The organism is Massilia sp. DD77, from assembly GCF_036961685.1.
GTDB lineage: Bacteria > Pseudomonadota > Gammaproteobacteria > Burkholderiales > Burkholderiaceae_D > Telluria.
In genome coordinates this window covers 1-57,671 of record NZ_JBAMDH010000024.1, presented here as the reverse complement: position 1 = coordinate 57,671, position 57,671 = coordinate 1, and the positions used below count along the sequence as shown (strand labels likewise).

Here is a 57,671-nt window from a genome sequence, read left to right as displayed (position 1 = left end):
GGTGATCGCGATCGGCAGGCCGTAGCGCTCCCAGGTTTCCATCAGCAGCGGCGCGATGCCTGGCGTCGGCGTGGCCAGGGCGCGCGGCGTCTCGATGTCGGCGTGCGGTACGCCGCGGTAGGTGTGGCGGTGGCTTTCCGGATAGCGTTCCGGGCGGTGGTCCAGCCAGCGTTCGCTGGTGATGTAGTAGTTCACGCCGATGATGTCCGGCGGGCAGGGGTTGTCGCGGAACCAGCGCAGTTCGTCTTCGGTCGCGTTCGATGCGAGCAGGTAGTGCCACAGCTTGTGGTCCTGGTCCACTTTACCGCACAGCAGGTCCCAGCCCAGCCAGCGGCGTTCGTTGAAGAAGCTGGTGATCGCTTCCATCTCCGGCGTACCGTAGGTCTTGGACAGGTCGTCGGTCTGGACCAGCTTGGCGTTCGGGTTGACGGCGCGGATGGCGCGCATCGCCAGCACCGTGGCGCGGGTCTGGTTGAGCAGGGCGCGCACGAAGGTCGCTTCGTCGCCGCCGTGCGGGTACCAGACGCCCGCCAGGCCCGAGAAGCGCGCCGTGGTCAGCGGCTCGTTGACCGGGGTGTAGTACTCCACCCAGGGATAGCGCGCGGCGACGGCGCCGGCATACTCGGCGAGCTTGTCGGCGAAGCCGGCATCGACCAGGCTGGTATGACGCGGGCCGCTGCCGTGGTGCACCAGGCCGACGATCGGGGTGACGCCCAGCTGCTGCAGGGCAGGCAGGCGCTCGTCGGGCCAGGACCAGTCGGCCGACTCGATGCCGTCCGGCGCGGTGCGCTCCCACAGTACCGGATAGCGGATCGCCCGGATACCGAGCGAGGCGAAGCGTTCGATGTCCTGCAGGCGCTCGGCGTGGCCGTTGCGGTCCATCTGGCTGAAGTAGTTGTCGCGCACACGGTTGACCGTGCATTCAAGTCCGCCCCAAAGCGCCAGCTCTGGGGTTTGTTCCGGCTGGGAACCAAGATGTGGAATCATGAGTGGTGTCTGCTTTGTGAAAACAGCCTCAAGCCTACTGTCCCGGTTTTGACCCTTATGTGAGCTAGCCCACATAAAAACGCTTTTTAGGACAATTCCTACTTTTTGTGGGCATCATTCACTTTACTGAGCCTAATTTCGCTTAAAAAAGCGAAACATCCGCGGCGGATGAGCGCGTGCGCCGCGAGGCTGCCGATCGCGCGACAATGCGCACAGCGATACAGGAGAACGCGATGTACATGGTTTACTGGACGATGGTCGACGACGACGCCAGCCAGCCGCACGCCCAAGTCTTCGACACCACCGAGATGGTGGGGGCCATGCAGTTCATGGAAGAGCTGCGCAAGCGCCAGCGCGCCGGCGAGGGCGTGCGCTTCGTGACGATGTGTTCGGAGCACCCGGACGTGGTCGGCCATCCGGGCGTGGACGTGACCGGTCCCGGCTACAACTGGAAGAAACGGCGGCGCTAGCGGCGCCCGTTCTTCGAGGCAAGGCCGGCAGGTTCCAAGCCCGTCCGCCCGGCCCCGGTTTATACTGTGGCAACCGGCACCTAGACCGGGCACGAGACCTGTCCACATGAACCATCCCATCATTCCGATCGTCGCGCAGGGTGCGAGCCGCCTGCGCAAGCGCCAGGCGCCCAAGGGCCGCCAGGTCGATGCGCAAGCCCTGGCCGAAGTCCGCGCCCTGCTGGGCGAGGCCCCGCGCCGGCGCGACCTGCTCATCGAGCACCTGCACAAGATCCAGGACCGCCACGGATGCCTGGCCAGCAGCCACCTGGCCGCGCTGGCGCAGGAGATGGGCCTGGCGCAAGCCGAGGTCTACGAGGTCGCCACCTTCTACCACCATTTCGATGTGCTCAAGGAAGGCGACGCGGCCCCTGCCGCGTTGACGGTGCGCGTATGCGCCGGCCTGTCCTGCGAGATGGCGGGCGCGCGCGAACTGCTGGGCAAGCTCCCTAGCATCCTCGGGCGCGAAGTCAGGGTGCTCGAGGCGCCCTGCGTCGGCCGCTGCGAGCAGGCGCCGGTGGCGGTGGTCGGCCAGCTGGCCGTGCCGCATGCGAGCCCGGAAAGCCTGCTGGCCAAGGCGCGCGCGGGCGAAACGACCGATCTGGTCCACGATCACATCGGTCTCGACGCCTACCGCGCGGCGGGCGGCTACGCGCTGCTGCGCGACTGCGCCGCCGGCAAGCTCGACGCCGAGCAGCTCATCACGGCCCTGGAGGCATCCGGCCTGCGCGGCCTGGGCGGCGCAGGCTTCCCGCTGGGGCGCAAGTGGCGCATCGTGCGCGCGGAACCTGGGCCGCGCCTGATGGCGATAAACATCGACGAAGGCGAGCCCGGCACCTTCAAGGACCGCGTCTACCTCGAGCGCGACCCGCACCGCTTCCTGGAAGGGGCCCTGATCGCCGCCTGGGCGGTGGGCATCGAGGCCATCTATATCTACCTGCGCGACGAATACCACGGCTGCCGCGCCATGCTGGAAGCCGAGCTGGACAAGCTGCGCGCGGATCCGCCGCTGCAGGGCATGCCGCCCATCCACCTGCGCCGTGGCGCCGGCGCCTATATCTGCGGCGAAGAGTCGGCCATGATCGAGTCGATCGAGGGCAAGCGCGGCATGCCGCGCCTGCGTCCGCCCTACGTGGCCCAGGTCGGCCTGTTCGGCCGCCCGACCCTGGAACACAATTTCGAGTCCCTGCACTGTGTGCGCGAGATCCTGGAACGGGGCGGCGCATGGTTCGCCGGCCATGGACGCAACGGCCGCCGCGGCCTGCGTTCGTTCTCGGTCTCGGGCCGGGTGCGCGAACCGGGCGTCAAGCTGGCCCCGGCCGGCATCACGATCCGCGAACTCATCGCCGAATACTGCGGCGGCATGCGGGACGGCCACGATTTCTACGCCTACCTGCCGGGGGGCGCGTCCGGCGGCATCCTGCCGGCCAGCATGGGCGACATCCCGCTCGACTTCGATACCCTGCAGCCCTACGGCTGCTTCATCGGCTCGGCCGCCGTGGTCGTGCTCTCGCAGCACGACAGCGCGGTGGCGGCCGCCCGCAACATCCTGGCCTTCTTCAAGGACGAGTCCTGCGGCCAGTGCACGCCCTGCCGCAACGGCACCGCCAAGGCGCTCGACCTGATCCGCCAGCCGGTGTGGGACACGGCTTTGCTGGGCGAGCTGTCGCAGGTGATGCGCGACGCGTCCATCTGCGGCCTGGGCCAGGCGGCGCCGAATCCCATCGACTGCGTCATCCAGTATTTCCCGCACGAGCTGGGGCAGCCATGAACGACTTCAACCGCCTGATTTCATTTGAACTGAACGGCCGCAGCGTCGACGCGCTGCCCCACGAGACCCTGATCGAAGTCGCGGCGCGCGAAGGCATCGAGCTGCCGCGCCTGTGCTACAAGGAAGGCATGGAGGCAGTCGGCAACTGCCGCTCCTGCATGGTCGAGATCGATGGCGAGCGGGTGCTCGCGCCTTCCTGCTGCCGCCATCCCGCAGCCGGGATGAAGGTCAGGACCGACAGCGCGCGCGCCGTCGCCGCGCAGAAGATGGTGCTGGAGCTCCTGCAGGCCGACATGCCGGAAGCCGGGTACACGCGCCGCAACGAAGTCGATATCTGGGCTGAAAAGCTCGGTGTCGGCAAGCCGCGCTTCGCGCCTACGCGCCCGCAGCCGCAACGCGACGCGACCCACGCCGCGATCACGGTCAATCTCGACGCCTGCATCCAGTGCACGCGCTGCGTACGCGCCTGCCGCGACGAGCAGGTCAACGACGTGATCGGCCTGGCCTTCCGCGGCGAGAACGCGAAGATCGTGTTCGACCAGGACGACCCGATGGGCGCCTCCACCTGCGTGGCCTGTGGCGAATGCGTGCAGGCCTGCCCGACCGGCGCCCTGATGCCGGCGCGCGAGGTGGCGCTGCAGATCCCGGACAAGCAGGTCGACTCGGTCTGCCCCTATTGCGGCGTCGGCTGCCAGCTGACCTACCACATCAAGGACGACAAGATCCTGTACGTGGAAGGGCGCAAGGGCCCGGCCAACCTGGGCCGCCTGTGCGTCAAGGGCCGCTACGGCTTCGACTACGCCCACCATCCGCACCGCCTCACCCGGCCGCTGATCCGCCGCGAAGGCATGCCCAAGAGCGGCGACTTCAGCATGGACCCGGCCCGCGTGCTGGACGTGTTCCGCGAGGCGAGCTGGGAAGAAGCCCTGGCGCTGGCCGGCGGCAAGCTGGCGCGCATCCGCGACCGGCACGGCGGCGCGGCCCTGGCCGGCTTCGGCTCGGCCAAGGGCAGCAACGAAGAGGCCTACCTGTTCCAGAAGCTGGTGCGTACCGGCTTCGGCACCAACAACGTCGACCATTGCACCCGCCTGTGCCACGCCTCCTCGGTGGCGGCCCTGCTGGAGGGCATCGGCTCGGGCGCGGTCTCGAACCCGGTGATGGACGTGACGCGCGCCGAGGTCATCCTGGTCATCGGCGCCAACCCGACCGTCAACCATCCGGTGGCGGCCACCTGGATCAAGAACGCGGTGCGCACGGGCGCCAAGCTGGTCGTGCTCGACCCTCGCCGCTCCGAGCTGGCGCGCCACGCCCACTGCTACCTGCAGTTCAAGCCCGACACCGACGTGGCCCTGCTCAACGCGATGATGCACGTGATCGTCACCGAGGGCCTGGTCGACCGGGATTTCATCGCGAGCCGCACGGTGGGTTACGCCGACCTGGAGAAGAACGTCGCCGAATACAGCCCGGAAGCGATGGCCCCGATCTGCGGCATCGACGCCGAGACCATTCGCTACGTGGCGCGCCTGTACGCCACCTCCAAAGGCTCGATGATCCTGTGGGGGATGGGCGTGTCCCAGCACGTGCACGGCACCGACAATGCGCGCTGCCTGATCGCGCTGAGCCTCATGACCGGCCAGATCGGCCGCCCCGGCACCGGCCTGCATCCGCTGCGCGGCCAGAACAACGTGCAGGGCGCCTCCGACGCCGGCCTGATCCCGATGATGCTGCCGGACTACCAGCGCGTCGACAACCCGGCCGCGCGCGAGAAATTCGAGCGCGCCTGGGGCGCCACCCTGGACCCGAAGCCGGGCCTGACGGTGGTCGAGATCATGGACGCCATCGATGCCGGCCAGATCCGCGGCATGTACATCATGGGCGAGAACCCGGCCATGTCCGACCCCGACGCCAACCATGCGCGCGCCTCCCTGGCCGCGCTCGAGCACCTGGTGGTGCAGGACATCTTCCTGACCGAGACCGCCTACCTGGCCGATGTGATCCTGCCGGCATCGAGCTTTCCGGAAAAGACCGGCACCTTCACCAATACCGACCGCCTGGTGCAGCTGGGCCGCCAGGCCATCTCTCCGCCGGGCGATGCCAGGCAGGACTTGTGGATCATCCAGCGGATGGCGAACCGCCTGGGCCTGCCGTGGAACTACGGCCACGTCTCCGAGGTGTTCGACGAGATGCGCAAGACCATGGCCAGCATCGGCGGCATTACCTGGGAACGCCTGGAACGGGACGGCGCCGTGGTCTATCCGTGCACGAACGAGGGCGACGCCGGCCAGCCCGTGGTCTTCACCGAACGGTTCCCGCGCGAGGGCGGCAGGGCGCGCTTCGTCCCGGCCGACATCATCCCGGCCGACGAGCGTCCCGACGCTGACTACCCGCTGGTCCTGATCACGGGCCGCCAGCTGGAGCACTGGCACACCGGCAGCATGACCCGCCGCGCCGGGGTGCTGGACGCGATCGAGCCCGACCCGGTGGCCCTGGTGCACCCGCTCGACCTGGAGCGCATGGGCATTGCCCCGGGCCAGCCGATCACCATCACCTCGCGCCGCGGCGAAGTGGTGCTGTATGCACGGGCCGACGACAGTTCGCCGGTGGGCGCGGTCTTCGTGCCCTTCTGCTACTACGAAGCGGCGATCAACCACCTGACCAATGCCGCGCTCGACCCCTTTGGAAAGATTCCGGAATTCAAGTATTGCGCCATCAAGCTCACTCCCGGCGGGGAGGTGGCGCCGCAGGGCAGCTACGGTGGCGGCCAAATCCTGGCTGGCATGGCACAATTGGCAACATGAACCGCCCCGACCTGCCACGCTACCGTCCGCAGCTGTCCGACTCCCGCGCCAGCCTGACCCAGGAGGTGCTGGCCGTGGACGAGCGCGGCCGGCGTTCGACGATCGCGATCCCGGCGGAACGCCCGCTGACGGTCTATGTCGACAAGCGCGAGCTGGTCACGCTGATGACCCTGGGCGGCGCGCCCGAGGCCCTGACCCTGGGCTACCTGCGCAACCAGCGCCTGGTGCGCAACATCGAGGACATCGTCTCGATCCAGGTAGACTGGGAAGTCGATTCGGTGGCGGTGGTCACGCGCAGCGGCATCGCCGATGTGGAAGAGCGCACCGCGAAGAAAGTGGTCACCACCGGCTGCGGCCAGGGCTCGGTGTTCGGCGGCCTGATGGACGAAGTCGACCGCATCGTCCTGCCGCCGGACGCGCGCCTGCCGCAATCGGTGGTCTACCGCATCGTCGAGCTGATTCGCACCCAGCAGTCGATCTATAAACAGGCTGGCTCGGTGCACGGCTGCGCCCTGTTCTCGAATACGGGCGAGCTGCTGTACTTCGTGGAAGACGTGGGCCGCCACAATGCGGTGGACGCCATCGCGGGCCTGATGTGGCTCGATGGCCTGGAAGGCGCCGACAAGCTGTTCTACACCACCGGGCGCCTGACGTCCGAAATGGTGATCAAGGGCGCCCAGATGGGCATTCCCTTCCTGCTGTCGCGCTCTGGCACCACCCAGATGGGACACATGGTGGCCGAGCGGGTCGGCATGTCGCTGCTGGCGCGCTGCACCGGCAAGCACTTCCTGCTGCTGGCGGGGCACGAACGCCTGGTGTTCGAGCCGGATCTGCTCGAGCCCCTGGGCGCACCGCGCCTGTCCTGATGTCCCTGCTGGACGCCATCTCGCACGCCTTCGCGCTGCTGTTCAGCGGTGACGCCGCCCTGTGGCGCATCGTCTGGGTCTCGATCAAGACCAGCCTGCTGGGCCTGCTGCTGGCGACGCCGCCCGCGGTGCTGCTCGGCTACGCCATCGCCATGCACCGCTTCCCGGGCCGCCGCATCGCGATCTGGCTGGCCCAGGCCGCGCTGTCCCTGCCCACGGTCCTGATCGGCCTGCTGCTCTACCTGCTGTTGTCGCGCCGCGGCCCGCTGGGTGGCCTGGAATGGCTGTTCAGCCAGAGCGGCATCGTGCTGGGCCAGTGCATCATCGGCCTGCCGGTGCTGCTGGCGTTTACCCTGGCGGCGGTGCAGGGCCTCGACCCGCGCTACGCCGAGACGGCGATCGCCCACGGCGCCTCGCCCTGGCGCGTCATGCGCACCGTGCTGCACGAGGCGCGCTATGGGGTGATGGCGGCTGTGATCAGCGGCTTCGGCCGCGTGGTCTCGGAAGTCGGCTGCGCGCTGATGGTGGGCGGGAACATCGAAGGCGAGACCCGCACCATCACCACCGCCATCGCGCTGGAAACCAGCAAGGGCGAATTCGCGCAGGGGATCGCGCTGGGCATCGTGCTGGTGACCCTGGCGCTCCTGATGAACGGGGCGCTGGTGCTGCTGCAGGGTGAGGCGCGCATGCCGGGAGTGCGGACATGAAGAACGACCTGACTGCGCTGCTGACCGTCCACGGCCTGCGCCGCCAGCATGGCGGGCGGGTGCTGTTCGAGATCGACCGCCTGAGCATCGACGCGGGCAGCGCTTACGTGCTGACCGGCGTGAACGGCGCCGGCAAGAGCACCTTGCTGCGCATGCTGGCGGGGCTGGAACGCTGCGATGCCTGCACCGTCGAACTCGACGGGCAGCGCGCGCCGCTGTATCCCTATCCGGCGGTCTTGCGCCGTTCGATCGTCTACGTGCACCAGCATCCGATCATGTTCTCGACCAGCGTCGGCCACAACATCGCCTACGGCCTGCTGGCGCGCGGCGAAGACCGGCGCGCCGTGCGCGGCCTGGTCGAGGAAGCGATGCGCTGGGCCGGCGTCGAGCACCTGCGCGACACCGATCCGAACCGCCTGTCTGGCGGTGAGAAGCAGCGGGTGGCCCTGGCGCGCGCCCGCGTGCTGCAGCCGCGCCTGCTGCTGCTGGACGAGCCGACCGCCAACCTCGACGGCCAGGCGCGCGAGCAGGTGCTGGCCCTGATCCCGACCCTGCTGCACGCGGGCGGCAGCGTGGTGATGGCCTGCCACGACCGCGACCTGATCGGCCTGCCCGGCGTGCGCCGCCTCAAGCTGCGCGAAGGCCGTCTCGAAATCCGATAATTCCACCCAGGAGAACCCGATGCAACGCCGCCACCTGTTCGCCGTCCTCTTGTCCGCCACCCTGGTCTCGCCGTTCGCCTCCGGCCAGGAGACGATTCGCCTCTCGACCACCACCAGCACCGAGAACTCCGGCCTGCTCAAGCAGCTGCTGCCGGCCTTCGAAGCGAAAACCGGCTACAAGGTCCACGTGATCCCGGTCGGCACCGGCAAGGCGCTGGAGCTGGGCAGGAACGGCGACGTCGACCTCACCCTGGTGCATGCGCGCAAGCTCGAGGACCAGTTCGTCGGCGAAGGGTGGGGCGTGGACCGGCGCGACGTGATGTACAACGATTTCATCGTGGTCGGCCCCAGCGAGGACCCGGCCAGGCTGAAGGGCACGAAGGACGTGATCGCCGCCTTCAGGCGCATCGCTGCCACAGGCGCGAAGTTCATCTCGCGCGGCGACAACTCGGGCACCGACGTGATGGAGAAGGGCTACTGGCAGCAGGCGGGCGTGAAGCCGGCCGGCGCCAACTACGTATCGGCCGGCCTGGGCATGGGAGAGGTGCTGAACATGGCGGCCGAGATGAAGGCCTATACCCTGACCGACCGCGCCACCTACGGCGCCTACCAGGCCAGGACCGGGCTGGCGATCATCATCGAGGGCGACAAGCGCATGTTCAATCCCTATGGGATCATCGCGGTGAATCCGGCCAAGCATCCCAAGGTCAACTACAAGGGCGCGAAACAGCTGATCGAGTGGATCACCTCGCCGGAAGGGCAGGGACGCATCGCGGCCTTCAAACCGGCCGGCGAACAGCTGTTCTTCCCGTCCGCGCGGTAGCTCAGCGCGGGTTGGCCCGCCCCGTCAGCACGCCGTCGAAGGGCGCCGGTCCGTCGCCGATGACGATGCCTTCGTCGGTGATCTCGAAGCTGCGCAACTGCCGGCTGTGCCTGGAGCCGCGCACCTTGATCACCGAGATCAGGGTCTGCAGCTCGCATTGCGATTCGACATAGCGCTGCATGATGACGGCGTCCACCAGCGCGCCGCTGCCGTAGGGCGAGAGCCGCAGCTCCTGGTAGCGGTCTTCGAGTTCGCTCGTCATCAGGACCGTGACGCCCCGGGCGCCCAGCACCGTGGCCAGGCGGTACAGGGTTTCGCGCAGTTCCTCACGGTATTCCGGCGCCACGGTCAGGTCGAAGCCGGCCAGCGAATCGAGCACGACCCGGGTCGCGCCTTTCGCGTCGATCAGCTGCAGGAGTTCGTACAGCACCTCGTCGCTCGACAGGTCGAGTTCGCTGGCGCTCATCATCGCGATGTGCTCCGAGCGTACCAGCGCCTGGAGCTTGGGATTCATCATCTGGCCCGTGGTGCGCTCGAACAGCGCGATCACGCCGGTCTCTCCGTTGGCGGCGCCGGCGGCCAGGAATTCCGTCGCCAGGATGGTCTTGCCCGAGCCGGTTGGCCCCACCAGCAGCACCGAATACCCTGCCGGAATGCCGCCCCCGAGCATGTCGTCGAGCATCGCGACCCCGGTCGACAGGCGCCGCGTGCAAACCGGCGCGGGCTGCGCCGACCCGACCACTTCCGCCACCGGCAGGATGCGCGGGAAGATCTCGATACCGGAGGGGCCGATGCGAAAGGCGTGCAGGCCGGGACGCTGCTTCTTGCCGCGGATCTTGATGATCTGGATCTTGCGCGACATCGCATTGCGTTGCACGTGCTGGTCGAGCCAGAAGATGCCGTCGGCCACGGTGAAGATCGGATTGCGGTCCGCTTCGTTGCTGGTGTATTCGCCGATCAGGAAACTGGTGGCCTTCCAGGTGGTCATGTGCGCCACCAGCTGCTGGATGAAGGTCTGCAATGCGGCGACATCGCGGTCCTCGCCGCGCGCGCCTTCGACGAAGGAGCGGAAGGAATCGATGAAGACCAGCGCCGGCTTGTGGGCGCGCACTTCATCGAGGATCTGGGTCAGCACCGCGTCGTAGTCGCCTATCTCGACCTGCGGCGCGAGGCTGACGAAGTTCACCGAATCGCCCACCTTGGCGATGTCGAAGAAGCTGAACTGCTGCTGGTAGCGCAGCATCTTGACCGGCGGCTCGCCCATGGCGGTGAAAAACAGCGCCTTGCGCTGCGGTCCGGCCAGGCCGAACATGATCTGCTGGGCGAACGTCGTCTTGCCGCTGCCCGGTGCGCCGCCGATGATGTTGAACGACAGTTCGGGCAGGCCGCCGCCGAGGATGGTGTCGAGCCCGGTGACGCCGGTGGCAAGCGTGTGCAGGTCAAGTTTGTCGGTCATTGCCGCATTCTCCTAAATTGGCTGTCCATCGTCCGGCGGGAAGGCCGACAGCAGGAACCGGTTCGCCAGGCTTGGGCCGATCAGGTCGGCCAGGTCATCCGTGTAGGTGACCAGCAGCGCGCGGTTGGCGGCGGCGATGTGTTCCGGTGTTTGCCCGTCCAGGCTGCGGCTGAAAACATCGAAAGCCTGGGCCGGGAACAGGGTCGGGCCAAGCTGGGGCAGCCAGGGAAAGCGGCCCACATGCTGGGCAAGGCTGCGTTCGAACAGGGCGAGCGTGCTGAGCGGGCCGAGCAGCGGAGCGAAGCGGTCGAAAAGGGTACGCCAGACCGCGACGGCATTGGCGGCGGTGGCCGGTTCGCCACGCGGCTCCAGGCGCGCCATAATGCTTGCAAGCAGCTTAGTCTCTATTGGCATGGCGTTCGGCCGCTGGCTGCATGGTCCGCGGTCGGCAAGCTTCCGGTCGGTTGATGGAGGTGTTCAGAGCGCCATTCTATCCGATCGCAGCAGGCGCGGACGGATCCGTTTCCAGCGGCAGGCGCAGCAGCACGTCGGTGCCGTGGGTGCGGGCGCTGGTAACGCGCAGCGACCCGGCGCCGGCGGCGACCCGTTCGCGCAGGTCCAGCAGTCCGTAGCTGCTCGACTTGGCCGGCGCCTCGGTATCGAAGCCGATGCCGTTGTCGCTGACCGCCATCTCGAGCATGCCGCCGGCCACGCCGAGCCGCACGCCCACCCGGCTCGCCAGCGAATGGCGAAACACGTTGTTGAGGCATTCCTGGAGCACCCGGTAGACCGTCAGCACGGTCGACTCCGCCAAGACCAGCTCGCCGAGTTCGGCGCCGCCTTCCAAGGTGCAGGCGATGCCGCTGGCGCGCGTGAACTTGCGCACTTCCAGTTCCAGGGTTGCCTGCAGGCCCAGCTCCAGGCCGGTCGGCTGTAGCTCGCCGAGCAGTTGCTTGACGGCGCGCAGGCTGGCGTCGACGTTGTCGAGCGCGGCCCCGGCCCGGTCGTGCAGGCGCTGGTGCCGTTCGCCGGTGTGCTGGAGGAGGGTGGAGATGTCCATGCGCAGGGCCAGCAGGTTCTGGGCCAGCGAATCGTGGAGTTCGCGCGACAGGCGCTTGCGTTCGGCTTCGCGCGCGGCGAGCTGGTGGGCGATCAGGTCGTGCAGCTTTTGTTCGGTGAGGCGCAGGGCCTCGGTGGCGCGTTCGTAGGCGAAGATCCTTTCCACCAGCGCCTGGTTGACCAGCATCTGCTCCTGGGTCAGCTGCAGGACGGCGTCCTCGCGGGCGTCGCCGCCGCCCGCGGCGTGGACGTCGCCTCCGGCATGGCGCCGGCCGCGCGTACTCCTGTCGCCACTGGAAGGTGATGGTCGCATGTCGGAAGGCGGTGGGACCGCGCTGCAGGTTGAGGGAAACAGCTGCCAGAGTCAGACGCTAGGGATCTTGCCGCGGCAAGTCAAGAAAAACCCGGAATCGCCACGCCAGGTCATGCCGGCTGCATGCCAGCTGTGGCTTGGAGGGCAGGCAGGGGCGAATGGTTCCACCGCGGCATGCCCGTGCGGGCTGGCGCGCGCGGCCGCTCCGGCGGATCGGCTACAGTCGAGCCGGGGCAGGACACGGCCTGCTCCGAGCTGGTAAACCCGCCCGGGAGGAAGCGTGTTTTCGCATATCGAAGAGCAGGTCCGCGCCTGCGTGGAGTGGCTGCGGCTGGTAGTGGAAGCGCTCGGCGCGCTGGTGATCGCGGTCGGGGTGGTGCTGGTCGTGGCCGGCCTGGTGCGGCATGTGCTGTCACGGCAGGGCGGCGGCTTCCTGCCGATCCGGCTCACCTTCGCCCGCTACCTCACCCTGGCGCTGGAACTGCAGCTGGCCGCCGACATCCTCTCCACCTCGGTGGCCCCGACCTGGGACCGGATCGGCAAGCTGGCCGCCATTGCCGTCATCCGTACCGGCCTGAACTACTTCCTGACCAAGGAGATCAACGAGGAGCGCAAGAGCGAAGAATCTGCGCCGCGGCGCGAGCGCGGCGAGCGTCCTACATGAGGATGACGTCGTACTGCTCTTGGTGGTAACCCTTCTCCACCTGCAGCGAGATGCGCTTGCCGATGAAATCGCCCAGCATCGCCAGGTGCTGGGATTCCTCTTCCAGGAACAGGTCGATCACCTCCTGCGAGGCGACGATGCGGAATTCGCGCGGGTTGAACTGCTTGGCCTCGCGCAGCAGTTCGCGCAGGATCTCGTAGCAGATCGTGCGGCTGGTCTTGACCTGGCCCTTGCCGCTGCAGGCGGGGCAGGGTTCGCACAGGATGTGGGCCAGCGATTCGCGCGTGCGCTTGCGGGTCATCTCGACCAGGCCCAGGGCGGAGAAGCCGCTCACCGAGACCTTGGTGCGGTCGCGCGCCAGGGTTTTCTTGAGCTCGGCCAGCACCGCGTTGCGGTGCTCGCTGTTCTCCATGTCGATGAAGTCGAGGATGATGATGCCGCCCAGGTTGCGCAGGCGCAGCTGGCGCGCGATCGCGTGGGCCGCTTCCAGGTTGGTCTTGAAGATGGTGTCGGCAAAATTGCGCCCGCCGACGAAGCCGCCGGTGTTGACGTCGATGGTGGTCATCGCCTCGGTCTGGTCGACGATCAGGTAGCCGCCCGACTTCAGGTCGACGCGGCGGCCCAGCGCGCGCAGGATTTCTTCTTCCACGCCGTAGAGGTCGAACAGCGGGCGCTCGCCGGTGTAGTGGGTCAGGCGCGCCAGCACGCTGGGGGTGTACACCTGGGCGAAATCGACCAGCTTCAGGTAGTTCTCGCGCGAATCGACCTGGATGGTGGCGGTTTCGTCGTGCACGAAGTCGCGCAGGACGCGCTGGGCCAGGCTCAGGTCCTGGTAGAGCAGGGTGGTGGGCGGCCGGGTGCGCGCGCCCTGGACGATGGCGCCCCAGGTCTTGCGCAGGTAGTCGATGTCGGCCTTCAGGTCCTCGTCCGAGGCGTCCTCGGCCTGGGTGCGCACGATGTAGCCGCCTTTTTCCTCGCCAGGGAGCAGGTTCTGCATGCGGGTGCGCAGCAGTTCGCGGTCGGCTTCCTTCTCGATCTTCTGCGAGATGCCGATGTGCTGGTCCTGCGGCAGGTAGACCAGCATGCGGCCGGCGATCGAGACCTGGGTCGACAGGCGGGCGCCCTTGGTGCCGATCGGGTCCTTGATGACCTGGACCGTCAAGACCTGGCCGTCGAACAGCAGCTTCTCGATCGGGGTGGGCGGATTGCCGTTGCCTTCGTGGCTGCGCGCTTCCCAGATGTCGGCCACGTGCAGGAAGGCGGCGCGTTCCAGGCCGATGTCGATGAAGGCCGACTGCATGCCCGGCAGCACGCGCACGACCTTGCCCAGGTAGATGTTCCCCGCCAACCCGCGCGTGAGCGTGCGTTCGATGTGCAGCTCCTGAACCGCGCCCTGCAGGACCAGCGCGACGCGCGTTTCCTGCGGTGTGATGTTGATGAGGATATCTTCGTTCATGGGCCCGGCCGTGCAGTGTTGTTCAGACTGACATGATACACGGTGGGGAGGGCCTGCGACGGCAGGGTCGGCGGGGGAAATGAGTCCAGTGGACTCATTTCCCGCCGGCGCGGTGGTTGCAATCGGCTCTGTTGACGCGCACGGGCCGGCGAACGTGGATTGAACGCGTCGGCGGCGAAGCCGCCAACCCTGCCGAAAGCGGATCAGACGGCGTAGCCGGCCTTGCGCAGCAGGTTCGCTGTCTCGAACAGGGGCAGGCCCATGATGCCGGAGTGGCTGCCCTCGATGTGCTCGATGAACACGGCGGCGGCGCCCTGGATGCCGTAGCCGCCCGCCTTGTCGTAGGGCTCGGGCGAGGCGCAGTAGGCGCGGATCTGGTCCCGCGTGAGCTTGGCGAAGCGCACGTCGGAAACCTGGGTGACGTGCTCGGCGATATTCATGCCGTGCACCGCCACCGCGGTCAGCACCTGGTGGGTGCGGCCGGACAGGCGCTCGAGCATGTCTTCCGCTTCGCGGGTGTTGGCGGGCTTGCCGAGGATGAGGCCATCGATGGTGACGGTGGTGTCGGCCGACAGCACCGGACGCATGGGCTGGCGGCGGGCCAGCACCATGTTCCAGGCGAAGGCGCCTTTTTCGCGCGCCACGCGCGCCACGTAATCCATGGGCGCTTCGCTTGCGTGCACGTCTTCGCTGACGTCGACGCCGCGCGCCGGGTCGGCGCGCAGGGCCAGCAGTTCGAAGTCCACGCCGATCTGGCGCAGCAGCTCGCGCCGGCGCGGGCTCTTCGAGGCGAGATAGATTTTCTTGTCGTTAGGTCTCGTGAACATGGCAGCTCAGACGCGGTGATACGGATGGTTCTGGGTGATGGTCCAGGCACGGTACAACTGTTCCGCCAGCATGACGCGCACGATTCCGTGCGGCAGCGTCATGCTGGAGATGCGGATCATGCCCTCGGCGCGCGCCTTCAGCTCCGGATCGAGGCCGTCGGCCCCGCCGATGAGGAAGGCGGTGTCGCGCCCGTCCTGCTGCCACTGCTCGAGCTGGCGCGACAGGCCGACACTGGTCAGGTCCTTGCCGCGTTCATCCAGGGCAATGATGCGCACGCCTTTCGGCAGCACCGCTTCGATACGCTCGCGTTCGAGCGCCATCGCGGTGGCCGCCGTCTTGCTGCCGGAGCGCTCGACCGGCTTGATTTCCTTGAGCACGATGCGCAGTTCGGGCGGCATGCGCTTGACGTACTCGGCAAAGCCGGTCTCGATCCAGGCCGGCATCTTGTGGCCGACCGCGACAATCAACAACTGCATCGAGGCTTACTCTGCCGCTTTCTTCACGCGGCGGATCACCTTCTTGGCAGGTGCGGCATCGGCGGCGGGAGCGGCGGCCTTGGCGGAGACGCGCTTTGGCGGCTTGGCCTTCAGCGCTTCGACCGCGGCGGTTTCGCTCTTGCTCGGCGCTACCTTGACGGTCTTGCCGACCGGGGCTTTCTTGGCGGCAGGCTTCTTGGCCGGCGCCTCGGCAGCCGCTTTCTTGGCCGCCGGCTTGCGCTCGCGCACCGGCTTGGCTTCCGGCTGGTCCTGGTTGGCCGCCAGGTGCTTGGACTTGATTTTCGGCTCGGCAGCTTCAAGCGCTTCCGGCGTCGACTTGCGCTTGGCCGCGCCCAGCTTGACCGGCTTCTCGCCCCATATTTCTTCCAGGCGGTAGTACTGGCGGATGGCCGGCTGCATGATGTGGACGATCATGTCGCCCAGGTCGACCAGCACCCATTCGCCGGTGTCTTCGCCTTCCAGGCCGACCACGTCGCCGCCCGCCGCCTTGACCTTGTCGCGCACCGATGCCGCCAGCGCCTTGGTCTGGCGGTTCGAGGTACCCGAGACCACGGCAATGCGGTCGAACAGGCTGGTCAGGTGGGTGGTGTCGAACAGGACGATGTCCTGGCCCTTGACGTCTTCCAGGGCGTCCACCACCAGGGTTTGCAGTTTCTTGATATCCATTAGTTTTTATAGAGGTTGTGTTGTTGAATATAGTCTAGCACTTGCGCCATCACCAGCGCGCTTGCGTCCGCGCCATCGCGCAGGGCGTCGCGGATCTGCGTGGCCGAGATGTCGACCGCCAGCGTCTGCGCCAGACAAACTTTTCCGTACGGGGTTTCCCGCACTGCGTCCGGCGTTGCAAGCCGCGCGGACAATTCTTGGGCCACCTGTGGCGGCAGCTTGTCGCTCGCCAGGTCGTAGCCGGGACGGGCCGCCACGCCCAGGTTGGCCAGCCCGAACAGCGCATGCCAGTCGCGCCAGGTGTCGAGCTTCTGCAGCTGGTCGGCGCCCATCAGGAACACGATGGAGGCCTCCGACCCCAGCTCGGCGCGCAGGGCGCGCAGGGTGTCGACGGTATAGGTCGGCTGGTCTCGTTCGATTTCCTGCAAGTCCAGGAAGACCGGGAAGGGCTTGTTCTGGAAGGCCAGTTCCAGCATGGCGACGCGGTCGGCATCGCTGACCCGCAACGCGCCTTTTTGCCACGGACGGGCCGGCAGCACGCGCAGCTGGTCGGGGTGCAGCAGATCGGCGAACAGCTCGGCCAGTGCGACGTGGCCGTGATGCACTGGGTCAAAACTTCCTCCCAGCAAGGCAACGCAGAAGGTCACGACTGCAGCCAGTCCCGGTGGACCAGGAAGTCCGTATACAGCTGGGCCTCGGGGCTGCCGGGTTCCGGATGCCAGTCGTAGCGCCATTTCACGATCGGCGGCATCGACATCAGGATGGCTTCGGTGCGCCCGCCCGACTGCAGGCCGAACAGGGTGCCGCGGTCCCAGACCAGGTTGAACTCGACATAGCGGCCGCGGCGGTATGCCTGGAAGTCGCGTTCGCGCTCGCCGTAGGGCGTGTCCTTGCGTGCATTGAGAATGGGCAGGTAGGCGTTCAGGAAGTTGTCGCCCACGCTTTGCACCATCGCGAAGGCCGCGTCGAAGCCGGCCTCGTTGAAATCGTCGAAGAAGATGCCGCCCACGCCGCGTGCTTCCCTTCGGTGCTTCAGGTAGAAATACTCGTCGCACCAGGTCTTGAAGCGCGGGTGCAGCGCCTCGCCATAGGGCGCGAGCGCGTCGTGGCAGACCTGGTGGAAGTGGCGGGCGTCGCCGGCATCGCCGTAGTAGGGCGTCAGGTCCATGCCGCCGCCGAACCACCAGACCGGGTCCTTGCCTTCCGCCGTGGCTTCGAAGAAACGCACGTTCATGTGCACGGTGGGGGCGTAGGGGTTACGCGGGTGCAGCACCAGCGACACGCCCATGGCTTCCCAGGCGCGGCCGGCCAGTTCCGGACGCGCGGCCATGGCCGACGGCGGCAAGTTCTTGCCCATCACGTGAGAGAAGTTCACGCCGCCGCGCTCGATCACATTGCCTTCCTCGATCAGGCGCGAAATCCCGCCGCCGCCTTCAGGGCGTTCCCAGGCGTCGCGCAGGAAGGGCTTGCCGTCGACTTCCTCGAGGGCTTGCACGATGCGCGCCTGGAGCGAGAGCAGCCAGGCTTTGACGGCGTGGGGGGATGGGGTGGACATGCGGATCGGATAAGAATGCGAAAAAGTGGGCAGATTGTACACCTGGCTTTGAGGTGTTGTTACGTTTAGTACTTGGAATGGCGAGTACGAGCGCCGCATCGATGCAAAGAACTTGGGTTCCCGCCTGCGCGGGAATGACGGTTTTTTGGCAGCTGGCCACAACAGCTTGTCGTGGCTACCTGCTTCAACCCGTCATTCCCGCGCAGGCGGGAACCCAAGTTTGCTTGCATGCCGCTACCGTCTCCGGATACCGGCACGTGCAGAAATCACTTTACTCCACGCCACCCAATATCACGCCGATACTGCGCGCCATTGAAGTGGATCTTTTCCACCGTCTCATACGCCTGCTTCTGCGCCATCTTGACGCTGTCGCCCAGGCCGACCACGCACAGCACGCGGCCGCCGTTGGTCTGCAGGGTGCCGCCCACCATCTGGGTGCCGGCGTGGAAGGTGACGCATTCGGGCGTCTCGGCCGGGATGCCGTCGATGATGTCGCCCTTGCGCGGGCTTTCCGGATAGCCTTCGGCGGCCATCACGACGCCCACCGCGGTGCGGCGGTCCCATTCGAGTTCCACGGCGTCCAGGGTGCCGTTGCAGGCGTGGTCCACCACGCTCAGGAAGTCGCTCTTCAGGCGCGCCATGATCGGCTGGGTTTCCGGGTCGCCCATGCGGCAATTGAATTCCAGGGTGCGCGGGTTGCCGTCGGCGTCGATCATCAGGCCGGCGTACAGGAAGCCGGTGTAGGTGATGCCGTCCTTGGCCATGCCCTGGATGGTCGGGTTGATGATCTCGCGCATCACGCGCGCGTGCATCGACGGGGTCACGATCGGGGCAGGGGAATAGGCGCCCATGCCGCCCGTGTTCGGACCCTCGTCCTGGTCCTTGAGGCGCTTGTGGTCCTGGCTGGTGGCCAGGGCCAGGACGTTCTTGCCGTCGCACATGACGATGAAGCTGGCTTCTTCGCCGGCCAGGAATTCCTCGATCACGATGCGCGCGCCGGCGTCGCCGAAGGCGTTATCGGACAGCATGTGGTCGACGGCGGCATGCGCTTCGTCGAGGCTCATCGCCACCACCACGCCCTTGCCGGCCGCCAGGCCGTCGGCCTTGATGACGATCGGGGCGCCGTTGGCATTGATATAGTCGTGGGCCTGGGCCGCATCCGAGAAGCTCTGGTACTTGGCGGTCGGGATGCCGTGGCGCTGCATGAAGGCCTTGGCGAAGTCCTTCGAGCTTTCCAGCTGGGCTGCTTCCCTGGTGGGACCGAAGATCTTGAGGCCGCGCGCGCGGAACAGGTTGACGATGCCCGCCGCCAGCGGCGCTTCGGGACCGACCAGGGTCAGGTGGATGCCTTCGGCCACCACGAAGTCGGCCAGGGCCGCCGGATCGATGATCTCGATGTTGACCAGGTGCGCATCGAGTTCGGTGCCGCCGTTGCCGGGGGCGACGAAGACGGTCTGGACGCGTTCGGATTGGGCCAGTTTCCAGGCCAGGGCGTGTTCGCGGCCGCCCGAGCCGACTACGAGGATTTTCATGGGAGCTTCCGGTTTATTCTTCGATCACGGCGTTGGTGTAGACCTCCTGGACGTCGTCCAGGTTTTCCAGCGCGTCGAGCAGCTTCTGCATCCTGGCCGCGTCGTCGCCGGTGAACACGGTCTCGGTCGCGGGCTTCATGATGACTTCCGCCACTTCGGCCTTGAAGCCGGCCTGCTCCAGCGCGTCCTTCACGCCGGCGAAGGCGAACGGATCGCACAGCACTTCGAAGCCGCCTTCCTCGTCGGGGACGACGTCGTCGGCGCCGGCTTCGAGCGCGGCTTCCATCAGCTTGTCTTCTTCCACGCCAGGCGCGAACAGGAACTGGCCGGTGTGCTTGAACATGAAGGCCACCGAACCCTCGGTGCCCATGTTGCCGCCGAATTTGCTGAAGGCGTGGCGCACTTCGGCCACGGTACGCACACGGTTGTCGGTCATGCAGTCGACGATGATCGCGGCACCGCCGATGCCGTAGCCCTCGTAGCGCACTTCTTCATAGTTGACACCTTCCAGGCCGCCCGAACCGCGCTGGATCGCGCGCGTGACGTTATCTTTCGGCATGTTCGCATCGGCGGCCTTGTCCACCGCCAGGCGCAGGCGCGGGTTGGTGGCGATATCGCCCCCGCCCATACGTGCAGCCACGGTGATTTCCTTGATCAGGCGCGTCCAGATCTTGCCGCGCTTGGCGTCGGTGGCGGCTTTCTTATGCTTGATGTTGGCCCATTTGCTGTGTCCAGCCATGTCGAGAATTCCTTAGACGGTAAGGGAAGCTGCGGCTCCCAGTATGCAAGAGTGGCCGACATTCTAACATAGGCCCCTCTTGCAAAATCGTCAGGCCCGACTCATGGGAACAACAGCCAGGTCCCCCAGGCCAGCAGCGCCAGCCCGCCCGCGCTGGCGATCCAGTGCCCGCCAGCCAGCCTGATTTCGGCCGGCGCCAGCACCAGCAGGGCGGCGACCGGCGCCGGGTGGACCGGCCCGGCCGCCAGTGGCAGCAGCATCAGCAGCCAGATGCTGCCCATGCAGGTGCGGGCATGGCCGAAGCCGCGGCGCAGGGCGTCATGGGGATCGTCGCTCCAGTCGGCCAGCAGGCCCGGTAGCGGCGCGCGGCAGTGCGCCAGGCAGGCATGCTTGGCCGGCAGCCACTGGTAGATGCCGGCCGCCACCAGCGCCAGGCCAAGGGCCCCCGGATAGCGCACTCCCATGGTGTCGTCGAGCATGCCGGCGTCGTGCAGGGTCCATTGCATCAGGGCCGCGAGCAGCGCGAAACCGGCGCAGGGAAGCATGTGGCCAAGCACGAACAGCGCCGTGCGCAGGCGCGGCATGGGCGCGCAATGCCACCGGGCCGCGCGCGCGACCAGGATGGTGGGGCGGATGGCGAGCGGCAGCATCACGGCGGTGCTCATTCCGCCCCAGAGGGCGGTGACCAGCAGCAGCTGGCCGGCGCCGTAGGGGGCGGGGGCGGGGACGCCGGCGGCCGCGATGCTGGTAAATTCCGCGCCGGCCCCCGTGTACAGGGCGCCGACCAGGAGCACCAGCCAGCAGAGGACGGCGACCAGCGACAGCCAGACCAGGCCCAGTTGGACCTGCCGGTCGGCGGCGGCGTGGCTTCCGGTGTCGATCAGGTTCATGGTGCGGCCCCCTGGCTCGCCGCGGATGCGCGGGCGAATGTGGGCCCCCGCCTGCGCGGGGGTGACGGCCTTGCGTTTCGTGGAATGAGAGCGGGCGACATGCGCTTCTCCTGTCGTTGACGTGTTCAGTTCGACCGCATGCCCGGACCGGCGTTCAACGGACCCGTCAGCAGGTTCGGCGCAGCCGTTCTACAATCGTCGGATGAACAAAAGCCTCGCTGACTATCCTGCTGCTCCTTTACCACGTTCGGCCCTGGTCGGCGGCCTCTCGATCGCCATCGGCGGCGCCGTCCTGTTTTCGACGAAGGCGGTGGTCGCGAAACTGCTGTACCGGTACCACATCGATGCGGTGACTTTGATCGCGTTCAGAATGCTGTTCTCGCTCCCGGTGTTCGCCGCCGTCGCGATCTGGAAAATGCGCGCCGGGCCACCGCTGTCGCCTTCCGACCGCTGGCGCCTGGTCGGGCTCGGCCTCATCGGTTACTACCTGTCGAGTTACCTCGACTTTCTCGGGCTGCAGCACATCTCGGTCGGGCTGGAGCGCCTGATCCTGTTCCTGACCCCGACCTTCGTTCTGGTCATCAATGCGGTGTTCTTCAAGCGCCGCATCGGCGCGGTCGAATGGTGCGCCCTGGGGCTGGCCTATTGCGGCATCGTGCTGGTCTTCGTGCACGACCTGGCGGGCGGCGCCGGCAGCACGGTGCTCGGGTCGCTGTTCGTGCTGGGCTCGGCGCTCAGCTATGCGGTTTACCTGCTGGGCTCGGGCGAGATGGTGCGCCGCATCGGCTCGCTGCGCCTGGTGGCCTACGCGATGTGCGTGTCGAGCGCGGCCTGCATCCTGCAGTTCTTCGTGCTGCGTCCGGCCAGCCTGCTGGTGCAGCCGGCGCCGGTTTACTGGCTCTCGCTCGCGAATGGAGTATTCTGTACGATCTTCCCCGTATTTATGACCATGGTCGCGGTGCAGCGCATCGGCGCGGCGACCGCCTCGCAGGCAGGCATGATCGGACCGGTGTCGACGCTGTTCCTGGGCGCCCTCATCCTCGGGGAGCCGATCACGGCGGTGCAGCTGGCCGGCACCGGGCTTGTGCTTGTGGGGATTTACCTCCTGTCGCTCAAAAAATGACCACATCGACCCAACCCATCCCACGTATCGCACTCATCGCGCACGACAAGAAGAAGGACGACATGATCAAGCTCGCGGGCGAGTACCGCGACTTCCTGCAGACCTGCATCCTGTCCGCCACCGGGACCACCGGCGGACGCCTGGTCAATGAGCTCGGCCTCACCGTCGAGCGCATGCATTCCGGCCCGGTAGGCGGCGACCTGCAGATCGGCGCCCAGCTGGTCAACGGCCAGATCGACTGCGTGATCTTCCTGCGCGACCCGATGACGCCGCAGCCGCACGAACCCGACATCAACGCCCTGGTCCGCGCCTGCGACGTGCACAACATCGCCTGCGCCACCAATGTATCGACCGCGCACCTGGTGCTGTCGCAACTGCGCGGCGCCTACCAGGCGGCCGTCGGCAAATAAGAAGGGGAGGCCGCATGCGCGCCAAAGCGATCCGGATCGCCGCCAACGGCGGTCCCGAAGTCATGGAGTATGTCGAGGTCGAAGTCGGTGAGCCGGGACCGGGCGAGGCGCTGGTGCGCCAGCACGCGGTCGGCCTGAACTTCATCGACGTGTATTTCCGCACCGGCCTGTATCCGCAGCCGCTGCCCGCCGGCCTGGGCCAGGAAGGGGCGGGCGTGGTCGAGGCGGTGGGCGAGGGCGTCGCCCATGTGCGCCCGGGAGACCGCGTCGCCTACGCGGGCGGCCCGAACGGCGCCTACGCCGAGCTGCGCGCGATGCCGGCCCATGTGCTGGTCAAGCTGCCGGATGCGGTGGGTTTCGAGACCGCCGCCGCCATGATGCTGCAGGGGCTGACGGTGCAATACCTGTTCCGCAGCACCTACCCGCTCACGGCCGGCCAGACCATCCTGTTCCACGCCGCCGCCGGTGGCGTGGGCCTGATCGCCTGCCAGTGGGCGCGCGCACTCGGAGTGAACCTGATCGGCACGGTGGGGTCGAAGGAAAAGGGCGAACTGGCCCTGGCGCACGGCGCCGCCCACGTCATCAACTACAACGAGGAAGACATCGTGGCGCGCGTGCGCGCACTCACCAACGGCGCGGGCGTGCCGGTGGTGTATGACTCGGTGGGCAAGGACACCTTCTTCGCCTCGCTCGACTGCCTGAAGCCGCGCGGGCTGATGGTCAGCTTCGGCAATGCGTCCGGGCCGGTGGAGACGTTCTCGCCGGGCGAGCTGGCCAAGCGCGGTTCGCTCTACCTCACCCGCCCGACTCTGGGCGCCTACATGGCGACGCGGACCGAGCTGGAGGCGATGGCGGCCGACCTGTTCGGCATGGTCGAAAGCGGCAAGCTGAAGATCGAGGTCAATCAGACCTTCCCGCTGGCCCAGGCCGCCGAGGCGCACCGCGCGCTAGAAAGCCGGCGCACCACCGGTTCGACGGTGCTGCTGCCATGAGGGACACGAACGGAGACGGGCGTCCTTCGCCGCCGGGGGATGATGGGGTGCCGAAGTTCGGACGGCTGCTGGTCGTGCTGGCGGCGGCGCTGTTGATGATCGTGGCGATCACGTTTGGGTCGGAGGCGTGGTTTAGTTGAGCACTGCTGGTAGCCGCCAGCACATCCACAACCCGTGCCCTCAAAACCGTCATTCCCGCCACTGGCGGCAATGACTCCCCGCGAAGGCGGGGACCCAAGTTTATGTGAGCAGCCATCTAATCAAACGTTATCGCTACACGTGCAAACTTGGATCCCCGCCTTCGCGGGGACGACGGGGTAGGGGAGCGGGCTGACGGATGCATCGTACGACGCGGACAGGATCAAGCCCAACGAACAAAAAGGCCAGGCAATGCCTGGCCTTCCTTCATCCACTCCCGTGGACTACCCCTTCTTCTCTTCCAGCTTCACTTCGACCCGCCGCGCCGTCCCCGACACCCCCGGGAAGCCCGCGAACGCGCTCTTTACCAGCGCCGGCATCACCTCCGGCGTCGACAGCTCGCGGCTGGTGTTGTGCACGGTGACGTCGAACAGCCGCTTGGCGTCGCTCGCCTGCTTGATCGACACCTGGAGCTCGCGCCGGTACTGGTGTTCGATCGACACCTGGTAGGCCGGATAGGGACCCCAGAACGGATCGTAGAAGGGGCTATACCAGCCGCCCCAGTAGCGGCGGTGGAAGCCGCGGTAGCCGTAGCCGAAGCGCGGCATCGGGTGGTAGAAGGGAGACATCACCGGCTCCAGCACCCGCACCGGGATGTCGGTGGTGGTGAAACGCATCCCCACGGTCAGCGCAGGCTTGGCGCCGTTGGCGTCGCGGAAGCCCAGGCGCGCCAGCTCGCCGCGCACCAGTTCCTGGTAGCTGCGCCATTCGAGCGTGTCGTCCACCGGCGGCGGCACCTCGAAGACAAAGGTCTTGTCTTCCATCTGGGCGGGCCATTGATGGAAGGTCGTGACGTCGCTGCGGTAGGTCGTGGCGCAGCCTCCCAGCAGCAGCGCCAGCGCCGTTCCCGCGGCGGCCATGATCAGGCGTTTCATTGCTTTCTCCCTTGATGAAGTCGGTCTTTCCCCGATGATGTAGCTTAGCTTTTGTCTGGCATATATTGCGCGTAATTTACACCCAGTTACGATCATCAACATGCGGGCACATTCCGATACATGAAATCGTATGAAGCGCTTGAAAATCTTGTTGGTAAAATAAGCACTTCATCCACTGTGTTTGCGGACCCCCTATGCGCACCGATACGCCCCAGACCATTTACCGGAAGGACTATACCCCGCCGAGTTACCTGGTGGATACTGTCGAGCTCGGCTTTGACCTCGACCCAAGCCGCACCGTCGTCGCCAACCGGCTGACGATGCGCCGCAATCCCGACGGCGGCCAGCGGACGATCGAGCTGCATGGGGAGGATATCGAGCTGGTGGCGCTGCGCCTGAACGGCAAGGCCCTGGGCAAGGGGGACTACCACCTGGCCCACCATACCCTGGTCATTTTCGAGGCGCCCGAGCACGTCACCCTCGAGATCGAAACCGTGTGCGTGCCCGAGCAGAACACCACCCTGAGCGGGCTGTACGTTTCCAATGGGAACTTCTTCACCCAGTGCGAAGCCGAAGGCTTCCGCCGCATCACCTTCTTCCCGGACCGTCCGGACGTGATGGCCACCTACAAGGTCATGCTGCGCGCCGACAAGGAGCGCTACCCGGTCCTGCTCTCGAACGGCAACCTGCTGGAAGAAGGCGAGCTGGACGACGGCCGCCACTACGCGCTGTGGGAAGACCCGTTCAAGAAGCCGTCCTACCTGTTCGCCCTGGTGGCGGCGCGCCTGGTCTGCCAGGAAGAGAGCTTCCGCCTGGCGGACGGCCGCGACGCCCTGCTGCAGGTGTGGGTCGAGGAGGGCAACCTCGACAAGACCGACTACGCGATGCAGTCGCTCAAGCACAGCATCCGCTGGGACGAGGAGCGCTATGGCCTCGAGCTCGACCTGGACCGCTTCATGATCGTCGCCACCAGCGACTTCAACATGGGCGCGATGGAAAACAAGGGCCTGAACATCTTCAACACCAAGTTCGTGCTGGCCAACCCGCGGGTGGCGACCGACGTCGACTTCCAGGGCATCGAGGCGGTGGTGGCGCACGAGTACTTCCACAACTGGACCGGCAACCGCGTCACCTGCCGCGACTGGTTCCAGCTGTCCCTGAAGGAAGGCCTGACGGTCTTCCGCGACCAGGAATTCACGGCCGACATGATCGGCACCGATACCGGCCGCGCCGTCACCCGCATCGACCAGGTGCGCACCCTGCGCCAGGCCCAGTTCCCCGAGGACGCCGGCCCGATGGCCCACCCGGTGCGTCCCGACTCGTTTGTGGAGATCAACAACTTCTACACGGTGACCGTGTACGAGAAGGGCGCCGAAGTGGTGCGCATGTACCAGACCCTGCTGGGGCGCGAGGGCTTCCGCAAGGGCATGGACCTGTACTTCCAGCGCCATGACGGCCAGGCGGTCGAGTGCGACGACTTCCGCCGCGCGATGGCCGACGCCAACGGGCGCGACCTAACCCAGTTCGAACGCTGGTACAGCCAGGCCGGCACGCCGCAGCTGCGCTTCGAGTCGCGCTGGGACGAGACGGCGCATACCTACACCATGAAATTCTTCCAGTCCTGCCCGCCGACACCCGGCCAGCCGGACAAGCTGCCCTTCCACATCCCGGTGGCGGTCGGCCTGCTCGACCACGAGGGCCGCGACATGCGCCTGGTGGTCGACGGCCAGCACCGCGGGACCACCGCGGTGCTGGAACTGACCCAGGCCGAGCAGACCTTCGTGTTCACCGATGTGAAAGAGCAGCCGGTACCCTCGGTGCTGCGCGACTTCTCGGCGCCGGTGATCCTGCAGCACGGCTACAGCGACAGCGAGCTGCTGCACCTGTTCAGCTATGACAGCGACCCGGTCAACCGCTGGGAAGCCGGCCAGCGCCTGGCCATGGGCCGCCTGCTCAAGCTTACCGGCGAAGCGAAAGTCTCCTCCACCCGCCTGGACCTGGACGATACCTTCATCGAGGCGATGCGCAAGATGCTGGCCGACGCATCGCTCGACCCGGCGTTCCGCGAGCAGGCCTTGCTGCTGCCTTCGGAAACCATGATTTCGGAGCAGCTCGACCAGGTCGACCCGCTGGCCGTGCACACCGCGCGCCAGTTCATGCGCGCCGACCTCGGCACGCGCCTGCGCAGGGAGCTGCTGGCCCAATACGAGGCCAACCAGACCCCGGGCGCCTACAGTCCGGATGCCGCGTCCGCCGGCAAGCGGGCGCTGAAGAACCTGGCGCTGGCTTACCTGAACGCCGTGCCGGATGCCGAGAGCGTGGCCATGGCACAGCGCCAGTTCGAGACCGCCGACAACATGACCGACCGCGCCGCCGCCCTGAGCGCACTGATCCAGTCGCGCGTACCGGAAGCCGCCGATGCGCTGGACGTGTTCTACGAAGAGTTCAAGGGCGAAGCCCTGGTCGTGGACAAGTGGTTCACGATGCAGGCCACCGCCCCGACCACCGACGTGGCGGCGGTACGCGCGCTGATGCGCCATCCGGCCTTCACCCTGCGCAACCCGAACCGCGCCCGCAGCCTGGTGGCGGCCTTCTGCGCCAGCAATCCGGTGCAGTTCCACGCCCCGGACGGCAGCGGCTACCAGTTCTGGGCCGAGCAGGTGATCGCGCTCGACGCGCTCAACCCGCAAGTCGCCAGCCGCCTGGCGCGCGCCATGGACCGCTGGCGCCGCTATGCGCCGGAGCTGCAGGCCCAGATGCAGTCGGCCCTGCAGCAGGTGGCCGGCCAGCCGGAATTGTCGAACGACGTGCGCGAGGTGGTCAGCAAGGCGCTTGCAAATTAACGTAGGGTTGGCGGAAACGCGTTCACCGGACGCATTTCCCGCCGCCGACCCTACGCAAAAGAATTTAATAACCCATCCAAAGGAAGTCCATGAAACGCGTCAGCCTTACCCAATACCTGGTGGAGGAGCAACGCCTCCACCAGAACATCAACGCCGAGCTGCGCCTCCTGATCGAGGTCGTGGCGCGTGCGTGCAAGCGCATCAGCTATTCGGTCAGCAAGGGCGCGCTGGGCGAAGTCTTGGGCAGTGCCGACACCGAGAACATCCAGGGCGAAGTGCAGAAGAAACTGGACGTGATCTCGAACGAGATTCTGCTCGAAGCCAACGAGTGGGGCGGCCACCTGGCCGCGATGGCCTCGGAAGAGATGGAAACCATCCGCCAGATCCCGAGCCGTTATCCGAAGGGCGAATTCCTGCTGCTCTTCGATCCGCTGGACGGCTCGTCGAACATCGACGTCAACGTCTCGATCGGCACCATTTTCTCGGTGCTCAAGGCCCCGGAAGGCATGACCCAGCCGACCGAGCAGGACTTCCTGCAGCCGGGCACGGCCCAGGTCGCGGCCGGCTACGCGGTCTACGGCCCGCAAACCATGCTGGTGCTCACCACCGGCAACGGCGTGCACTGCTTCACCCTGGACCGCGAGATGGGTTCCTGGGTCCTGACCCAGAGCGACATGAAGATCCCGGAGTCTACCAAGGAATTCGCGATCAACATGTCGAACAAGCGCCACTGGCACCCGCCGGTGCAGCGCTACGTCGACGAGCTGCTGGCGGGTAGCACCGGTCCGCGTGCCAAGGACTTCAACATGCGCTGGATCGCCTCGATGGTGGCCGACGTGCACCGCATCCTGAACCGCGGCGGCGTCTTCATGTACCCGGCCGACCTGCGCGACCCCGGCTCGCCGGGCAAGCTGCGCCTGATGTACGAAGCCAACCCGATGGCGATGATCGTCGAGCAGGCCGGCGGCGCCGCCACCGACGGCAAAGGCCGCATCCTGGACATCCCGCCGCACAAGCTGCACCAGCGCGTGCCGGTCTTCCTGGGCTCGAAGGAAGAAGTGGAAGTGGTGACCGGCTACCACGCGGACTAGATATTTTTGCAATAAGGCCGCGAGCTAGCGATACACACTAGCAAGTTTGTGGCGTTATTTGCTAGAATACGGTTCTTTCGCCGCTGTAGCTCAGTCGGTAGAGCAGCGCATTCGTAATGCGAAGGTCACCAGTTCGATTCCGGTCAGCGGCACCAGAATAGCGAGAAGGGCCACCCGTCAGGGTGGCCCTTTTTGCATTCCGGCGCCGGTTCAGCAGTTCTGGTATTTCCAGTTGCGCTGCTTGCCCTCGCCGATCCACTCCACCGCCTGCTCCAGGCGGCGCAGCCGGGTGGGCTCGGTCTTGGCGTCGAGCAGCCAGTCCACGTACTCGCGCCTGGCGCTGGGCGAGAAGGCTTCGAAGTGTTCCTTGGCGCCCGGTTTGTCTTCCAAGGCGGCGAGCAGATAGTCCGGCACCACCAGTTCGCGCGCCAGCTTCGGCTTGGCGCGCGCCGGCGCCTTCACGCCTTCCGTGTTCAGGGCCATCGCCTTCTTGACGTAGGCGGTTAGCGTCTTCTTGGGCGGCAAGTCCTTGAGCGAAGCGATGCGGCCGAACTGGCCCATCGCCTCGCGCCCCTTGTCGTCTTCCTGCGCCACCAGCAGCTCGCCTTTCCAGAAGCCGAAGCTGCAATGCGCCTTGAACGAGGCCATATTGCACAGCATGCCCTGGTAGAGGAAGAAGGGCATGCTCCATTTGATGGTCTCTTCCACGTCCGGGCAGGCTTCGTGCACGACCTGGCGCAGATGGCGCAGGATGGGCTGGGCGAAGTCGGCCGAGTTGGCGATGTAGGCGTCGATGCGCGGGTCGATCGTGGGCACGCTGGTCTCCGAGAGTATGGAGACGATTTTGCTCAATGGCATCGAAAAAGTCCACCGTGCCTTGCATGCGGTTCAGTCTTCGCTTGCCAGCGCCGGCTCTCCCGCCTCCTGCAGCCCGCGCGCCAGGCTCGACACGCTCGGGTTGTCGACGAACACGCAGCGCTTGCCCGTGCGCTTGCAATGGTCCTTCACCCGCCAATAGGCGGCGTGGCTGATGCAGCCGGTCTGGCAGATCACCAGGTCGGCCGCGGCCAGGCTGGCGTCGAGCAGGCTGCTGCTGTCCTTCAGGCCGCCGTCGTGGTGGGCGAACTGGCCGCCGGCGCGCTCGACCAGGGTGCGGTAGCTCGGCACGTTGCCGTCGCGTCCGCCCACGCAGAGCACGCTGCGGTTGAACAGGCGCACCGGCGCTTCCTGGATCCCGGACGGCGGCGGGGCAGGGAGGGCCGGCACCGGTTCTTCCTGCGGCGCCGACGCGGTGCGCACCGCCTTCAGCTCGGCCAGTTGCGCCCGCAAGGCCTGCTCGCGCGCTTCCATCTGCGCCACCCGGTTGGCCAGGCGCTGGCGGCTTTCCAGCTCAGGCACGGCGGCGGCCAGCTGGGCCAGCTCGGTGCGCAGCTTGTGGATCTCGGTGTCCTTGCCGATGACGGTGGCGCGCGCCTGCATCAGCTGCTGCTCGTGGCGCTCCGCCGCCTCGGCCTTGTCCTGCGCCAGGGCCTGGCAACGCTCCTGGGTCCGCGCCAGCTCGCGCTCCAGCCTGGCGTTGTCGGCCAGCAGCGCGTTGAACCTGTTGATGTCCGCGCGGGCGCAGGCGCCGGCCTGGTGCTGCACCATGTGGATGTCGCGGCACATCTTTTCCTCGAGCTCGGCAGTGCAGCGCGGGTGGCTCAGGCCGGCCCAGAAGGCGCCGGCGACGTCGCCGGCCGCTACCGCCGCGTCCCACATGCGGCCGACGTCTTCCGTGGTTTTCGCCGCGCGGAAACGCTGGATGTTGACCGCGTAGCGGCGCTCGAGTTCCTTCTGCACGGCGTCGGCCACCGGTGTGCGCAGCAGGCAATCGCTGACGGCCCCGACGTGGATCTCGTAGTCGTCATGCATCAGCTCGCCGCCAGTCACTTTCTCCACCAGCCGGCGCAGCACGCCCAGCGGCAGGCCGACCCCGATCAGGGGGCAATGGCAGGCATGGCTGAGTTCCCAGACGCGCCGGCGGCGCGAACCCTGCAGCCCGTGGGCGCAGGGCAGGCCGGCATCATGCATCGTTTCCTTGTCGCACATTCGATCTCGCTCCCAAGTTCGCCATTCCAATTGATAATGATTCTCATTTATATTTTAAGGAAAGCAGGCAGGAAAGCAAGAGGAATCTGGACAGGAGAGTGATGCATGCAGGCCGCATTTCGGACCCGATCGCGGCATGATCGCGCCGGATAGCAGAGCTCTGTTAGGCAACGCACGGTCCGGACAGGTTGTCCGTTGTATTTTTTGTATCGCGAGCCAGTGGTCCGATACTGTACTCGTGTCGGACGCCACTGGCGTGCGCCCGACGACGACGACGAGATGGCTGCATGCCTTCACGATTGTTGAGCTTGCTCCAGGTCCAGACACCGACAACCTTGACCTAGAGCATGTCCTCGCAGGACTGATTGATGTAGCGCAGGCATTCTCGTCGCCTCGTTCTCCTACGGGCGAAATCAGGCAAGAATGTGGTGATAGTCGAGTATCGGTCTACTCCGCGTTGGTCTACACTTTACGAGGGATACATCATGGATAATCAGAAATCAACCGAGGGAAAAGGCAGCGACGCAAGCCGCGAGGGCGCAGGTTCGAGCATCGGTAAAGGCCAGGATTCCAATCTCGGCAAGAGCAGCGGTGCATCGGGCTCGAGCCTGGGCAGCGGTGCGTCGGGCGGCAGCCTCGGCAGCGCCAACGCCTCGCCGAGCAGCGCCAGCGGCGCCACCAGCTCCAGCAGCGGCGCAGTCGGCGGCACCAGCAACGCCAGTTCCGGCTCGTCCGGCAGCTCGCTGGGCAGCAGCGCAGCCGGCAGCAGCGGCTCGATGGGCAGCGGCAGCACCGGCAGCAGCGCCTCCGGCAGCAGCGGCTCGCTGGGCAGCAGCGCAAGCAGCACCAACATGGGCAGCACCACCGGCAGCAGCCTGGGCACCAGCGCCGGCAGCAGCGGCAGCATGGGCGGCGGCAGCACCGGCAGCAGCCAGTCGGACATGGGCCAGCAGCAGCAGCAAGGCGGCATCAAGGGCGCCATGGCCTCGATGAGCCCTGACAAGATGCACCAGGGTATCGACAAGGCAGCCCAGGCAGCCCAGCCGCTGGTGGACCGCCTGGTCAGCACCGCACACGCCGGCGTCGATCGCGTCAGCGGCATGCTGGGCAGCACCCGCGAAACCATGGGCCAGCGCTCGCAGCAGCTGAACGAGAAGTACCAGGACCTGTCGGCCCAGGGCCGCGAATATGTCCGCAACAACCCGGGCAGCGCTCTGCTGGCCGCCATCGGCGTCGGCTTCGTGCTGGCAAAGCTGCTGGGTGGTTCGAGCGACCGTTCGCGCGATTCCCGCTCGTATCGCGACTACCGCGATTATTGATCGCTAGCCGTCCACCAGGGCGGTACGTGAAGGAGCCCGGCCAGCGTCATGCTTGGCTGGGCTTCGTTTTTTTGTGGCTTGGTCGTACGCCGGAGTTACGCTTACAAACCTGGGTTCCGGCCTTCGCCGGAACGACGTGCCAGGGGAGCTGGGATGAGCAGACGCTAACGCTATTCTGCAAGTCAGCTTCAAGACCGTCGTACGCGCCACTGGCGCCTACGACTTCCGGCGAAGGCCGGAACCTAAGTTCGACGCACACCAATAGCGTCAGACAGTCACCCCGCACTCCGCTCTCCCTTCACCACCGGCTGCGCCGGCTGCCTCCTCAGCTTGTCCCGCCCCCGCTTGAGCAGATGCTCGAAGTCATCCACATAGGTAAACACCGCCGGCACCACCAGCAAGCTGAGCAAGGTCGAGGTAATCAATCCCCCCATCACCGCGATCGCCATCGGCGCGCGGAAGCTCGGATCGCCCGAGAGTCCCAGCGCCAGTGGCAGCATGCCGGCGCCCATGGCGATGGTGGTCATCACGATCGGGCGCGAGCGCTTGTGGCAGGCGTCGACCAGGGCGTCGAAGCGGTTCATGCCCGCCTTGCGCGCCAGGATCGCATAGTCCACCAGCAGGATCGAGTTCTTGGTCACGATCCCCATCAGCATGATCAGGCCGATCATGGTCGGCATCGACAGCGCGTTGCGCGTGATGAGCAGGGCCACGAAGGCGCCGCCGATCGACAGCGGCAGCGCGGCCAGGATGGTGGCCGGTTGCATGAAGTCGTTGAACAGCAGCACCAGCACGCCGTAGATGCACAGCACGCCGATCAGCATCGCCACGCCGAAGCTGGCGAACAGCGCCTGCATCTCCTGGGCGTCGCCCAGCTCGGCGATCTGCACCGAGGGCGGCAGCTTCTGGAACACGGGCAGGGCGCGCGCCTCGGCATTCACCTCGCCCAGCGAACGGCCCGAGAGCTCCACGTCCAGGGTCACGTTGCGGCTGCGGTTCAGGCGGTCGATCTGGGCCGGGCCGCTTTCCACCGTGATGGTGGCGACGTTCGCCAGCAGCACCGGGCCGTTCGCGCCCGGCACCGTCAGGCGGCCGATCGCGTCCAGGTCGGCGCGCACCGCGTCCGGCAGCTTGACGCGGATCGGCACCTGGCGCTCGGACAGGTTCATCTTGGCCAGCGCCTGGTCGTAGTCGCCGGCGGTGGCCACGCGCACCGTCTCGCCAATGGCGGCCGCCGTCACGCCCAGGTCGGCCGCGCGCGCGAAGTCCGGGCGCACGATGATCTCGGGCCGCACCAGCGAGGCGCTCGAGCTGACGTTGCCGATGCCGCGCAGGGTGCGCAATTCGCGCTCGGCCTGGCGCGCCGCCATCTGCAGCGCTTCCGGGTCTTCGCTGCGCAGCACCAGCTGCATCTTGGTGCCCGTGTCCGGGGCGCCGACGGTGAAGCGCGCGCCGGGAATCGCGGCCACGCGTTCGCGGATGCCCCGCTCGATGCCGGAGAGCGATTCGTCGCGCTCGTCGCGGTGCACGGTGTTCACGGTCAGCACCGCGCGCCGCGCTTCGGCCGCTGCGCCGGGCGCGAAGGCGTCGCCGCTGGAGCCGCCGCCGATCGAGCTGAACACGTTCTTCACGCCCGGCACCCCCATCACCGCCAGACGGGTCTGCTCGGCCACGGCGCGGGTCTCGGCCAGGGTGGCGCCCGGCGCCAGCTCGACGTTGATCTGGGTCTGCGAGCGGTCGGCGGGCGGCACGAAGCCGGTCGGCAGCAGCGGCACCAGGGCGATCGAGCCGAAGAAGAACACGGCCGAGCCGATCGCGGTGGCCAGGCGGTGGCGCAGGCACCACTTCATCACGCGCATGTAGCGGCGCATGATCGGGCCGTCTTCTTCCTGGTGCGGCTTGGCCGGCTTGAGCAGGTAGGCGCACATCATCGGCGTCAGCAGGCGCGCCACCAGCAGCGATGCCAGGATCGCGAGCACCGCGGTCCAGCCGAACTGCTTGAAGAACTTGCCGGGAATGCCGCCCATGAAGGCGGTCGGCAGGAACACCGCCACCAGCGAGAAGGTGGTGGCGATCACCGCCATGCCGATCTCGTCGGCTGCTTCGAGCGAGGCCTGCATCGGCGTCTTGCCCATGTGGAGGTGGCGCGAGATGTTCTCGATCTCGACGATGGCGTCGTCGACCAGCACGCCCACCACCAGGGCCAGCGACAGCAGGGTCACCATGTTGAGGGTGTAGCCGAACAGGTACTGGCCGAGGAAGGCCGGGATCACCGACAGCGGCAGGGCGGCCGCCGCGATCAGGGTGGCGCGCCAGTCGCGCAGGAACCACCACACCACCAGCACCGCCAGCACCGCGCCTTCGTACAGCATCTCCATCGAGGCGTCGAAGTTATCTTCCACCGCGAAGGAATTGTCGATCACCTCGCGCAGCACCAGGTTCGGATGCTCCTTCTGCAACTGGGCCACGGCCGCGCGCGCGCCTTCGGCCACGTCGACCTCGCCCGCGCCGCGGGTGCGGAACACTTCGAAGGCCACCACCTTGCGCCCGTCCTGCTCGGCGATGGCGCGCGGCTCGGCCACCGTGTCGGCGACGTTCGCCACCTGGTCGAGGCGCACGCTGCGGCCGTCCGGCAGCGGAATCTCCATGCCGGCCAGCTCCTGCGCGGTCTTGACGGTGGCGATGGTGCGCACCGACTGCTCGGCGCCGCCGACGTCGCCGCGCCCGCCCGGCGCTTCGCGCTGCACGTTGCGCAGCTGGCGCGAGACGTCCAGCGCCGACACGCGCAGCGCCGCCATCCGCGCATCGATCAGCTCCACGCGCACTTCGCGCGTCACGCCGCCCACGCGCTTGACCGCGCCCAGGCCCGGTACGCTCAGCAGGCGCTTGGAGACGTCGTTGTCGACGAACCAGCTCAGCTCCTGGTCGTCCATGCCGCTGCCCGCGCCTGGTGCGCGCGCCACCGTGAAGGTGGCGATCACGCGGCCCGCGGTGGCGGCCTTGGTCACACTCGGGTCGCGCATCTCGGCCGGCAGGTCGGCGCGCACGCGCGACACGGCATCGCGCACGTCGTTCACCGCGTCCGACAAGTCCTTCTCGAGAATGAACTCGACGGTGATGGTGGCCACGCCGTCGAGCACGCGGGTATAGATGTTCTTCACCCCTTGCAGGGTGGCGACCGAATCCTCGATCTTGCGGGCGACCTCGGTCTCCAGCTGGGCCGGAGCGGCGCCGTCCAGCACCGCGCTGACCGTGACGATCGGCAGCTCGATGTCGGGGAAGTCCTGCACCTTGTTGGCCTTGAAGGCCAGCAGCCCGGCCAGGGTGAGCAAGGCGAACAGCATGATCGCCGGGATCGGGTTGCGGATCGAGAGGGCGGAAAAATTCATCGCGAGCCTCTCAACGCGCCGCACGCGCGGGCGCCGCAGGGGGCTGGGCGGCGGGTTGCGCCGCTGGTTGCGCTGAGACGTTGCGCACCAGGTCGCCGTCGTTCAAAAAGCCGGCGCCGCTGACCACGATCGTCGTGCCTGCCGCCAGGCCGCCGGTGACCTCGACCCGGTCGCCCAGGCGGCGGCCGGTGCTGACCTTCAGCTGGCTCACGCGGCTGTCGCGGTTCAGGCGGAACACGTAGGAAAAGCCGTCGCGCACCGCGATCGCCTGCTGCGGCACGGTGAGGGCGTTCGAGGCGCCCAGCTCGAAGCGGCCGCTGGCGAACATGCCGGCCTTGAGCGGCGCGTTGGCCGAGAGCGATGGCGGCAGGTCCACATAGACCAGGGCAATGCGGGTCTGCGGATCGACCGAGGGCGCGACGGTGCGCACCTTGCCGTTGACTTCGCCGCCACTGGCGGCGCGTACATAAGCGCGCATGCCGGGCTTGATGCGGCCCAGGTCCTGGGCGGTCACCTCGGCGCGCCATTCCAGGCGGCCCTGGCGGATCATGCGGAACAGTTCCGTACCGGTGCCGACCACGGCGCCCACGGTGGCGCTGCGCGCCGAGATGACGCCGCTGTCCGGCGCCAGCACCTGCGTGTACTTCAGGCGCAGCTGCTGCTGGGTCAATGTGGCCTTGGCGGCGCTCACGCGCGCCGCGGCGGTGCGTTCGGCGGTGAGGTACTGGGTCACCTGCTGCTCGCTCAGCGCGCCGGAGCTCTTTAGGGCGCGGGCGCGCTCGGCGTTGGCGGCAGCCTCCGCGGCATTCGCCTGGGCCTCCTGCACGGCGGCCCGGGCCTGCTCGACGTCGGCGCGCACGGTGTCGGCGGAGAACACGGCCAGCACATCGCCTTTCCTGACCACGTCGCCCACGTTGACCCGTACTTCCGTCAGCCGCAGCCCGTTCGATTCGCTGCCGATCACGGCTTCCTGCCAGGAGGCGATGCTGCCGTTGGCGCTGAGATCGAGGGGCAGTCTGGCGGTCGAGGGCAGGCCCGTGGAGACGGTCAGGGCGGGCGTGGGCGCCGGCGCCGGCTCGTCCTTGGCGGTGACGCCGCCGGACAGGGCGAACGCGATCAGGGCGCACAGGAGGGCTGCCGCCGCCGCGATCAGCGCGGGGCGTGGAATCCGTTTGATTTGCATGGTTGGTCGACTCTCGGGTAAGCGAACAAGTGTAGCAAAAGCAGTCTGGTCGGCAGCGTTCACGCGTGCGCATCATGCAGGGTGCTTACAAACAGTTACAGCGCCGCGGCCGGCGGCATGGGACGCCGGGCCGCCGGTGCGGTATAACGCCTTATCGGGAAGGAGGGAGAATGGTTCGCAAATGGATGTTGGCCTTGTGCTGCCTGCTCGCCGCGGCTGTGTCCACGGCGGCGCCTCTGACGGCGGAGCAGGCTCTGCACGTGCTGAACCGCATGAGCTTCGGCCCGCGGCCGGGCGAAGTGGCGCGCCTGCAGGCCATGGGGCTGGAGCGCTACGTGGCGGAGCAGCTCGACGCGTCCAGGCCGGACTTGCTGGGCGAGGACGCGCGCCGGGTGCGGGAGCTCGCGCGTGCCCGCCTGGACGCCGCTGCCGGCGAAGCCGCCGAAGCCGCCGAAGCCGATGAGCTGGCGCGGCAGGAGCGCCTGCTGCGCGCCATCGCCAGCCGGCGCCAGCTCGAGGAGGTGCTGGTCGGCTTCCGGTTGCAGCAGCAGGGGGCACTGAGGCTGGCCCCGGCCGCCCAGGCGCGCATGGCGGACACCCTGCGTCCGCGGGTGTTCGAACGGGTTGGGCAGGATCCGGCCGCGTGGCGCCGGGCGCTGGTCGACTACTTCGTCGGCGGCGCGCCGCAGCGTCTGCTGTCGCGCATGGAAGCCGCGTGGCGGCGCAGCGGCGGCGACCAGAAGGAAGTCTTGCGGGCCTTGTTTACCAGCCCGGATTTCCTGGCGCCGGCGGCGCAGGCGAGCAAGCGCAAGGATCCGCTGCGCCTGCTGGCCTCGGCGGTGCGCAGCGGCGGCATCGAGGTCGCCAATGCGGTGCCGCTGGCCCGGGCGCAGGTGCGGCTGGAAGAAGAGGGGATGGGCGCCTGGCCCGAGGTGGCGGCGGCCCTGGCACAGGGGAGCTTGCCGCTCGCGGCCGAAGCACCGCGGCGCCACCGCCAGGCATCGGTGGCGCCGCCGATGCGCGTCCTTTCCGGGGAGCGGGATCAGCCGGCGACCATGGCCTCGCCCTCGACGGTGCGGCCGGAGGCGCCGACACCTTCAGCGGCCGCCATGGCGGCGGCCACGCGCACGCCGCCGCTGGATGCGGCCTTGCTCGGCAGTGAGGAATTCCTGCGATTTTGACTTGCGGCGAACGCGGTATTGCGCGGCGCCGCAAAAGCGACAAAAGACGATCTGATTGGAAACGTTTATCTTCCCAATGGCGCACCGTAGTTCTACGGTATTGCGGTGCACAATAAATTGGATTATATTGAAACCGTCTCCTCCAGTTTTCTCCGAAAATTGGATTCCCGCCCGCCAAGCCGCTCAGGTTTGCGGGCGTTTTTTTTGCGTAGGGTTGGCCGGGGCGCGCAGCCGGCTTCGCCGCCGACGCGTTCAACCCATAGCGGCGCGGACGCGATAAATCAAACGCCAGCCATCCGCGTCGGCGGCTTAGCCGCCAACCCTACGCGTCTTCGCCCTGGAACGCCTTCTCGCGCCAGGTCAGCACCAAGGTATCTCGATGCCCATGCTCGCCCAGCGGCTGGATCGGCGTCGATTCATGGATCACGGCCGCGTCGTCCAGCAGCAGCAGGGTCCAGGGTTCCAGCATCGTGAAGCGCTGGCCCGCCGGTCCGTCGGCCTCGAACACGCGCGTCTCGCCACCCTTGATGCCGTGGCGCCCGATCAGGATCACGGCCACGAAGTCGACGCCGTCGCGGTGCGCGCCTTCCGGCGTCGGACGGCCGATGCCGTCGGCGGTGTCGATGCGGAACTGGTGCGCTTCCACATACCAGCGGCGTGGGCCGCGCACGCCGGAGCAAACCTCGCCCAGCGCACGCAGCAGCCGGCTCCAGGCCGGGTTGGCGATCGTGCCCGGCTCAATCGGCGCGAACAGGCGGTGCATGCCGCCGTGCAGGGCGTTGTATTCCACCGGCTGCCAGTGCGCGCGGTGCGGGGTCTGCGCCAGTCCGCTGCCGTCGTCGACGAAGCAGGAGTGGCGGCGGCGCCGGTAGCGGCCGCCGTCCTTCAGGTAGTTGTCGAGTTCGAGGTGCTCCCAGCTCGGCGCCAGGGTCTGGAGTTCGTCCAGGCTGCAGCCGGCCAGGCGGGCGACGTCGAGGGGACGCAGCAGGGCATAGCCGGTGCTGCGCAGGGCGTCCGTCAGCTGCGACGGCTCGAGATAAGGTGCTTGCGGTGTTGTCATGCCGTCTAGCGTAGCACTTTTCCACGCCACTAGCCTGAGCGTCACCAATTCTTGACGAGGGTGATCCGGAAGGAACGCGGCTCGATCGGGTGGAAGTGGACGTCGTCCACCGGCGCCGCTTCGCCCTTCAGTTGCGAGGCATAGAAATAGTCGATCGCCGAATCGCGCCGGTTGGTGAGGTTGAAGCCCTCCAGCTCCAGCTGCAGGTCCTTGGCCAGCCGGTAGCCGAGGCGGCCGTTGAGCGTGACGCTGGCCTTGGAGCGCACGCTGTCGTCCTCGATCAGCGGACGAGGGCCGAACCAGCGCAGGCGCAGGGCGCCCGACCACGGGCCGCTGCGGTCCACGGTCAGGCTGAGCTGGGCCACGCCTTCGATCGCGCCGGGGATGCGACGGCCGGCGTCCCGCTCGCCCGCCGGATTGCCGCCGCGCGAACGGGCGCGCGCATAGGCGGCGTCGAAGTCGACCGACAGCCACTTGAGCGGGCGGTAGTAGTTCGAGAACTCGATGCCGTAGCGGCGGCTCGGATCACCCGCCTCGGTGTTGCCGGCGTCGCCGATGTAGGTCAGCTCCGAATCGAAGTCCAGGCGGTACAGCGACAGCGAGGTCTGCATCTTCGGAATGGCTTCGGTGCGGATGCCGGCTTCAATGCCGCGCGAGCGCACCAGGCCCGGCGTGCGTGCTATCGCGTCCAGGGTCTTGGGATCGACCGTGGCGACCGTGCCGCGCGCATCGTTGCTGTGGAAGCCGTGGCCATAGTTGGCATACAGCTCGGTCGAGGTCCACGGCCCGTACACCAGGTTCAGCGAAGGCGTGACCAGGGTGTCGTGGGCGCTGCCGGTGTTCTCCGGACGGTCGCTGTCGACCCGGAAGCGGTAGCGGCTGGCGCGCACGCCCGCCACGGTGCGCAGCGCCTCGGTCCAGCGCGTGGCGCTTTCGATATAGAGCGCGCCGCTGGTCTCGACGATATGGTCTTCGCGCGTGGTCGCCAGGCGCTGGCGCGCGCGCGTGTCGTACAGGCCGTTGTGGATGTTGTCGTTCTGGAGCTGGGCGCCCACCGTCAGGTCGGACGAGAAGTCCTCGCTGCGGTGCACGTGCCAGGTGTGGCTGCCATCCAGGCCTGAAGTCACGCGGCGGTCCGGCTGGCTGAACTGGTCGCCATCGACCGGGTCGTTCAGGAAGTAAGTGAAGTTCGAATACAGGTCGAGCCGGTTGCGGATGACATAGGCGCTGACTTTGGAAGCCGAATCGGCATCGGTGCGCCGCCACACGCCGGACAGGCTGGCGCGGCGCGCTTCGCCGCCGTCCGTGCTGTCGATGGTGTCGTAGCGGCCGATGCGGCCATCTTCGACCGCGCGCAGCGGGATCTGGTCGGTCGCGTTCCAGTGTCCGCTGTAGTTCATCGCGGTCACGCTCCAGCCGTTGTTGGCATAGCCGCGGCTGTAGCGCAGCACGGCATTGGTCTTGCGGTAGCCGTCGCCCCGGGTCCAGGGACCGTCGTTCCTGAGGCCCTCGACCGCAAGCAGCATGCTGCCGCCGGCGGCGTCCACCGAGCCGGCGACGACCGTGCGCGCATAGCCGCCCTGGCCGAGCGTGGCCGTGGCCAGGTTCTTCGCCAGGCGGTTGGCGTAGGTGAGCGCGGCCACGCCGGCCGAGGAAAAATCACCCTCGCGCGAGGAGTAGGGTCCCTTGCGGTAGTCGAGGCGGCCGACCAGTTCCGGGATCAGGAAGTTCAGGTCGGTCCAGCCCTGGCCGTGCGCATGGCTGCGCTGGTTGACCGGCATGCCGTCGACCCAGGTAGCGAGGTCGGTGCCGTGGTCGAGGTTGAAGCCGCGCAGGTAGAACTGGTTGGCCTTGCCTTCGCCGCTGTGCTGGCTGGCGATCAGGCCGGGCGTGACTTCGAGCAGTTCGCCCGGGCGGTAGGCGATGCGGTTGGCGAGGTCTTTCGCGCCCGCGCTGCCGGCGCCGGCCGAGTCGGCGATGCCGAGCATGCTCGCGCGCGAGCCTTCGACCAGCACGCGCTGGAGCACAAAGTCGTCGGCCTGGGCAGGGATGTGAACGAACAGCGCGGCCAGCGCGCAGGGAAGGATGCGTAATTTCATTGCTTGTCTAGCGGGCCGGCTGTTCGATCGCCTGGCGCATGAAGGTGAGGGAACGGACCGTTCCAGCTTCGTTGAGGTTCACCGTATTCACCTGGTCGGGCAGGAAATCGATCAGGACACCCTGGCGAATGAAGGCCGCTTGCGATAGCGGCGTCTGCTCGGCTTCCTGGTAGATGACGACGCTCTGCGCGTCGATCGTCATGCCGACCCAGCGTACCTTCAGCGGCTGCTTGTCCGGTCCCTTGAGGGCGAACTGCTGCTCGACGTACTTGCGCAGCACTTCCTGGTCCTCCGGGTCGCCCAGGTCGAACTGGCGCTGGTAGAGGTTCATCAGGAGCGCTTCGATGTCGTGCGCCATGTAGGTGTGGACGATCTCGGTGCTCCTGGTGCGCGCGTTGTACGAGATGTCCGTGATGCTGGTGTGGAAGCGGTGGGCGTGCGCCGCCATGCTCGTGGCGGCGAGCAGGACGGCGCACAAGACCTTGGACAGCCTGGACATCATTGGACGGCCTTCGGTGCTTCTGCGGCGGGCTTCTTGAGCGGCGTGCGCGAGTCCTGCATCAGGTTGTTCTGGTTCTGCTGGGTCTTGAACAGCTCCAGGCGCGAAGGCTGGGCCTTGCGCGGCCAGGCGTTGTTGTCGACGTCGATGTCGGCGGTTTCCCAGTAGGGGTCCTGCACCAAGCTGACGATCGGCTCGTCCGTGATGAACAGCTTGGTGATCCTGGTGGGCGAATAGCGCCACACCTCGGCCGGGATGCGCTCGATGGTCTTTTTGCCGCTCTTGAGTCCGATCTCGACGACCAGCGGGGTCACCAGGCCGCCCTTGTTGCTGAAGTCCACCAGGGTCAGGTGCTTGCCGGATTTGAGCAGTTCCTTCTCCCAGTCCTCGAGATCGGCCATGGTCTCGTTGTACGTGTTGCGGTCCTTGTTGGTGACCGTGAAGTCATCGTGCTCGTTGTAGAAGTCCTTCAGTTCCGGGAAGCGGTCGACTCGGCGCACCATGCCCTTGTTGCGCTGGTCGATGATGGACACCGGCTCGGCCTGGCGGCGGGCGCGCTGCCAGGCCTTTTCGATTTCCGGATCCTTGCTGCCGACCGTGTACTCGGTGATGCCGTCCACGCTCACGTCCACCGCATCGGTGGTGTAGAACCAGCCGCGCCAGAACCAGTCGAGGTCCGTGCCGGAAGCGTCTTCCATGGTGCGGAAGAAGTCGGCCGGGGTCGGGCGCTTGAACTTCCAGCGCTCGGCGTATTCCTTGAAGGCGAAGTCGAACAGTTCGCGCCCGAGGATGGTCTCGCGCAGGATGTTGAGGGCCGTGGCCGGCTTGGCATAGGCGTTGTTGCCGCGCTGGAGGGTCGATTCGGCATTCGTCATGATCGGCACCTGGTTGGTGCTGCGCATGTAGGCAACGATGTCGCGCGCCTCGCCGCGGGTATCCGGGTAGTTCTCTTCCCAGGCCTGCTGGGCCAGGAACTGCAGGAAGCTGTTCAGGCCCTCGTCCATCCAGGTCCACTGGCGCTCGTCGGAGTTGACGATCATCGGGAAGTAGTTGTGGCCCACTTCATGGATGATCACGCCGATCAGGCCATACTTGGTCGCCTTCGGATAGGTCAGCTCGCCCGTCTTCTTGTCCTTGACCGGACGGCGGCCGTTGAAGGAGATCATCGGGTATTCCATGCCGCCCACGGGGCCGTTGACCGAGATCGCGACCGGGTAGGGGTAGTTGAAGGAGTACTTGTTGTACTGCTCGATGGTATGGATCACGGCCGCCGTCGAGTAGGTCCCCCACAACGGATTGGCTTCCTTCGGATAGTAGGACATCGCCAGCACGTCCTTGTCGCCGCTCTTGATGCCCTGGGCGTCCCAGATGAACTTGCGGCTGGTGGCGAAGGCGAAATCGCGCACGTTCCTGGCCTTGAAGCGCCAGGTCTTGCTGGCGCCGACGCGGTTCTTTTCGCGCGCTTCAGCTTCGGCCTGGGTGGCGATCAGCACAGGCTTCTTCGCACTCTTCGCCTGCTGCAGGCGCTCGCGCTGGGCGCTGGTCAGCACCTCGCCCGGGTTCTGCAGCTCGCCGGTCGAGGCCACGATGTGGTCGGCCGGGACCGTGATGTCCACCTCGTAGTCGCCGAATTCCAGTGTGAACTCGCCGTCGCCCATGTACTGCTTGTTCTGCCAGCCCTTGATGTCGTAATAGGCGGCCATGCGCGGGAAGAACTGGGCGATCTCGAACAAGTCGCTGTTATTCGTCTTGTCCTCCTGGTCGAAGCGTTCGAAGCCCATGCGGCGGCCCAGCACGTTCATCTCGGGCACATTGAAGCTCCAGGCCACGTTGAACGAGAAGCGCGAACCCGGCTTCATCGGCTGCGGCAGGTCGATCCGCATCATGGTCTTGTTGATGGTATGGGCGAGCTTGCGGCCGCTGGAATCAAGCACGCTGTGAACCTGGATGCCACCGTCGAAAGTGCGCGAGGCCAGCTGGAAGCGCAGCGCCTCGAACTTGACCCCGTCGTTGCCGCGCGCCTGCCAGGCGTCGCGCGAAGGCAGGGTGGCGATGTTGCGGTTGTCCGAGTCCGGACGGAACATGTTCTGGTCCAGCTGCACCCACAGGTAGGACAGCGTGTCCGGCGAGTTATTGTGGTAGGTAATGCTGCCGCTGCCGCTCACCGCGCGCCTGGCCTCGTCGAGCGTGACCTTGATGCGGTAGTCGGCGCGCTGCTGCCAGTAGGCGTGGCCGGGCGCGCCGGAGGCGGTACGGTACTCGTTCGGCGTGGGCAGCAGCTCGTCGAGCTGGCGGAACTTGTCCTCGATGGCCGGCGCGGCGGCGGTGGCGGTGGCGCTGAGGCCGAGGATCAGTGCGGCGACGCTCGCCTGCAGGTGCTTGATGTTCATACAAGTGTAAAGGCTGAATGAGAAACCGGCAGGACACAAGAAAGTGCCCCGCCGGTAGGGGTGGTGCGGCCGGCGAGGCGTTCCGCCGCCAACGCGTTCAACAATCGCTGGAACCGGCGCTTACTCCGGTTTCTCCGACTTGTCCGCGTCCTTCTGCTCCATGGTCTTGAGCTTGGTATTGTAGTCGCGCATCAGGTTGTTCTTGTCCTGCTCGGTCTTGAACAGCTCCAGGCGCGAAGGCTCCGCCTTGCGCGGCCAGGCATTGTTGCTGACGTCGATATCGGCGGTTTCCCAGTACGGGTCCTGCACCAGGCCCACGATCGGCTCGTCGGTGATGAACAGCTTGGTGATCTTGGCCGGCGAATAGCGCCACACTTCGGCCGGAATGCGCTCGATAGTCTTCTTGCCGCTCTTGAGTTCGATCTCGACCACCAGCGGGGTCACCAGGCCGCCCTTGTTGGTGAAGTCCACCAGGGTCAGGTGCTTGCCCGACTTGAGCAGTTCCTTCTCCCAGTCCTCGAGATCCGCCATGGTCTCGTTGTACTTGTTGCGGTCCTTGTTGGTAACCGTGAAGTCGTCGTTCTGGTTGTAGAAGTCCTTCAGCTCCGGATACTGGTCGACGCGGCGGACCATGCCCTTGTTGCGCTGGTCGGTGATCGACATTGGCTCTGCTTGTTTCCTGGCGCGCTGCCAGGCCTTCTCGACTTCCGGATCCTTGCTGCTGACCGTGTACTCGGTGATGCCGTCCACGCTCACGTCCACCGCATCGGTGGTGTAGAACCAGCCGCGCCAGAACCAGTCGAGGTCCGTGCCCGAGGCGTCTTCCATGGTGCGGAAGAAGTCGGCCGGGGTCGGGCGCTTGAACTTCCAGCGCTGGGCGTATTCCTTGAAGGCGAAGTCGAACAACTCGCGGCCCAGCACCGATTCGCGCAGGATGTTCAGTGCGGCGGCCGGCTTGGCGTAGGCGTTGTTGCCGAACTGGAGCAGGGACTCCGAGTTGGTCATGACCGGCACCTGGTTACGGCTTCGCATGTAGTCGGTGATCTGGCGCGGGTGGCCGCGCATCTCCGACCAGTCTTCTTCCCAGGCTTCCTGGGCCAGCGACTGCACGAAGGAGTTCAGGCCCTCGTCCATCCAGGTCCACTGGCGCTCGTCCGAGTTGACGATCATCGGGAAGTAGTTGTGGCCCACTTCATGGATGATCACGCCGATCAGGCCGTACTTGGTGCGCTTGGAATAGGTGAGTTCGCCGGTCTTCTTGTCCTTGACGGGACGCGGGCCGTTGAACGTGATCATCGGGTATTCCATGCCGCCCACCGGGCCGTTGACCGAGATCGACACCGGGTAGGGGTAGTCCAGCGAATACTTGTTGTACTGCTCGATGGTGTGGACGATGGCGTGGGTCGAGTAGCGCTCCCACAGCGGGTTGCCTTCCTTCGGATAGTAGGACATCGCCATCACGTCCGTATTGCCGCTCTTGATGCCCTGGGCATCCCAGATGAACTTGCGGCTGGAAGCGAAGGCGAAGTCGCGCACGTTCCTGGCGCGGAAGTGCCAGGTCTTGGTGCCGGTGGCACGCTGCTTTTCGCGCGCCTCGGCCTCGGCCTGGGTGGCGATGATGACCGGCTTCTTCGAGGTGCGCGCCTGCTTCAGGCGCTCGCGCTGGGCGGCGGTCAGCACCTCGCCCGGGTTCAGCAGCTCGCCGGTCGAGGCCACGATGTGGTCGGCCGGGACCGTGATCTGGACATCGTAGTCGCCGAACTCCAGGGTGAATTCTCCGGCGCCCAGGAACTGCTTGTGCTGCCAGCCATAGACGTCGTAGTAGGCCGCCATGCGCGGGAACCACTGGGCGATCTCGAACAGGTCGTTCTTGTCGTCGAACTTCTCGTAGCCCGAGCGGCCGCCGAGCACCTTCTGCTCGTTGATGTTGTAGTTCCACTCGACGCTGAAAGACACGCGCGCACCCGGCTTCAGGGCCTGGAGCAGGTCGATGCGCATCATGGTTTTGTTGATGGTGTGGGCCAGCGGGCGGCCGCCACTGTCCTTGACGCTCTTGATGTTGAAGCCACCCGGGAAGTCGGCGGCGGTGAGCATCGAGCGCATGCCGTCGAACTTCAGGCCCTCTTCGGGGCTGCGCGGCTTTTCCCAGGCCTGGCGCGAGGCCACGGTGGCGCTCTGGCGCGCATCCGAATCGGGCTTGTAGATGTTCTGGTCCAGCTGCACCCACAGGTACTTCAGGGTGTCCGGGGAATTGTTGTAGTACGTGATCGTGCCCGAGCCGGTGATGGCGCGGCGGCTTTCGTCGAGGGTGGCGCGCATCGTGTAGTCGGCGCGCTGCTGCCAGTAGGCGTGCCCCGGGGCGCCGGAGGCGGTGCGGATCGCGCCCGGAGTCGGGAGCAATTCATCGAGCTGGCGGAACTTGTCGTCGAAAGGCGCAGCTGCAAAAGCCGAGGCGGTGAGGCATAGTGCCGCCAGGCTGATGGGCAAACGTATCATATTTCCCCTGGAATTTTAGTTGGTATAGGAAAAACTATTCTAGCTTTACCCAACCGGCAATTGTTCGGGGGATTTGTAAAAAAGCTGATACATAATACATACGCGGAACCCTGTATGGACGGGTTCCGCACACCGGCCTTTTCCTGGCCTTACAGCGATACGCGCTTGTACGGCGCATTCAGGGGGCCTCCCACGATCCTGCCGCCGTTGGCGTCCTCGAAACGCAGCTCGGCGTCGCGCTCCAGCATGAACAGGACCTTGTCCGACTCGGCATGCAAGGTATCGAAAGGGCCGCCTTTCATCGACAGCGCAAGCGTGCCGTCGCGCTCGGCGATCTCGAAGCCGCCCAGCACCGGCGACTCGTAGCGGCCGACATAGGTTTTGCGGACTTCCGGCGACAAGGCCACCGCCTCGCGCACCTTCGGCTGGCGCACCGGCCAGCCGTATTCGATGGCAACGGCGCGTTCCAGGCTGGCCGCCAGCTGCCCGCCATTGTCGCCGTTGGTCATCACGATCACGCCATTGTCGCCGTCGAAGCTGGCCAGCATGGACGACCGGAAGCCCTTGTTGGCCCCCGTGTGGCCGAAGGCCTGGCGTGGCGCCTGGCCCTCGATGCCGAAGCCGAGTCCATAGTTGCGCTGGATCGGCGTGAGCATGGTACGCGCCAGCTCGGCCGACAAGACGCCCTTGAGGCGCCCGGCCTGGATATCCTGCACCGCCAGGGCGAAACGGGCGACGTCGCTCGGCGTGGTCCACAGGCCCGCCGCCGCCATTTCGGGATGGGTGTAAGCCCCGCCCGGATACGGCTGTCCCTTGCCGTCATGGGGCTGTGCGGCGCGCGCTTTCATGGCCGCCGGCAGCGGCTGCGCGAAGGTGCTGTCGCGCATGCCGAGCGGCTTCAGGACCGATTCCGCCAGGAGGACGTCGAAGGGCTTCCCGGCCGTATCCGCCATGGCTTGCTGGACGACCGTGTAGCCGCCGCCCGAGTAGTTCCAGGCGGCGCCGGGCGCCGCCTCGATACGCACCGGCTTGTTGTTGGCCGGCGCCTGGCCGCCCAGTATCTGCAGCACGGTCGGCAGCGGGGCGCCGGCCGCGTAGCCGGGGAAGCCCGAGACCGACGTGCCGGCCGTATGCGACAGCAGTTGGCGCAGGCTCGCCTTGGCCCCTTCAGGGCCGGCCGGCAGCTTCCAGCTCGTCAGGAAGTTGTTGATGTCGGCGTCGAGCGCCAGCTTGCCGCCCTCGACCATGCGCATCGCAGCCAGGGCCGTGACAGGCTTGCTGACCGAGGCGGCCTGGAACAGCGTTTCCGGCGTGACCGCCGGTCCACCGGCATAGGCGACGCCGTAAGCGCGCGCCCAGGCCAGCTTGCCGCCGCGGATCACGGCAACGCTGACGCCAGGGACATTCAGGCGCTTCATCTCATCGGCCAGGCTGGCGCCGGGTGCACCCTTGAGCATGACGCGGCTGGCCAGGTTGCGCTCGATGCGCGTGATGGCGGCGCTGTCGTCCGCCCAGGCCGGGACGGACGGAACGAAGCTCGCGCAGAGTGCCGCCGCCAATACGGCGGTGCGAGGGCGGAATAAGGCAATCAGACGTTCAGGGTGCATCCGGTTCTCCATGTCGTGAACTCAAGCCCGCCGAGTATGGGGCATGCGGTCCGCATGAAGCAACGTGCATACGCCAGATTATCCCACCGGCATGCTGAAGGTGAACGAGGTGCGCCCTTCGGCCGAGGTGACGCGGATCGCCCCGCCGTGGCCGGCGGCGATCTGGTCGACGATGTACAGGCCCAGGCCCAGGCCCTCGCTGCCGGCGCGCGAGGAGGCGCGCCAGTAGGGCTTGAACAGCTGGCCGATCATGGCCGGGCTCAGGTCCGGTCCCTCGTTGGTGACGCGCAGGATGAAGCTGGGGCCGTCGACGGCGCCCGTGACCGTGATCGGGCGCTGCGGGCTGCCGTGCACCAGCGCGTTCTTCAGCAGGTTCGAGAGCAGCTGGGACAGGCGCTGCGGGTCACAGCGCAGCGCCAGCCGGCTGTCGATGGCGGTGTCGAGCTGGCGTCCCGGATACACCCCGCGCAGCTCGTCCACCACCTGCTCCAGCACGATGCCGATGTCGTCGCGCTCGTGCAGGTCGAGCGCGATGCCCGCGCCCATGCGCCCGCGCGTGAAGTCGACCACGTCGTCGACCAGCCCCGCCATGCGCCGCGCGCTGCGGCGGATGCGCTCCACCAGCTGGCGCGCGCCCGGATCCTCGACCCGGCGCGCCAGGATCTCGCTGCCGCTCAGGATCGCGCCCAGGGGCGTGCGCAGGTCGTGGCCCAGCACCGCGATGAACTGTTCGCGCAGTTCGGCCGTCTCGCGCTCCGTGAACAAGGCGGTGCGCGCCGCGCGCAGCGAGCGTTCGGATTCGAGCTGGTTCGAGATCAGTTCGGCGAACAGGGTCAGGGCCGAGACGGTGGGGCCGTCGGTGAGGCGCGCCGCCTCCGGGTCGAGACCGCACAGGGTGCCGAAATAGAAGCCGTCCGGACGGAAGATCGGAATCGAGAAGTAGCTCTGGAAGCCGTAGATGCGCGGCGTGTAGTGCTCGCGGTAGCGTTCGCTGTGGCGGACGCTGTCGATGATCACCGGCTGGCGCGTGGCATGGACCTCGCTGCAGAGGGTGGTGTCGACGTCGAGCGTGTCGCCGGGACACAGGCCGAAGTCGAGGCGGTCGTGCACCGCGCAGGCGGTCCAGGACGCGTCGGTGACATGGGCGATGGCGACGAAGCGCAGTCCGGTCATGGCCGCGACCGTCTCAAGAATGCGTGGAACAGCGCCAATGCCCTGTATTTCGCTCACATGCGTGAGAACATCCCCAAGAACGCCGTCTCCCATGATCGCCGTCCGCTTATCGTTGTAATATTTACATCATAGCATCAGCATGCTGGGGGAATACAAGCATTTTTTTACACCCGCTTTCCAGCGACGCGCGCATCGCGATTCAGCGGCTGTTTCCAGCTGCCTGGACGCGTCGGCGGCACAGCCGTCAACCCTGGCGCATGCCGCGGTGGCTAGACCAGCCAGCGCCCGTCCGCATATACCCGTTCTTCACCCAGGTAGACCGCGTCGGTCACCGCGAACACGTCGATGTGATAGCGCGCATCCTTGCGCTTGAAGCCCGGCTTCGGATAGACCCCGTGCTTGGCCCCGAGCGAGAGATGGATGCCGCACATGCGCTCGTAGGTGCCGATGTCGTCGACGCGGCGCTCGCGCGTGAAGGCGCGGTTCAGGCCGAAGCCCAGCTCGCGCACCCAGACCTCGCCCTCGTCGGCGCGGATGATGTCCAGCACTTCCTGGAAGGCCGGGGTCGCGTTTTCCGCCGCCACCACCCGGCCCTTCTCGATCACCAGGGTCACGGGCGTGTCGGGACGGTTGGAGCGGTAGTTCGTATCCCCGAACACGTGCACCTGGACCCGTCCGTGCACCGCCTCCAGGTCGAGCGCCTCGGTAAACACTTCGCCGATCGGGAACTGGCCGCCGACATTGTGCATCCCGCTGTAGTCGCCCACGTTCAGCTTGGCGGGCTCCAGGGCCGAGGCGAAGTGCAGCACCTCGCCGCCGCCTTCGACGCGGGCGCCCGGCGCGCTGTCGATGCGCGCCTTGAGCGCGCGGCCGGTGCCGCGGAAATAGGCCGGGTCGTAGGCCAGGGCTTCGATGTAGTGCTCGCTTTGCGCGCCCGGCATGCGCGACAGGTGCACGTGCTCGATCACCTTCAGGCCGAGCTTGAACAGTTCGACCCGGATGCGGAAGCCGTCCAGGCGGAAATTGGTCGACTGCACCAGCACCACCAGGTCCTTCGGCTGCATGCCGCGGAAGGCGGCCAGCACCTCGTCGGCGCCCACGCCGTCGAAGTCGATGAAGCGCGCATCGGGCAGGTTGCGGCGGTAGGCCGCGAGCAGGGCGCGCGACAGCGCGGTGCGGGTGTCGTAGACCACCAGCGCGGCATGCGCCGGGCCGTGTTCGACGGCGACCGACAGCAGGTCGGCCAGGTGGGCCGTGGCGGCATCGACCGCGTGGGCGGTCAGATCGTCCGTGGACAGGGCGGGTGCGGGGGCAGGGGAATGCATGGAGGGGCTTCGATGGACTATCCAGCCCGCCATTATACGGATCCAGGCCAAAAGTTCCCTATACGGGTCCGCTATGTGATCCCTGAGGTGTCAGCCCACGCTACCCCGTGAACGGCGCGCCGCTCGACAGGTGGCGGCGCTATGATTTGAGCAACAACAACGGCCTCGACAGGCCTTGTTTCGGCAAATCAAATGGCGAGGCGAACGGTGGAGCGGATGGCATACCGATGGGAAACGCCTGCCAGCATCTGGCAGGAGGACGGCGCGACCGGGCAATTCGCCCTGCAGTCCAGCGAAGGCCTGGGACGCATCGACTGGCAGTCCCTTGCCGGCGCGCGCCTGGCCGACGTCGCCCACCTGCTCGGCGCTTCGCTGCCCGCGTCCTGCGCCTGCGCACCCATCTATCCCGAAGGCTTCATGCATTGCCCGCATTGCGGCAAGCCCTTGCAGCGCCTGAACGGCCAGCCCACGCGCACGCCGGGCTGGTGGGGGCCGGGCGCCGACGCCGCGCTGCCGCGCCACGTGCCGCACGGCTTGCCGGTGAGCTCGCTGGCGCTGGGCGACAGCCTGGAGGAACGTCCCGCCGCGCCCCATGCCGGCCGTCCCGAGCGCCTCATGCCCGCGCCGCCGAACGCCTGGTGCGTGTTCGCCGCCGCCGGCTTCGGCTTTCCCGAGCAGCGCCTGCTGGCCCTGGCGCACACCCGCGGCGTGCTGCAGTACTGGGATCCGCTGGCCCAGCTGTGGCATGTGCTGGCGCCCGAGGACGGCGCCGCCAGCCTGGCGTTCACGGCTTCGGCATATGCATGGCTGCCGCTCGAGGGCGGAGCGCGCGGCGAGGTGGCCCTGGCGCCGGCCGCGAACGGCCTGCAACGCCTGTGGATCAACCCGGTCAGCGAAAGCTACCGCCTGGAGCCGGTGGTCGATGCCCCGGTGCTGGCCGCGCCCGGTCTCATGCGCCGCCACCTGGCCTGCCTGGTCGGCGCCGAAGGCAATGTTCACCTGTGGAGCGCGCGCACCGACTTCAGCGAGGCCCAGCAGCTCGCCTGTCCCGACCTGCCGGCCGGCGGCTGGTCGCGTCCCTTCGGCTACGACGGCCGCCTGTTCTGGCTGCACGCGGCGGGCCAGCTCAGCTGGCGTCCCGGCGAAGCGCCGCGCTTCGCGCCCTGGCCGCCCGGGTGGCAGCCGCGCCTGGCCTTCGGCGGCCCGACCCAGAGCCGCGACGGGCGCCTGTGGCACATCGGCCATGACGGCCAGGGCTATTCCTTCCTCGAACTGGGCGCCGAGGCCGGCCCGCCCGCGCAGGTGCCGATCGACGGCGCGCGCCTGGGCTTCGCCAACTTCCTGTTCCGCCGCGGCCACCCGGTGCTGGACGAGCCATGGTCGGCCGAGCACGTCGAGGACCAGGCCCAGGACGATACGCTGGTGGTGCCGCTGCTGCGCAGCTTTAACAACAACCGCAGCCAGCCCAGCGGCCTGGTGCTGCGCCTGCACAAGTACACCGGGCGCGCCGAGGAAGCGCTGGACGAGCGCGTGATTCCGCGCGTGACGGTGGAATGGATCGGCCGGCGCAACGTGATCCTGGACGAGATCGCGCGCCTGGCGCGGCCGCTCGACTGCGTGCCGCTGGTCTATGACAACTGCCTGTGGCTGCATCATCCCGACTGGAACCAGATGCGCGGCTGGCGCCTGGACGAGCTCGCGTGATGAAGGCGTGGTCCGCATTGTTCGCCCGCTGCGTCGTCCGCTGCCTCGCCGCCGCCGTGCTGGCGGGCGCGCCGGCCTGGGCCTGGGCCATCCCCCAGGTCTTCCTGGTGCAGAACTCGGGCTGGATGGAGCCTTTCTACAGTGATCCGCAATCCCCATTCAAGCCGCTGGTCGGCGCGCTGGCCGGCAGCGTGGTGCAGCCGGGCGACGCGCTGTTGCTGGCCGCCTTCAACCAGTCGCTCCCCGGCGCGCCTTCGCCGCGCGCGCTGCTGTCCTTCAAGGCAGGCAAGGAACCGGTACAGGACAGGGTGACCCAGGCCTTGCGCGCACTGGACACGGCGCGCAAGCCCGGCAGCGCCGCGCTGGCCGACACCGACCTGGGCGAGGCGGTGCAGGCCGCCATCGGCCAGGCGCTGGGCGGCAAGCCGGGCATCGTCTGGCTGTTCACCAACAACCGCAACAGCCCCAACAACGACCAGGCCACGGCCCAGCGCAACCGCGAGTTCTACCAGCTGATCCACGGCGGCGCCGCCATCACCCGTGCGCTGGCTTTCCCGCTGCGCATGCCGGTCAAGGGCGAGCACTACAGCGCCAACGGCCTGATGGTGTACGCCTTCGCCGTCGGCAACGAGGGCGCCGGGGCCCTCGACGCGCTGCTGGCCGCCGGGAGCGTCAAGCGTGTGATCACCGAAGCGCCCGCGCGACTGAAGCCGCTCGATCGCGACACCGTGCGCCTGGCGCCGCGCAAGGTCGAGAACGCACCGGGCGTGCGTTTCGCCACCGCGGCCAATGGCGTGCTGCGCGCCGACGTGGCGCCGGACGCGCGCCAGCCCACGGCGCGCATCGAATGGAATCTCGAGAATACGATGTACCCGTACACGATTTCCTCGGCCACCCTGAGCGCGCGTTCCGTGCTGGGCGGCGAGAACCGCCCGATCACGCTCGCCAGCAACCGGGTGAGCGCGCTGGCCCCGGGCAAGCCGGCGCCCCTGGGCTCGACCATGACCCTGCCGGTGGCGCAGATACCCGACAAATGGTCGTTCGACGCGCTGAAGTCGGCCGGCTCGGCCTACGTGCTGCCGGGGACCATCCAGCTGCACCTGGCGAACCAGAAACTGGAGCTGTCGCAAGCCTTCCGCCAGCGCATGGCGGCGTTGTTCCCGGGCGATCCGTTGCCGGACATCTTCATTCCGCCGGCGCGCGTGCAGGCTTCCACCGCCGTGCTGCCGCTGGAAGTGCGCGTGCACTACGGCATGGGGCCGCTGCTGGCCCTGGGCGGCGCGGCGCTGGCGCTGCTGGCGGCGGCCGGCGCGGCGGCCTATGCCTATGCCCGCCCGAAGCTCGCGCATGTGACCGTGGAAGACGAGCTGCGCACCATGCGTGCGCGGCCCGGCACCACGCAACCGATCTACGACAAGGCCGGGCAGCAGGTTGCCCGGCTCAAGACCACCCTGTTCGGCCACCAGCTGCTGGACCTGCGCGAAGGCGCGCAGGTCAAGCTTGGCCGCTAAGACGAGAGGACCATGATGCAAGGAACCCAGCCACCCGCCGCGCCGTCGCCCGCCGATCCCGGCTTCAAGCTGCCGGAGGAATCGGCCTCTCCCCAGGATACTTTGCCAAAGACCACGCCCGATACCGCGGGGCGGCCGGTGGAAGTTGTGCCTAGGACGGAAGGGATGCCGCCGGCCACCGACACCTCGACGCGCGACCTGGCGATCGGCGGCGTCGTGTTCCTGATCCTGCTGGTGGTGTACTTCTTCGTGCGAAACGCTTTCGTGCACCACCTGGTGGTGCGCCGCGTCGCCCCCTCGTCGGCCGGTACGGCGGGCTGGCTGCTGTTCATCGGCCTGGGCTTCCTGTCCGCGGCGGCGGTGCTGGCGATCGTCAACGCGAGCCGCTACCTGACTTTCGGCGTCACCGGCCCGCTGGTCATTGTCGGGGTGGTAGCCCTGGTCGCGGCGCTGTTCACTGGCCGCCGCTAGCGCGTCTTGAAAGAGAAACGATATGGCTGATTTCCCGAAATCCGGCAGCACGGGCGCAAAGACCGAGCTCAAGGTCGACCTGCGGCCCACCCTGTTCATCGGCGCGGGCGGCACCGGCATGGAAGTGATGATGCGCATCCGCCGCCGCATCCTGTCGGCGGTGTGGAACCGCCACCATCCGACCCGGGTGGAGTCGATCGGCGACTTCCCGGTGGCGCGCTTCCTGCACTTCGACCTCGACAGCAATGCCGCGATCGACGAAGGCAAGTCGCAGCGCACCGATCCCTGGTACGAACTGGTGCGCCTGAGCGACGAGGAGCGCCTGGTCGAGCCTCTCGACCTGCCCCAATATCACGAGTCCGACGACAGCCTGGCGCGCTTCCCGCTGATCGAGAACTGGATGCCGCTGCGCCCCAAGAAGCTGCGCTCGCTGGGCATCGACCCGTCCAAGGGCGCCGGCCAGATCCGCGCTCTGGCGCGGCTGTATTTGTTCGACAAGTACCCCAAGCTGCGCGGCCGCATCAAGGGCGCGCTCAACTTCCTGAGCAGTAACGCCGGCATCGAGCGCAAGGAGAACTACCAGCGCCTCGGCCTGCAGGTGGACACCTCGAAATTCCGCATCGTCGTCATCGCCTCCGCCGCCGGCGGTACCGGCGCCGGCAGCGCGATCGACCTGGGCTGGCTGTCGAAAGCCATCGCGCGCCAGGAAGTGGCGGACAGCCAGGTCGACCTGGTGCTGTTCATGCCCTCGGGCTTCGCCAAGGCCAACAAGGAGCGCACCGAAGCCAATGCCTACGCCACCCTGATGGAACTGGAGACGGCGATGCGCGACATGAACGCGCGCGTGCACTGGATGGAGCCGGACAGCATCGCGGGCAGCGGCTCGCCCTTCGACGACGTGTATTTCGTCGACACCGCCAACCTGGCCAACAAGGCCACCCTGGACGTCAAGGACGTCTACCAGATGGTGGCCGACACCCTGTTCGAGGACTTCGCCTCGGCCGATTTCGCCAACCGCAAGCGCTCGGTGGCGGTCAACCAGCAGCAGCACAAGCTGGGTCCCTACAACCCCAAGGTGCCCGAGGCGCGCTTCGGCGACATGCGCCTGTCGTATTCGAAGGTGTATTCGGCCTTCGGCCAGGCGGTGCTCGATACCCAGCAAAGCCTGGTCGAGGACATCCGCGCCTACGAGCTGGCCGGGCTGATGGTGAAGGCCTTCTTCGGCCTGGTGAGCAGTGATGGAACGGCGGCGCGGCGCGCCGGCGACCAGGAACGCGACAGCTTCATGCGCGAGCAGATGGACATGGCCGAGCGTCCCTTCGACGAGTTCCCCGACTTCCGCAAGGGCACGGTCGACGTCACCGCCTTCCCCGAATACGCGCTCACGCATACCCTGCTGCTGGACCGCGACGGCCGCTCCCTGCTCGAGCGCGTGGAGAGCAAGGTGCAGCTCGAGATGGACCGCATCATGGCGTCCTACGACATCAAGCTGTGGCGCGAGAAAGTGGCCGAGCTGCTGCCCAACCTGGAACGCGACGCCATCCGCGAGGCCGGCGCCACCGCCGAAACCAGCGAGGACCGCATCAAGCGGCATACCGGAGAACAGCTCCAGCGCCTGAAGACCCGGATTCGAGACCGCCTGTATGCGCTGCTCGACGACCGCAAGCAGGGCGGGCTGGAATTCGTGCTCTCGCTGCTGGAGCAGGTCAAGGCGCGCCTGCTGCAGCGCGACCTGGCCAACGCCGAGCGCAACGGCCGCCGCTACCGCGACGTGCGCGACGCGTTGCGCACGCGGCAGGTGGAGGAATCGCTGAACAACCTGTCGCAGGCTTCAGGCCGCATGTTCGGCAAGGAGGGCCAGGCGCGCGAAGTGATGAACCACCTCAAACGCGACATCGCCGACTACCTGCGCTTCCATTTGCTGGCGGTGTCCGCCGGGCAGTCGATCGAGGTCATGCGCGGCATGTCGGCCTGGCTGGGCGACCCGCAAAGCACCGACGAGCAGGGCCAGGCCCAATGGAGCGGCATCGCGGGCGAATTCCAGGAGGGCCGGCGCCAGGTGCAAGCCATGCTGGCGGCCGCCGACCAGCGCATCAGCCAGCTGCGCGCCGACGCGCGCCAGGAGCATGCCACCTATATCAAGCTGGCCGGCGACACCACGCCGCCGCCCGTGCGCCTGACGGGCGACGTCAGCGCCTGGAGCGAGGAAGTGCTGCTCGAATTCGGCGGCTCGGCGCGCCTGTTCCCGCAGCTGGGCGACGAGCGCCTGCGGTCCGAACTGCTGCTCAAGCTGTTCCGCCGCGCCCAGCTCCAGCTCTCCAGCCAGGAGCTGGCCCAGCCGGACCCCGTCGATCCGCTGCTCGAACGCCTGTCCAGCCTGACGCCCCAGGAGCGCCAGCGCGTGTTCGCCGAATGGATCCGCAGCGCCATGCCCTGGGTGAACGCGCGCTTCTCGGCCGAGTTCACGCCGTCCGCCGACCAGTTCAAGTGCTTCATCGGGGTGGGCGACGTGGGCGCCTGGCGCAAGATGGAGGCCGAGCTGCGCGCCGCCGTGCCGACCGGGTACTTCCATGGCGACCTGGTCTCGATCGTCAACACCGGCATGACGGGGCGCGCGGTGTGCTATATCGAGCTCTCGGGCTATCCGATGACGGTGCTGCGCGGCCTGCCGACCTGGCGCGCCTCGTACCAGATCGAGAACCCCAAGATACCGACCCATCTGCACTTCGACGCCACCCGCTTCCGCCACCCGATCTCGCCCTCGATGGATGAGCTCAACCGGCTGGCCGACGACTACGAATGGTTCCTGCAGGCGATCGCGCTGGGCGTCATCCGGCGTAAACCCGACCTGGGCGACCGCGAGGCCAGCTTCCAGCCGCGCGGGCAATACCTGTTCGAGGTCGAGCCGGGTTCCGGCGAGTGGCTCCAGATCGGCAACGAGTACGCGATCCGTTCGAATGGCCTGCCGTCCTACTACCGCGAGCAGGTGATCGCCGCCGTGCAGGCGCGCCTGGCCGGCATGGGGCCGCACCAGCTGGCGCTGCTGGCGGCCCTGATGCGCCACTACCAGCTGCGGGTGTACGAGCCGCGCCTGGAAGTCGACGAGACCGGCGCCCAGCTGCCGTCGCCCTCCCTGCCCAACATCACGGCGCGGCGGCTGTATGACCAGTGGATCCGGCGCGCGGCCGCGGCCGATCCGGGCCTGTCCCCGCACCAGATCGAGACCGCGCTGTCGGGAATCGCCCACTGGACCGAAGCCGTGCCCGGTTCGGCGAGCGACGCCTACAGCTGGGAGGTCGAGCGCCCGGTGGACAAGCGCGTGATCCTGCCCGATTACCTGGGCAGCGAGGACAGGGCCGGGGAAGTCCTGCAGCGCAAGGCGGCGCCGGCGGGGGCAGGCCTGGCCGCGGCCGCGGGCGGCGGCAATCGCTACAAGCTGTTCCTGCAGGGCGCCCAGCGCGGCCCCTACACGCCTGAGGAGATCGCCCAGCTGGCCGCGCGCGGCGAGGTCGACGCGGGTACGCGGGTGTGGGACATGCGCTGGAATCCGAAGCTGGACAAGTGGAGCACGGTCGGCGCGCTGCCGGAACTGGCTGCGCTGCTGGGCGAGGCGATCCCCGATCCGGACGACGGCGTCCCCGATCCGGAGTAAGGGACCGCATGGCACAGAACGAAGTGATCTACCGGTGCGTCAACGCCGCTTGCGGCCGGACCTTTCCGCGCGGGGTGAATTTCTGTCCATGGTGCGGAACGGCCCAGCGGGCGGTGGCCGCGCCTGCGTCCACGCCGTTGCCGGTCAAGGGGGCAGGGGAGATGCCGGTCGCTGCTCCTGTCGCCGCTGCGGCAGCGGCTGCGGCGCCGCCTCG

46 protein-coding genes and 1 tRNA gene (1 of these 47 running past the window's edge) are annotated in these 57,671 nt (G+C 67.3%); 21 read left to right on the top strand and 26 right to left on the bottom strand.

The features are described 5' to 3' along the window. A protein-coding gene (locus V7778_RS15830) for a family 1 glycosylhydrolase (RefSeq protein WP_335556980.1) crosses the window boundary here: on the bottom strand, positions 1-987 show its 5' portion. Its footprint begins 1,278 nt before the window's first position; 987 of the gene's 2,265 nt are visible here — the first part of the coding sequence; it begins with the start codon at positions 985-987; its stop codon lies beyond the left edge, outside the window. A 233-nt stretch (positions 988-1,220) separates the two neighbouring features. On the opposite strand from V7778_RS15830, the gene V7778_RS15825 reads away from it, so the two are divergent. The 7 genes from V7778_RS15825 to V7778_RS15795 all read left to right on the top strand — a co-directional run bounded on the left by V7778_RS15825 (position 1,221) and on the right by V7778_RS15795 (position 9,123). Further along, on the top strand, positions 1,221-1,457 hold the full coding sequence (locus V7778_RS15825) for a hypothetical protein (protein WP_335556978.1): 237 nt from the start codon (positions 1,221-1,223) through the stop codon (positions 1,455-1,457). A gap of 106 nt (positions 1,458-1,563) precedes the next feature. Next, positions 1,564-3,267: an NAD(P)H-dependent oxidoreductase subunit E gene (locus V7778_RS15820; protein WP_335556976.1), complete on the top strand. Its 1,704-nt coding sequence runs from the start codon at positions 1,564-1,566 to the stop codon at positions 3,265-3,267. Beyond that, the gene (gene fdhF / locus V7778_RS15815; protein ID WP_335556974.1) at positions 3,264-6,065 is read left to right on the top strand and encodes a formate dehydrogenase subunit alpha; all 2,802 of its coding nucleotides are present in this window, start codon (positions 3,264-3,266) and stop codon (positions 6,063-6,065) included. The genes V7778_RS15820 and fdhF overlap by 4 nt, the downstream gene beginning before the upstream one ends. Beyond that, on the top strand, positions 6,062-6,931 hold the full coding sequence (locus V7778_RS15810; protein ID WP_335556973.1) for a formate dehydrogenase accessory sulfurtransferase FdhD: 870 nt from the start codon (positions 6,062-6,064) through the stop codon (positions 6,929-6,931). Before fdhF ends, V7778_RS15810 begins: the two co-directional genes overlap by 4 nt. Beyond that, complete coding sequence (locus tag V7778_RS15805) at positions 6,931-7,638, top strand: ABC transporter permease (RefSeq protein ID WP_335556971.1); 708 nt, start codon at positions 6,931-6,933, stop codon at positions 7,636-7,638. Before V7778_RS15810 ends, V7778_RS15805 begins: the two co-directional genes overlap by 1 nt. Further along, positions 7,635-8,300, top strand: coding sequence for an energy-coupling factor ABC transporter ATP-binding protein (locus V7778_RS15800; protein ID WP_335556969.1), 666 nt, complete (start codon positions 7,635-7,637; stop codon positions 8,298-8,300). The genes V7778_RS15805 and V7778_RS15800 overlap by 4 nt, the downstream gene beginning before the upstream one ends. Before the next feature lie 19 nt (positions 8,301-8,319). Continuing rightward, a complete protein-coding gene (locus V7778_RS15795) occupies positions 8,320-9,123 on the top strand; it encodes an extracellular solute-binding protein (protein ID WP_335556967.1) in 804 nt (267 codons plus the stop codon). A 1-nt stretch (position 9,124) separates the two neighbouring features. Here V7778_RS15795 and V7778_RS15790 read toward each other — a convergent pair whose 3' ends face one another. From V7778_RS15790 to V7778_RS15780, 3 genes are all read right to left on the bottom strand, one after another. Then, entirely contained in the window at positions 9,125-10,579 is a 1,455-nt protein-coding gene (locus tag V7778_RS15790; protein ID WP_335556965.1) for an ATPase domain-containing protein, read from the bottom strand. Between the two features lie 12 nt (positions 10,580-10,591). Next, entirely contained in the window at positions 10,592-10,993 is a 402-nt protein-coding gene (locus V7778_RS15785) for a hypothetical protein (protein WP_335556963.1), read from the bottom strand. A 76-nt stretch (positions 10,994-11,069) separates the two neighbouring features. After that, positions 11,070-11,951 carry a sensor histidine kinase gene (locus V7778_RS15780; RefSeq protein WP_335556961.1) on the bottom strand — a complete coding sequence of 294 codons (882 nt, stop codon included), beginning with the start codon at positions 11,949-11,951 and terminating at the stop codon, positions 11,070-11,072. A gap of 280 nt (positions 11,952-12,231) precedes the next feature. Between V7778_RS15780 and V7778_RS15775 the strand changes: the two genes are divergently transcribed. Next, on the top strand, positions 12,232-12,615 hold the full coding sequence (locus V7778_RS15775) for a DUF1622 domain-containing protein (RefSeq protein WP_335556960.1): 384 nt from the start codon (positions 12,232-12,234) through the stop codon (positions 12,613-12,615). On the opposite strand, the gene rng is transcribed toward V7778_RS15775, so the two are convergent. From rng to V7778_RS15730, 9 genes are all read right to left on the bottom strand, one after another. Next, positions 12,608-14,071, bottom strand: coding sequence for a ribonuclease G (rng, locus tag V7778_RS15770; RefSeq protein WP_335556958.1), 1,464 nt, complete (start codon positions 14,069-14,071; stop codon positions 12,608-12,610). The genes V7778_RS15775 and rng overlap by 8 nt on opposite strands. A 203-nt stretch (positions 14,072-14,274) precedes the next feature. Then, complete coding sequence (locus V7778_RS15765; RefSeq protein ID WP_335556956.1) at positions 14,275-14,898, bottom strand: Maf family protein; 624 nt, start codon at positions 14,896-14,898, stop codon at positions 14,275-14,277. Between the two features lie 6 nt (positions 14,899-14,904). Then, on the bottom strand, positions 14,905-15,375 hold the full coding sequence (gene rlmH, locus V7778_RS15760) for a 23S rRNA (pseudouridine(1915)-N(3))-methyltransferase RlmH (protein WP_211519828.1): 471 nt from the start codon (positions 15,373-15,375) through the stop codon (positions 14,905-14,907). A 6-nt stretch (positions 15,376-15,381) separates the two neighbouring features. Further along, positions 15,382-16,062 (bottom strand): ribosome silencing factor, encoded by a 681-nt coding sequence (gene rsfS, locus V7778_RS15755; protein ID WP_335556953.1) that lies wholly within the window; start codon positions 16,060-16,062, stop codon positions 15,382-15,384. Further along, positions 16,062-16,709 (bottom strand): nicotinate-nucleotide adenylyltransferase, encoded by a 648-nt coding sequence (locus V7778_RS15750; RefSeq protein ID WP_335556952.1) that lies wholly within the window; start codon positions 16,707-16,709, stop codon positions 16,062-16,064. Before V7778_RS15750 ends, rsfS begins: the two co-directional genes overlap by 1 nt. After that, positions 16,706-17,617 (bottom strand): oxygen-dependent coproporphyrinogen oxidase, encoded by a 912-nt coding sequence (hemF, locus tag V7778_RS15745; RefSeq protein WP_335556950.1) that lies wholly within the window; start codon positions 17,615-17,617, stop codon positions 16,706-16,708. The genes V7778_RS15750 and hemF overlap by 4 nt, the downstream gene beginning before the upstream one ends. 266 nt (positions 17,618-17,883) lie before the next feature. Continuing rightward, positions 17,884-19,149, bottom strand: coding sequence for a phosphoribosylamine--glycine ligase (gene purD, locus V7778_RS15740; protein WP_335556948.1), 1,266 nt, complete (start codon positions 19,147-19,149; stop codon positions 17,884-17,886). A gap of 13 nt (positions 19,150-19,162) precedes the next feature. Continuing rightward, positions 19,163-19,888 (bottom strand): YebC/PmpR family DNA-binding transcriptional regulator, encoded by a 726-nt coding sequence (locus V7778_RS15735; RefSeq protein WP_335556946.1) that lies wholly within the window; start codon positions 19,886-19,888, stop codon positions 19,163-19,165. Between the two features lie 101 nt (positions 19,889-19,989). Then, complete coding sequence (locus V7778_RS15730; protein ID WP_335556944.1) at positions 19,990-20,778, bottom strand: DUF2182 domain-containing protein; 789 nt, start codon at positions 20,776-20,778, stop codon at positions 19,990-19,992. A gap of 202 nt (positions 20,779-20,980) precedes the next feature. Here V7778_RS15730 and V7778_RS15725 point away from each other — a divergent pair, with 202 nt between their 5' ends. Genes V7778_RS15725 through V7778_RS15715 form a run of 3 tightly spaced genes read left to right on the top strand, consistent with a single transcriptional unit; the run spans position 20,981 to position 23,303 of the window. Continuing rightward, positions 20,981-21,901 carry a DMT family transporter gene (locus V7778_RS15725; protein ID WP_335556942.1) on the top strand — a complete coding sequence of 307 codons (921 nt, stop codon included), beginning with the start codon at positions 20,981-20,983 and terminating at the stop codon, positions 21,899-21,901. Beyond that, a complete protein-coding gene (locus V7778_RS15720; RefSeq protein ID WP_335556940.1) occupies positions 21,898-22,311 on the top strand; it encodes a methylglyoxal synthase in 414 nt (137 codons plus the stop codon). The genes V7778_RS15725 and V7778_RS15720 overlap by 4 nt, the downstream gene beginning before the upstream one ends. A 14-nt stretch (positions 22,312-22,325) precedes the next feature. After that, the gene (locus V7778_RS15715) at positions 22,326-23,303 is read left to right on the top strand and encodes a quinone oxidoreductase family protein (RefSeq protein ID WP_335556938.1); all 978 of its coding nucleotides are present in this window, start codon (positions 22,326-22,328) and stop codon (positions 23,301-23,303) included. A 422-nt stretch (positions 23,304-23,725) separates the two neighbouring features. Here V7778_RS15715 and V7778_RS15710 read toward each other — a convergent pair whose 3' ends face one another. Beyond that, positions 23,726-24,376, bottom strand: a complete 651-nt coding sequence (locus V7778_RS15710) for a DUF4136 domain-containing protein (protein WP_335556936.1) — start codon at positions 24,374-24,376, stop codon at positions 23,726-23,728. A 194-nt stretch (positions 24,377-24,570) separates the two neighbouring features. On the opposite strand from V7778_RS15710, the gene pepN reads away from it, so the two are divergent. The 3 genes from pepN (at position 24,571) to V7778_RS15695 (ending at position 28,465) form a co-directional block, all read left to right on the top strand. Continuing rightward, entirely contained in the window at positions 24,571-27,219 is a 2,649-nt protein-coding gene (pepN, locus tag V7778_RS15705; protein ID WP_335556935.1) for an aminopeptidase N, read from the top strand. A gap of 89 nt (positions 27,220-27,308) precedes the next feature. Continuing rightward, the gene (locus V7778_RS15700; RefSeq protein WP_335556933.1) at positions 27,309-28,310 is read left to right on the top strand and encodes a class 1 fructose-bisphosphatase; all 1,002 of its coding nucleotides are present in this window, start codon (positions 27,309-27,311) and stop codon (positions 28,308-28,310) included. Between the two features lie 79 nt (positions 28,311-28,389). Continuing rightward, a tRNA-Thr gene (locus V7778_RS15695) sits at positions 28,390-28,465 on the top strand. A gap of 55 nt (positions 28,466-28,520) precedes the next feature. Here the strand turns inward: V7778_RS15695 and V7778_RS15690 are convergent. Then, positions 28,521-29,126 carry a YdeI/OmpD-associated family protein gene (locus V7778_RS15690; RefSeq protein WP_335556932.1) on the bottom strand — a complete coding sequence of 202 codons (606 nt, stop codon included), beginning with the start codon at positions 29,124-29,126 and terminating at the stop codon, positions 28,521-28,523. A gap of 72 nt (positions 29,127-29,198) precedes the next feature. Continuing rightward, positions 29,199-30,398: a DUF2325 domain-containing protein gene (locus V7778_RS15685; RefSeq protein ID WP_442920730.1), complete on the bottom strand. Its 1,200-nt coding sequence runs from the start codon at positions 30,396-30,398 to the stop codon at positions 29,199-29,201. A 485-nt stretch (positions 30,399-30,883) separates the two neighbouring features. Between V7778_RS15685 and V7778_RS15680 the strand changes: the two genes are divergently transcribed. Continuing rightward, positions 30,884-31,717, top strand: coding sequence for a DUF883 family protein (locus tag V7778_RS15680; RefSeq protein ID WP_335556927.1), 834 nt, complete (start codon positions 30,884-30,886; stop codon positions 31,715-31,717). Between the two features lie 275 nt (positions 31,718-31,992). Here V7778_RS15680 and V7778_RS15675 read toward each other — a convergent pair whose 3' ends face one another. Further along, complete coding sequence (locus V7778_RS15675; RefSeq protein ID WP_335556925.1) at positions 31,993-35,106, bottom strand: efflux RND transporter permease subunit; 3,114 nt, start codon at positions 35,104-35,106, stop codon at positions 31,993-31,995. A gap of 10 nt (positions 35,107-35,116) precedes the next feature. Next, positions 35,117-36,289 carry an efflux RND transporter periplasmic adaptor subunit gene (locus V7778_RS15670; RefSeq protein WP_335556924.1) on the bottom strand — a complete coding sequence of 391 codons (1,173 nt, stop codon included), beginning with the start codon at positions 36,287-36,289 and terminating at the stop codon, positions 35,117-35,119. A gap of 170 nt (positions 36,290-36,459) precedes the next feature. Between V7778_RS15670 and V7778_RS15665 the strand changes: the two genes are divergently transcribed. Further along, complete coding sequence (locus V7778_RS15665; RefSeq protein ID WP_335556922.1) at positions 36,460-37,470, top strand: DUF1800 family protein; 1,011 nt, start codon at positions 36,460-36,462, stop codon at positions 37,468-37,470. A gap of 322 nt (positions 37,471-37,792) precedes the next feature. On the opposite strand, the gene V7778_RS15660 is transcribed toward V7778_RS15665, so the two are convergent. From V7778_RS15660 to V7778_RS15625, 8 genes are all read right to left on the bottom strand, one after another. Next, complete coding sequence (locus tag V7778_RS15660; protein WP_335556919.1) at positions 37,793-38,530, bottom strand: 2OG-Fe dioxygenase family protein; 738 nt, start codon at positions 38,528-38,530, stop codon at positions 37,793-37,795. 41 nt (positions 38,531-38,571) lie between these two features. Then, positions 38,572-40,629 carry a TonB-dependent receptor gene (locus V7778_RS15655; protein WP_335556918.1) on the bottom strand — a complete coding sequence of 686 codons (2,058 nt, stop codon included), beginning with the start codon at positions 40,627-40,629 and terminating at the stop codon, positions 38,572-38,574. Positions 40,630-40,636: 7 nt separating this feature from the next. After that, positions 40,637-41,131 (bottom strand): DUF6702 family protein, encoded by a 495-nt coding sequence (locus V7778_RS15650; RefSeq protein ID WP_335556916.1) that lies wholly within the window; start codon positions 41,129-41,131, stop codon positions 40,637-40,639. Further along, a complete protein-coding gene (locus tag V7778_RS15645; RefSeq protein ID WP_335556914.1) occupies positions 41,128-43,518 on the bottom strand; it encodes a M1 family metallopeptidase in 2,391 nt (796 codons plus the stop codon). Before V7778_RS15645 ends, V7778_RS15650 begins: the two co-directional genes overlap by 4 nt. Positions 43,519-43,638: 120 nt before the next feature. Next, positions 43,639-46,014, bottom strand: a complete 2,376-nt coding sequence (locus V7778_RS15640) for a M1 family metallopeptidase (protein WP_335556912.1) — start codon at positions 46,012-46,014, stop codon at positions 43,639-43,641. 149 nt (positions 46,015-46,163) lie between these two features. After that, entirely contained in the window at positions 46,164-47,621 is a 1,458-nt protein-coding gene (locus tag V7778_RS15635; RefSeq protein WP_335556911.1) for a serine hydrolase domain-containing protein, read from the bottom strand. A 78-nt stretch (positions 47,622-47,699) separates the two neighbouring features. Beyond that, entirely contained in the window at positions 47,700-48,887 is a 1,188-nt protein-coding gene (locus tag V7778_RS15630) for a GAF domain-containing sensor histidine kinase (RefSeq protein ID WP_335556910.1), read from the bottom strand. 176 nt (positions 48,888-49,063) lie between these two features. Continuing rightward, positions 49,064-50,119, bottom strand: coding sequence for a hypothetical protein (locus tag V7778_RS15625; protein ID WP_335556908.1), 1,056 nt, complete (start codon positions 50,117-50,119; stop codon positions 49,064-49,066). 216 nt (positions 50,120-50,335) lie between these two features. On the opposite strand from V7778_RS15625, the gene V7778_RS15620 reads away from it, so the two are divergent. The 5 genes from V7778_RS15620 to V7778_RS15600 form a co-directional block, all read left to right on the top strand. Beyond that, positions 50,336-51,823, top strand: coding sequence for a hypothetical protein (locus tag V7778_RS15620; RefSeq protein WP_335556906.1), 1,488 nt, complete (start codon positions 50,336-50,338; stop codon positions 51,821-51,823). After that, entirely contained in the window at positions 51,823-53,334 is a 1,512-nt protein-coding gene (locus V7778_RS15615) for a hypothetical protein (RefSeq protein ID WP_335556904.1), read from the top strand. Before V7778_RS15620 ends, V7778_RS15615 begins: the two co-directional genes overlap by 1 nt. Before the next feature lie 12 nt (positions 53,335-53,346). After that, a complete protein-coding gene (locus tag V7778_RS15610) occupies positions 53,347-53,805 on the top strand; it encodes a hypothetical protein (protein ID WP_335556902.1) in 459 nt (152 codons plus the stop codon). A 22-nt stretch (positions 53,806-53,827) separates the two neighbouring features. Continuing rightward, positions 53,828-57,457: a tubulin-like doman-containing protein gene (locus V7778_RS15605; RefSeq protein WP_335556901.1), complete on the top strand. Its 3,630-nt coding sequence runs from the start codon at positions 53,828-53,830 to the stop codon at positions 57,455-57,457. A gap of 8 nt (positions 57,458-57,465) precedes the next feature. Then, positions 57,466-57,671 (top strand): hypothetical protein (locus V7778_RS15600; protein WP_335556899.1); only part of this gene is annotated, 206 nt, incomplete at its 3' end.

What these genes read in the sequence shown, in the direction of transcription:
- V7778_RS15675 (WP_335556925.1), bottom strand. Translation starts at nt 35,106, where the DNA reads ATGAATTTTTCCGCCCTCTCGATCCGCAACCCGATCCCGGCGATCATG.
- V7778_RS15710 (WP_335556936.1), bottom strand. Translation starts at nt 24,376, where the DNA reads ATGAAACGCCTGATCATGGCCGCCGCGGGAACGGCGCTGGCGCTGCTG.
- V7778_RS15785 (WP_335556963.1), bottom strand. Translation starts at nt 10,993, where the DNA reads ATGCCAATAGAGACTAAGCTGCTTGCAAGCATTATGGCGCGCCTGGAG.
- V7778_RS15630 (WP_335556910.1), bottom strand. Translation starts at nt 48,887, where the DNA reads ATGGGAGACGGCGTTCTTGGGGATGTTCTCACGCATGTGAGCGAAATA.
- V7778_RS15665 (WP_335556922.1), top strand. Translation starts at nt 36,460, where the DNA reads ATGGTTCGCAAATGGATGTTGGCCTTGTGCTGCCTGCTCGCCGCGGCT.
- V7778_RS15735 (WP_335556946.1), bottom strand. Translation starts at nt 19,888, where the DNA reads ATGGCTGGACACAGCAAATGGGCCAACATCAAGCATAAGAAAGCCGCC.
- V7778_RS15605 (WP_335556901.1), top strand. Translation starts at nt 53,828, where the DNA reads ATGGCTGATTTCCCGAAATCCGGCAGCACGGGCGCAAAGACCGAGCTC.
- V7778_RS15645 (WP_335556914.1), bottom strand. Translation starts at nt 43,518, where the DNA reads ATGAACATCAAGCACCTGCAGGCGAGCGTCGCCGCACTGATCCTCGGC.
- V7778_RS15720 (WP_335556940.1), top strand. Translation starts at nt 21,898, where the DNA reads ATGACCACATCGACCCAACCCATCCCACGTATCGCACTCATCGCGCAC.
- V7778_RS15655 (WP_335556918.1), bottom strand. Translation starts at nt 40,629, where the DNA reads ATGAAATTACGCATCCTTCCCTGCGCGCTGGCCGCGCTGTTCGTTCAC.
- V7778_RS15725 (WP_335556942.1), top strand. Translation starts at nt 20,981, where the DNA reads ATGAACAAAAGCCTCGCTGACTATCCTGCTGCTCCTTTACCACGTTCG.
- V7778_RS15790 (WP_335556965.1), bottom strand. Translation starts at nt 10,579, where the DNA reads ATGACCGACAAACTTGACCTGCACACGCTTGCCACCGGCGTCACCGGG.
- V7778_RS15640 (WP_335556912.1), bottom strand. Translation starts at nt 46,014, where the DNA reads ATGATACGTTTGCCCATCAGCCTGGCGGCACTATGCCTCACCGCCTCG.
- V7778_RS15685 (WP_442920730.1), bottom strand. Translation starts at nt 30,398, where the DNA reads ATGTGCGACAAGGAAACGATGCATGATGCCGGCCTGCCCTGCGCCCAC.
- V7778_RS15715 (WP_335556938.1), top strand. Translation starts at nt 22,326, where the DNA reads ATGCGCGCCAAAGCGATCCGGATCGCCGCCAACGGCGGTCCCGAAGTC.
- V7778_RS15730 (WP_335556944.1), bottom strand. Translation starts at nt 20,778, where the DNA reads ATGAACCTGATCGACACCGGAAGCCACGCCGCCGCCGACCGGCAGGTC.
- V7778_RS15650 (WP_335556916.1), bottom strand. Translation starts at nt 41,131, where the DNA reads ATGATGTCCAGGCTGTCCAAGGTCTTGTGCGCCGTCCTGCTCGCCGCC.
- V7778_RS15800 (WP_335556969.1), top strand. Translation starts at nt 7,635, where the DNA reads ATGAAGAACGACCTGACTGCGCTGCTGACCGTCCACGGCCTGCGCCGC.
- V7778_RS15700 (WP_335556933.1), top strand. Translation starts at nt 27,309, where the DNA reads ATGAAACGCGTCAGCCTTACCCAATACCTGGTGGAGGAGCAACGCCTC.
- rng (WP_335556958.1), bottom strand. Translation starts at nt 14,071, where the DNA reads ATGAACGAAGATATCCTCATCAACATCACACCGCAGGAAACGCGCGTC.
- V7778_RS15765 (WP_335556956.1), bottom strand. Translation starts at nt 14,898, where the DNA reads ATGTTCACGAGACCTAACGACAAGAAAATCTATCTCGCCTCGAAGAGC.
- V7778_RS15670 (WP_335556924.1), bottom strand. Translation starts at nt 36,289, where the DNA reads ATGCAAATCAAACGGATTCCACGCCCCGCGCTGATCGCGGCGGCGGCA.
- V7778_RS15615 (WP_335556904.1), top strand. Translation starts at nt 51,823, where the DNA reads ATGAAGGCGTGGTCCGCATTGTTCGCCCGCTGCGTCGTCCGCTGCCTC.
- V7778_RS15810 (WP_335556973.1), top strand. Translation starts at nt 6,062, where the DNA reads ATGAACCGCCCCGACCTGCCACGCTACCGTCCGCAGCTGTCCGACTCC.
- V7778_RS15635 (WP_335556911.1), bottom strand. Translation starts at nt 47,621, where the DNA reads ATGCACCCTGAACGTCTGATTGCCTTATTCCGCCCTCGCACCGCCGTA.
- rlmH (WP_211519828.1), bottom strand. Translation starts at nt 15,375, where the DNA reads ATGCAGTTGTTGATTGTCGCGGTCGGCCACAAGATGCCGGCCTGGATC.
- V7778_RS15825 (WP_335556978.1), top strand. Translation starts at nt 1,221, where the DNA reads ATGTACATGGTTTACTGGACGATGGTCGACGACGACGCCAGCCAGCCG.
- rsfS (WP_335556953.1), bottom strand. Translation starts at nt 16,062, where the DNA reads ATGGATATCAAGAAACTGCAAACCCTGGTGGTGGACGCCCTGGAAGAC.
- purD (WP_335556948.1), bottom strand. Translation starts at nt 19,149, where the DNA reads ATGAAAATCCTCGTAGTCGGCTCGGGCGGCCGCGAACACGCCCTGGCC.
- V7778_RS15620 (WP_335556906.1), top strand. Translation starts at nt 50,336, where the DNA reads ATGGCATACCGATGGGAAACGCCTGCCAGCATCTGGCAGGAGGACGGC.
- V7778_RS15625 (WP_335556908.1), bottom strand. Translation starts at nt 50,119, where the DNA reads ATGCATTCCCCTGCCCCCGCACCCGCCCTGTCCACGGACGATCTGACC.
- V7778_RS15680 (WP_335556927.1), top strand. Translation starts at nt 30,884, where the DNA reads ATGGATAATCAGAAATCAACCGAGGGAAAAGGCAGCGACGCAAGCCGC.
- V7778_RS15780 (WP_335556961.1), bottom strand. Translation starts at nt 11,951, where the DNA reads ATGCGACCATCACCTTCCAGTGGCGACAGGAGTACGCGCGGCCGGCGC.
- V7778_RS15795 (WP_335556967.1), top strand. Translation starts at nt 8,320, where the DNA reads ATGCAACGCCGCCACCTGTTCGCCGTCCTCTTGTCCGCCACCCTGGTC.
- V7778_RS15660 (WP_335556919.1), bottom strand. Translation starts at nt 38,530, where the DNA reads ATGACAACACCGCAAGCACCTTATCTCGAGCCGTCGCAGCTGACGGAC.
- hemF (WP_335556950.1), bottom strand. Translation starts at nt 17,617, where the DNA reads ATGTCCACCCCATCCCCCCACGCCGTCAAAGCCTGGCTGCTCTCGCTC.
- fdhF (WP_335556974.1), top strand. Translation starts at nt 3,264, where the DNA reads ATGAACGACTTCAACCGCCTGATTTCATTTGAACTGAACGGCCGCAGC.
- V7778_RS15610 (WP_335556902.1), top strand. Translation starts at nt 53,347, where the DNA reads ATGATGCAAGGAACCCAGCCACCCGCCGCGCCGTCGCCCGCCGATCCC.
- V7778_RS15805 (WP_335556971.1), top strand. Translation starts at nt 6,931, where the DNA reads ATGTCCCTGCTGGACGCCATCTCGCACGCCTTCGCGCTGCTGTTCAGC.
- pepN (WP_335556935.1), top strand. Translation starts at nt 24,571, where the DNA reads ATGCGCACCGATACGCCCCAGACCATTTACCGGAAGGACTATACCCCG.
- V7778_RS15820 (WP_335556976.1), top strand. Translation starts at nt 1,564, where the DNA reads ATGAACCATCCCATCATTCCGATCGTCGCGCAGGGTGCGAGCCGCCTG.